The 57671-nt window shown below is 65.6% G+C and carries 49 protein-coding genes, 1 tRNA gene and 2 pseudogenes (2 of these 52 only partly in view); 28 read left to right on the forward strand and 24 right to left on the reverse strand.

The window, feature by feature from the left end; all coding sequences use genetic code 11:
- The 3 genes from EJC47_RS00525 to EJC47_RS00535 form a co-directional block, all read left to right on the forward strand.
- Window positions 1-800 carry the 3' end of an MFS transporter gene (locus EJC47_RS00525; protein ID WP_126845046.1) on the forward strand. It extends 835 nt beyond the left edge of the window, so 800 of the gene's 1635 nt are visible here — the last part of the coding sequence; its start codon lies beyond the left edge, outside the window; its stop codon occupies window positions 798-800.
- 132 nt (window positions 801-932) lie between these two features.
- Window positions 933-2540, forward strand: coding sequence for an FAD-dependent monooxygenase (locus EJC47_RS00530; protein ID WP_126845047.1), 1608 nt, complete (start codon window positions 933-935; stop codon window positions 2538-2540).
- Window positions 2537-3502, forward strand: a complete 966-nt coding sequence (locus EJC47_RS00535; protein WP_126845048.1) for an NAD(P)H-dependent flavin oxidoreductase — start codon at window positions 2537-2539, stop codon at window positions 3500-3502. The genes EJC47_RS00530 and EJC47_RS00535 overlap by 4 nt, the downstream gene beginning before the upstream one ends.
- 5 nt (window positions 3503-3507) lie before the next feature.
- On the opposite strand, the gene EJC47_RS00540 is transcribed toward EJC47_RS00535, so the two are convergent.
- The 3 genes from EJC47_RS00540 to EJC47_RS00550 form a co-directional block, all read right to left on the reverse strand.
- Window positions 3508-4230 (reverse strand): SDR family oxidoreductase, encoded by a 723-nt coding sequence (locus EJC47_RS00540; RefSeq protein ID WP_126845049.1) that lies wholly within the window; start codon window positions 4228-4230, stop codon window positions 3508-3510.
- A gap of 7 nt (window positions 4231-4237) precedes the next feature.
- Window positions 4238-5539 carry a cytochrome P450 gene (locus EJC47_RS00545; protein ID WP_221885148.1) on the reverse strand — a complete coding sequence of 434 codons (1302 nt, stop codon included), beginning with the start codon at window positions 5537-5539 and terminating at the stop codon, window positions 4238-4240.
- A gap of 187 nt (window positions 5540-5726) precedes the next feature.
- Window positions 5727-6677, reverse strand: coding sequence for a LysR family transcriptional regulator (locus EJC47_RS00550; RefSeq protein WP_126845050.1), 951 nt, complete (start codon window positions 6675-6677; stop codon window positions 5727-5729).
- 146 nt (window positions 6678-6823) lie between these two features.
- Here EJC47_RS00550 and hpaH point away from each other — a divergent pair, with 146 nt between their 5' ends.
- Window positions 6824-7729, forward strand: a complete 906-nt coding sequence (gene hpaH / locus EJC47_RS00555) for a 2-oxo-hept-4-ene-1,7-dioate hydratase (protein ID WP_126845051.1) — start codon at window positions 6824-6826, stop codon at window positions 7727-7729.
- Window positions 7726-8898 (forward strand): acyl-CoA dehydrogenase family protein, encoded by a 1173-nt coding sequence (locus EJC47_RS00560; RefSeq protein WP_126845052.1) that lies wholly within the window; start codon window positions 7726-7728, stop codon window positions 8896-8898. The genes hpaH and EJC47_RS00560 overlap by 4 nt, the downstream gene beginning before the upstream one ends.
- 5 nt (window positions 8899-8903) lie before the next feature.
- Here the strand turns inward: EJC47_RS00560 and EJC47_RS00565 are convergent, their stop codons facing one another.
- The 7 genes from EJC47_RS00565 to EJC47_RS00595 all read right to left on the reverse strand — a co-directional run bounded on the left by EJC47_RS00565 (window position 8904) and on the right by EJC47_RS00595 (window position 19565).
- Window positions 8904-10382, reverse strand: a complete 1479-nt coding sequence (locus tag EJC47_RS00565; protein WP_126845053.1) for an aldehyde dehydrogenase family protein — start codon at window positions 10380-10382, stop codon at window positions 8904-8906.
- Between the two features lie 9 nt (window positions 10383-10391).
- On the reverse strand, window positions 10392-11987 hold the full coding sequence (locus tag EJC47_RS00570; RefSeq protein WP_126845054.1) for a GMC family oxidoreductase: 1596 nt from the start codon (window positions 11985-11987) through the stop codon (window positions 10392-10394).
- Complete coding sequence (locus tag EJC47_RS00575) at window positions 11980-13098, reverse strand: CaiB/BaiF CoA transferase family protein (RefSeq protein ID WP_126845055.1); 1119 nt, start codon at window positions 13096-13098, stop codon at window positions 11980-11982. Before EJC47_RS00575 ends, EJC47_RS00570 begins: the two co-directional genes overlap by 8 nt.
- 866 nt (window positions 13099-13964) lie before the next feature.
- The gene (locus tag EJC47_RS00580; RefSeq protein ID WP_126845056.1) at window positions 13965-14588 is read right to left on the reverse strand and encodes a MobA/MobL family protein; all 624 of its coding nucleotides are present in this window, start codon (window positions 14586-14588) and stop codon (window positions 13965-13967) included.
- A 104-nt stretch (window positions 14589-14692) separates the two neighbouring features.
- Window positions 14693-15571 (reverse strand): 3'-5' exonuclease, encoded by an 879-nt coding sequence (locus EJC47_RS00585; RefSeq protein WP_126845057.1) that lies wholly within the window; start codon window positions 15569-15571, stop codon window positions 14693-14695.
- Between the two features lie 70 nt (window positions 15572-15641).
- Complete coding sequence (locus EJC47_RS00590) at window positions 15642-16403, reverse strand: hypothetical protein (protein ID WP_126845058.1); 762 nt, start codon at window positions 16401-16403, stop codon at window positions 15642-15644.
- 318 nt (window positions 16404-16721) lie between these two features.
- Entirely contained in the window at window positions 16722-19565 is a 2844-nt protein-coding gene (locus EJC47_RS00595; RefSeq protein ID WP_126845059.1) for a MobA/MobL family protein, read from the reverse strand.
- Window positions 19566-20114: 549 nt separating this feature from the next.
- On the opposite strand from EJC47_RS00595, the gene EJC47_RS00600 reads away from it, so the two are divergent.
- Window positions 20115-20333, forward strand: a complete 219-nt coding sequence (locus EJC47_RS00600; protein ID WP_126845060.1) for a hypothetical protein — start codon at window positions 20115-20117, stop codon at window positions 20331-20333.
- 228 nt (window positions 20334-20561) lie between these two features.
- Here the strand turns inward: EJC47_RS00600 and EJC47_RS00605 are convergent, their stop codons facing one another.
- Entirely contained in the window at window positions 20562-22367 is a 1806-nt protein-coding gene (locus EJC47_RS00605) for a diguanylate cyclase (RefSeq protein WP_126845061.1), read from the reverse strand.
- 98 nt (window positions 22368-22465) lie between these two features.
- On the reverse strand, window positions 22466-22591 hold the full coding sequence (locus EJC47_RS21280) for a DUF6766 family protein (protein ID WP_260591443.1): 126 nt from the start codon (window positions 22589-22591) through the stop codon (window positions 22466-22468).
- Between EJC47_RS21280 and EJC47_RS00610 the strand changes: the two are divergent.
- The 7 genes and pseudogenes from EJC47_RS00610 to EJC47_RS00640 all read left to right on the forward strand — a co-directional run.
- Window positions 22547-23367 (forward strand): annotated as a pseudogene (locus EJC47_RS00610) (transposase); the annotation flags it as partial. The gene EJC47_RS21280 and the pseudogene EJC47_RS00610 overlap by 45 nt on opposite strands.
- A gap of 308 nt (window positions 23368-23675) precedes the next feature.
- Complete coding sequence (locus EJC47_RS00615) at window positions 23676-24164, forward strand: hypothetical protein (protein ID WP_126845062.1); 489 nt, start codon at window positions 23676-23678, stop codon at window positions 24162-24164.
- Window position 24165: 1 nt separating this feature from the next.
- Window positions 24166-24651 carry a DUF7665 family protein gene (locus tag EJC47_RS00620; protein WP_221885149.1) on the forward strand — a complete coding sequence of 162 codons (486 nt, stop codon included), beginning with the start codon at window positions 24166-24168 and terminating at the stop codon, window positions 24649-24651.
- Window positions 24605-25135, forward strand: a complete 531-nt coding sequence (locus EJC47_RS00625; protein WP_126845063.1) for a Mov34/MPN/PAD-1 family protein — start codon at window positions 24605-24607, stop codon at window positions 25133-25135. The genes EJC47_RS00620 and EJC47_RS00625 overlap by 47 nt, the downstream gene beginning before the upstream one ends.
- Window positions 25132-26511: a thiamine biosynthesis protein ThiF gene (locus EJC47_RS00630; protein WP_126845064.1), complete on the forward strand. Its 1380-nt coding sequence runs from the start codon at window positions 25132-25134 to the stop codon at window positions 26509-26511. The genes EJC47_RS00625 and EJC47_RS00630 overlap by 4 nt, the downstream gene beginning before the upstream one ends.
- A 54-nt stretch (window positions 26512-26565) precedes the next feature.
- The gene (locus tag EJC47_RS00635; protein WP_126845065.1) at window positions 26566-26778 is read left to right on the forward strand and encodes a hypothetical protein; all 213 of its coding nucleotides are present in this window, start codon (window positions 26566-26568) and stop codon (window positions 26776-26778) included.
- A 23-nt stretch (window positions 26779-26801) separates the two neighbouring features.
- Window positions 26802-27110: a hypothetical protein gene (locus EJC47_RS00640; RefSeq protein WP_221885150.1), complete on the forward strand. Its 309-nt coding sequence runs from the start codon at window positions 26802-26804 to the stop codon at window positions 27108-27110.
- Between the two features lie 14 nt (window positions 27111-27124).
- Here EJC47_RS00640 and EJC47_RS00645 read toward each other — a convergent pair whose 3' ends face one another.
- From EJC47_RS00645 to EJC47_RS00665, 5 genes are all read right to left on the reverse strand, one after another.
- Entirely contained in the window at window positions 27125-30457 is a 3333-nt protein-coding gene (locus EJC47_RS00645; RefSeq protein WP_126845066.1) for an ATP-dependent helicase, read from the reverse strand.
- Window positions 30457-31071, reverse strand: coding sequence for a helix-turn-helix domain-containing protein (locus tag EJC47_RS00650; RefSeq protein ID WP_126845067.1), 615 nt, complete (start codon window positions 31069-31071; stop codon window positions 30457-30459). The genes EJC47_RS00645 and EJC47_RS00650 overlap by 1 nt, the downstream gene beginning before the upstream one ends.
- Window positions 31071-31736 carry a sigma-70 family RNA polymerase sigma factor gene (locus EJC47_RS00655; protein WP_126845068.1) on the reverse strand — a complete coding sequence of 222 codons (666 nt, stop codon included), beginning with the start codon at window positions 31734-31736 and terminating at the stop codon, window positions 31071-31073. The genes EJC47_RS00650 and EJC47_RS00655 overlap by 1 nt, the downstream gene beginning before the upstream one ends.
- 81 nt (window positions 31737-31817) lie before the next feature.
- Window positions 31818-35258: an ATP-binding protein gene (locus EJC47_RS00660; protein ID WP_126845069.1), complete on the reverse strand. Its 3441-nt coding sequence runs from the start codon at window positions 35256-35258 to the stop codon at window positions 31818-31820.
- A 2-nt stretch (window positions 35259-35260) separates the two neighbouring features.
- Window positions 35261-36511 (reverse strand): metallophosphoesterase family protein, encoded by a 1251-nt coding sequence (locus EJC47_RS00665; RefSeq protein WP_185867512.1) that lies wholly within the window; start codon window positions 36509-36511, stop codon window positions 35261-35263.
- Window positions 36512-37080: 569 nt separating this feature from the next.
- Here EJC47_RS00665 and EJC47_RS00670 point away from each other — a divergent pair.
- On the forward strand, window positions 37081-37692 hold the full coding sequence (locus EJC47_RS00670) for a BRCT domain-containing protein (protein ID WP_126845070.1): 612 nt from the start codon (window positions 37081-37083) through the stop codon (window positions 37690-37692).
- A 276-nt stretch (window positions 37693-37968) separates the two neighbouring features.
- Complete coding sequence (locus EJC47_RS00675) at window positions 37969-42735, forward strand: DUF3320 domain-containing protein (RefSeq protein ID WP_126845071.1); 4767 nt, start codon at window positions 37969-37971, stop codon at window positions 42733-42735.
- Between the two features lie 253 nt (window positions 42736-42988).
- Here the strand turns inward: EJC47_RS00675 and EJC47_RS21285 are convergent, their stop codons facing one another.
- The gene (locus tag EJC47_RS21285; protein WP_260591425.1) at window positions 42989-43168 is read right to left on the reverse strand and encodes a hypothetical protein; all 180 of its coding nucleotides are present in this window, start codon (window positions 43166-43168) and stop codon (window positions 42989-42991) included.
- A 12-nt stretch (window positions 43169-43180) separates the two neighbouring features.
- Window positions 43181-43537 (reverse strand): annotated as a pseudogene (locus tag EJC47_RS21530) (helix-turn-helix transcriptional regulator); the annotation flags it as partial.
- Between the two features lie 135 nt (window positions 43538-43672).
- Between EJC47_RS21530 and EJC47_RS00685 the strand changes: the two are divergent.
- Complete coding sequence (locus tag EJC47_RS00685; RefSeq protein WP_126845073.1) at window positions 43673-44152, forward strand: hypothetical protein; 480 nt, start codon at window positions 43673-43675, stop codon at window positions 44150-44152.
- A 139-nt stretch (window positions 44153-44291) separates the two neighbouring features.
- Here the strand turns inward: EJC47_RS00685 and EJC47_RS00690 are convergent, their stop codons facing one another.
- Entirely contained in the window at window positions 44292-44681 is a 390-nt protein-coding gene (locus tag EJC47_RS00690; RefSeq protein WP_185867513.1) for a hypothetical protein, read from the reverse strand.
- A gap of 313 nt (window positions 44682-44994) precedes the next feature.
- Between EJC47_RS00690 and EJC47_RS00695 the strand changes: the two genes are divergently transcribed.
- From EJC47_RS00695 to EJC47_RS00710, 4 genes are read left to right on the forward strand one after another with little or no spacing between them, the layout of a single operon-like run.
- A complete protein-coding gene (locus tag EJC47_RS00695; protein ID WP_126845075.1) occupies window positions 44995-45666 on the forward strand; it encodes a hypothetical protein in 672 nt (223 codons plus the stop codon).
- A complete protein-coding gene (locus EJC47_RS00700; RefSeq protein WP_126845076.1) occupies window positions 45666-46565 on the forward strand; it encodes an ATP-binding protein in 900 nt (299 codons plus the stop codon). The genes EJC47_RS00695 and EJC47_RS00700 overlap by 1 nt, the downstream gene beginning before the upstream one ends.
- A 16-nt stretch (window positions 46566-46581) precedes the next feature.
- Window positions 46582-46965, forward strand: coding sequence for a multiubiquitin domain-containing protein (locus tag EJC47_RS00705; RefSeq protein ID WP_126845077.1), 384 nt, complete (start codon window positions 46582-46584; stop codon window positions 46963-46965).
- Entirely contained in the window at window positions 46955-47716 is a 762-nt protein-coding gene (locus EJC47_RS00710; RefSeq protein WP_185867514.1) for a ThiF family adenylyltransferase, read from the forward strand. The genes EJC47_RS00705 and EJC47_RS00710 overlap by 11 nt, the downstream gene beginning before the upstream one ends.
- A gap of 19 nt (window positions 47717-47735) precedes the next feature.
- On the opposite strand, the gene EJC47_RS00715 is transcribed toward EJC47_RS00710, so the two are convergent.
- Entirely contained in the window at window positions 47736-48569 is an 834-nt protein-coding gene (locus tag EJC47_RS00715) for a hypothetical protein (protein ID WP_126845079.1), read from the reverse strand.
- Between the two features lie 255 nt (window positions 48570-48824).
- Here EJC47_RS00715 and EJC47_RS00720 point away from each other — a divergent pair, with 255 nt between their 5' ends.
- Genes EJC47_RS00720 through EJC47_RS00735 form a run of 4 tightly spaced genes read left to right on the forward strand, consistent with a single transcriptional unit; the run spans window position 48825 to window position 52827 of the window.
- Window positions 48825-49577, forward strand: a complete 753-nt coding sequence (locus EJC47_RS00720) for a hypothetical protein (RefSeq protein WP_148110543.1) — start codon at window positions 48825-48827, stop codon at window positions 49575-49577.
- Window positions 49578-49580: 3 nt separating this feature from the next.
- Window positions 49581-49874: a hypothetical protein gene (locus tag EJC47_RS00725; protein ID WP_126845081.1), complete on the forward strand. Its 294-nt coding sequence runs from the start codon at window positions 49581-49583 to the stop codon at window positions 49872-49874.
- A complete protein-coding gene (locus tag EJC47_RS00730; RefSeq protein WP_126845082.1) occupies window positions 49871-52285 on the forward strand; it encodes a hypothetical protein in 2415 nt (804 codons plus the stop codon). Before EJC47_RS00725 ends, EJC47_RS00730 begins: the two co-directional genes overlap by 4 nt.
- A complete protein-coding gene (locus EJC47_RS00735; protein WP_126845083.1) occupies window positions 52282-52827 on the forward strand; it encodes a hypothetical protein in 546 nt (181 codons plus the stop codon). Before EJC47_RS00730 ends, EJC47_RS00735 begins: the two co-directional genes overlap by 4 nt.
- Here the strand turns inward: EJC47_RS00735 and EJC47_RS00740 are convergent.
- Window positions 52814-53338, reverse strand: a complete 525-nt coding sequence (locus tag EJC47_RS00740) for a hypothetical protein (RefSeq protein WP_126845084.1) — start codon at window positions 53336-53338, stop codon at window positions 52814-52816. The two genes, EJC47_RS00735 and EJC47_RS00740, sit on opposite strands and share 14 nt — an antisense overlap.
- Window positions 53339-53571: 233 nt before the next feature.
- Between EJC47_RS00740 and EJC47_RS00745 the strand changes: the two genes are divergently transcribed.
- Together EJC47_RS00745 and EJC47_RS00750 are read left to right on the forward strand one after the other, a co-directional pair.
- Entirely contained in the window at window positions 53572-54459 is an 888-nt protein-coding gene (locus EJC47_RS00745; RefSeq protein ID WP_126845085.1) for a ParB/RepB/Spo0J family partition protein, read from the forward strand.
- A gap of 30 nt (window positions 54460-54489) precedes the next feature.
- Entirely contained in the window at window positions 54490-54789 is a 300-nt protein-coding gene (locus tag EJC47_RS00750) for a hypothetical protein (RefSeq protein WP_126845086.1), read from the forward strand.
- A 7-nt stretch (window positions 54790-54796) separates the two neighbouring features.
- Here the strand turns inward: EJC47_RS00750 and EJC47_RS00755 are convergent, their stop codons facing one another.
- The gene (locus EJC47_RS00755) at window positions 54797-55108 is read right to left on the reverse strand and encodes a hypothetical protein (protein ID WP_126845087.1); all 312 of its coding nucleotides are present in this window, start codon (window positions 55106-55108) and stop codon (window positions 54797-54799) included.
- Between the two features lie 314 nt (window positions 55109-55422).
- Between EJC47_RS00755 and EJC47_RS00760 the strand changes: the two genes are divergently transcribed.
- On the forward strand, window positions 55423-57054 hold the full coding sequence (locus EJC47_RS00760; protein ID WP_126845088.1) for a recombinase family protein: 1632 nt from the start codon (window positions 55423-55425) through the stop codon (window positions 57052-57054).
- On the opposite strand, the gene EJC47_RS00765 is transcribed toward EJC47_RS00760, so the two are convergent.
- Window positions 57025-57100 (reverse strand) — tRNA-Thr (locus tag EJC47_RS00765). The genes EJC47_RS00760 and EJC47_RS00765 overlap by 30 nt on opposite strands.
- 204 nt (window positions 57101-57304) lie before the next feature.
- On the opposite strand from EJC47_RS00765, the gene EJC47_RS00770 reads away from it, so the two are divergent.
- A protein-coding gene (locus tag EJC47_RS00770) for a PAS domain-containing protein (RefSeq protein WP_033964534.1) crosses the window boundary here: on the forward strand, window positions 57305-57671 show its start. 917 nt of this gene lie beyond the right edge of the window; 367 of the gene's 1284 nt are visible here — the first part of the coding sequence; it begins with the start codon at window positions 57305-57307; the stop codon falls past the right edge of the window.

Below are 57671 nucleotides of genomic sequence, written 5' to 3' on the forward strand. Positions count from 1 at the left end.
GACTGAGCGTCGGCAAGCTCGGTCGGCGCTGGTCGCCCGAGCAGATCTCGCGCATCTTCTCGCTCGGCTTCGCGATCGGGACCGTCGGCATCGCGCTCAGCCCGTGGCTCGCGCTGTCGCTCGCGGCCCTCGCGCTCACCGGCGCCGGCTGGCTGGTGACCTTTTCGACGTTGAATGTGACAGTGCAGCTGAACGCACCCAATTGGGTGCTCGCGCGCGCGCTGGCGCTCTATCAGATGTCCGCCTTTGGCGGAGTTGCCGCCGGCAGCTGGCTGGGCGGCTTTCTCGCCGATTGGCACGGCGTTCGCGACGCCCTGCTCGTCTCCGCCGCGCTTCAGCTCGCAGTCATCGCAGTGACGCGCTGGCTGCCGCTGCGTGGCTCGAACAAGCTGGACCTCATGCCGTTCAGCGGCCTGAAGCCGATCGCGGCGGAATTCGCGCCGGATCGGCAGGATAGCCCGGTAATGCTGCTCACCGAGTTTCGCATCGATGTCGCGGACCGCGCCCGGTTCCTCGAACTCATGCAGGAACGGCGGCGTATCCGCGGGCGCAACGGTGCGCGCCGCTGGCAATTGCTCCAGGATATGAGCGACCCCGAACTCTGGGTCGAGACCATCCACTTGCCCGCCTGGTCCGATTATCTGCGCCACCGCGAACGGCTCGCCGAGCACGAAGTGCGGCTCTTCGCGCAAATCGCCGCGCTCGACCGTGGCGGCAAAGCGCCGCGTGTTCGCCGGTTCGTGGCCGCTCCCCAGGGCCATTCCGCCGAAGTTACCGTGTCGCCGACCGACCTGGCGTAACGCTGTACCCCGACCGGGGACATTGCGCGCCGCGGCCGGGCGCGGCATCGCAAGGACGATGCCCGACAACCGACAAAGAGCGGCCCCGCGCCTCTCGCAAAGGCCCATGGCGTGCACGGAAAGCGTGCCCGTATGACATTCGACGCGCCGGTCCTGATCGTCGGCGGGGGCCCTGTCGGGTTGGCGACCGCGCTCGACCTCGGCCGCCGCGGGATCGCCAGCATCGTCGTCGAGCGCGATGCCGGAACCGGCACCGAGCTGCTCGCCAAGGCGGGAACGCTCAACGAGCGGACGATGGAGATCTGCCGCTTCTGGGGCATTGCCGAAGCGGTCGCCAAATGCGGCTTTCCCGATGACGTCAATCTCGACACGATCTACTGCACGGCGCTCGACGGGCTCTATATCGGCGGCGATCCGCGGCCGGCGACCAGCGACAGGGCGCCGCCCGCAGGCGCGGTGGAGATGCTGCGCAAATGCCCGCAATTCCTGTTCGATCCGATCCTGGCGCAGGCGGCGGAAGCAACCTGGAAGGTCACGTTGCTCTACGGCCACCGCTTCGAACGGCTCGAGCAGGACGACGCCGGGGTGACGATCGAAGCCAGCGAGCTCGCCACCGGCACCGTGCGAAAGCTGCACGGCCGCTATCTCATCGCCTGCGACGGCGCCGGCAGCCGCATTCGCCGGGCGCTGGGCATCGATTTCCCCGGACGGATGCTGAGCTATTCGGTCAGCGCGATGATCCGCGCGAACCTTGCGGATACCAGCTTCGGGATCCGCAACCGCTACATGTTCATCGACGAGAACGGCACCTGGGCCAACCTCACGTCGGTGGACGGGCGCCAGCTGTGGCGGTTCACTTTGGTCGGCAACGAGCAGAAGATCGACCCCGCCGTCCATGACATTGGCGAGGACATCGCACGCGCCTTCGGCGCGGAAATTCCGTTCGAAATACTGCGCGTCCTGCCGTGGCGGCGCAGCCAGTGTGCCGCCACGCGATACAGGGTCGGCAGCGTCTTCCTGGCCGGAGACGCGGCGCACACCACTTCTCCGACCGGCGGTCACGGCTTGAACACCGGCATCGGCGACGCGCTGGCGCTCGGCTGGATGCTCCACGCCGTGCTAACCGGCCAGGGCGGCCCCGCGCTGCTCGACGGCTATGAGGCGGAGCGGCGACCCATCGCAATTCGCAACAGTTCGATCTCGACCGAGAATTTCACCAGCTGGATCGCCGCCGCCGATTTCGCGGGCGTGCTCGCCCCCGGCGAGCAAGGCGACGCCGCACGGGAGCGCATCGGCACGGAAATGAGCGCGGCGCTGCAGCAGGAATGGACCTCCACCGGCGTCGGCCTCGGCTATCGCTACGAGGGGTCGCCGCTGATCGTTCCGGACGGCACTCCCGCGCCGCCGGACCCGTCCGAGACCTATCGCCAGACCGCCCGCCCCGGCCACCGTGCGCCGCACGCCTGGCTGCAGGGCGGCCGTTCGACGATTGACCTGTTCGGGCACGGCTATGTGCTGCTGCGCTTCGATCCCGCGGCAAATATCGACGCGTTGATCGGTGCCGCGCGCGCGCAGGGTTTGACCCTGGCAGTGGTCGATATCGCCGACCCCTCGATCGCCAGCCTCTATGAGCGCGCGCTAGTGCTGGTGCGGCCAGACGCACATGTCTGCTGGCGTGCGGATACCGCGCCCGGCGATGCCGCCGCCGGCCAGGTGATCCGGACAGTGACGGGATATTGAGCCTGCCTGCCGACATCCGCGCGCAACTCCGGCTGCCGCTGGTCTGCGCGCCGATGATCGGAATCTCGGGCCCGCGCCTGGTCGTTGCCGCGTGCAAGGCCGGGATCATGGCGGGCCTGCCGCGCCACAATGCCGCGAGCTTCGAACAATTCGAGCAATGGCTGCGTGAAATCCGCGACGCGCTCGATCGCCACCGGCACGCGGTGCCCGCAGCGATGATCGGCCCGCTAGCGGTCAACCTGTCCACCGGCGCCGACGCCGCCGAAACCGCCCGCGAGCTCGACCTGTATCGCCGCTACGGCGTCGGCATCGTCATCTCGGCGCGCGGCAATCCTTCCGAACTCGCGGCGCGCGTGCATGATTGGGGCGGGCGAATCTTTCACGACGTCACCAGCCTGCGCTTCGCCGAGAAGGCGATCGAAGCGCAGGTCGACGGGATCACTTGCATTGCCGCGGGAGGCGGCGGGCATTCGGGCCAGATCAGCGCTTTCGCGCTGGTGCCGCGCATCCGCGCGATGTTTGCCGGAACGATCCTGCTGGGGGGCGCAATCTCGACCGGGGCGGGCGTCCGGGCGGCCGAGATGCTGGGTGCCGACCTCGCCTATCTCGGCACCCGGTTCATCGCCACTGCCGAGGCGAACGCGCCCGATGCGTATAAAGAGATGCTGGTTTCGGGCGATGCCGAGGATGTGATCTTCTCGACCGCGATCAACGGCGTCGGCGCCAATTGGCTTCGCGCGTCGCTCGGCGCCATCGGGCTGGATCCGGATCGCCTGCCCCGCTCGCCGGGGCGGGGCGACTATAGCCACCTTCCCGAGGCTGCCCGGCCGTGGCGCGACATCTGGAGCGCCGGCCAAGGCATCGCCGCGATTGCGGCAGTCGAGAGCGTCGAGACCGTGGTCGCGACGATCGAGCGCGAATACCGCGCCGCCTGCGCGATGCCGGCGTTCACCCCGGCCTGACCTCGTCAGTGCCGCTGCTCCGCCGAATAGAGGCGCAGCAGCGGGATATTGGCATGGCCGGGGCGCTCGAGCATGTAGCGCACCGCATCGGCAAGGTCGGCGGGATCGAGCTTGCGGACCGCGACATTCGAGCTGCGCGGCTGGCCCGGCACGCGATCGAACAGACCGGTATCGGTGGTGCCCGGCGCGATCACGCCCACGCGCACGCCGGTTCCCGCCAGCTCGATCCGCAGCGCTTCGCTGAACCCCTCCACGGCGCGCTTGGTGCCGGCATATACGCCGCAGCCGGGCGTCGTCAGCGTCGCACTGATGCTCGACAGATTGACGATGTGGCCACTGCCCCGCGCAGTCATGGCGCGCGCGAACAGATAGCTGTTGCGCATCACCGCCGTGAAATTGACGGCGATCATCCGTTCCATCGCGTCGAGGTCTATCGCGTCTACCGCGCCATTGCGGAAGATGCCGGCATTGTTGACCAGCACATCGACGCGCCCGAACCGGTCCAGCGACGCGGCCAGCAGGTCGTGCCCGGTCCGCGCGTCGGCGATGTCGCCGGCGACGATAGCGGAGTCGGCGCCGAACTCCTCGCGCAGCGAGTCAAGTTCGGCGTCGGCCAGAGCGTTCAGCACCAGCCTGGCGCCAAGCGGTCGCAGCGCGTGCGCGATCGCCCGGCCGATGCCACTGGACGCCCCGGTGATCGCGACGACCTTGCTCTCGAGCGTGGTCATGCGCCGCTCAGCTCTCCAGCTTGTAGCGCACCGGAAGCCGCTTGAGCCCGCCGACGAGGATCGAATCGACGCGCTTGGGCTCGCCGGCCAGCTCGATGCTTTCGACGCGGTTGAAGAATTCCTCGAAGAAGATCGCCATTTCCATCTTGGCGAGATGCTGGCCGAGGCAGACATGCGCGCCGTAGCCGAACGCCATTTGCGGATTGGGTGCGCGATCGACCCGGAACCCGAAGGGATCTTCGAAGATGTCCTCGTCGCGATTCGCCGAAGGATAGCACAGCATCAGCCAGTCGCCGGCGCGGATGGTCTGGCCGCGTAGCGTATAATCGGAAAGCGCGGTGCGCATGAAATGGCTGACCGGCGAGGTCCAGCGGATCGCTTCGTTGACCAGCGAAGGGATCAGGCTGCGATCCGCCTTGACCTTGGCGAACTGGTCGGGCCGTTCGGCCAGCGCCCGCGCCGCGCCGGCAGTCGACGATGCCGTCGTGTCGTGCCCCGCCGTCGCGATCGTCATGTAATAGCTAACCGCATCGGCCTCGGCGATGGGTTGCCCGTCGATCGTCGAATTCGCAATCACCGAGGCAAGGTCGCCGGTCGGATTGGCGCGGCGGTTCGCGATCAGCGCCGCGAAGTAACCGTACATCTCGTTGACGACGTCATGGTTCGACGTGGCGCCGATCGAATTGCCGGTCTGAATGCCGGCGATTTCGGTGTCGCGCGGATTGAAGAAGCGCTGGGTCATTTCCAGCAGCATGTCCTCGTCCGAACGCGGCAGCTGCAACAGGCTGAGGATGACGCGGAGCGGGTAGCGGTGCGACACGGCGTTGAGAAAGTCGATCTCCTCATGCCCGACCATTCCGTCGATCGCTTCGCGGGCGATCTCACGAATGTCCTGTTCGAGCATCTTGATGCCCTTGGGCGAGAACTGCGCCGCGGTGATCAACCGGTAGCGCATGTGCACGGGCGCATCCATCGTCAGGAGCGAGCGATTGACGGCGCGCTTGCCTTCGGCCTCCACCTTGGCGACGTGCCCGGCGAAGTTGCGGTCGATCAGGGTCTTGCGCGCACCATTGTTCGCGAAGATGCCCGGCTGCCGGCCGATTTCCTGAATGTCGTCATATTTGGTCACCATCCAGAAGGGATCGTAGCCCTCGGCCTGCGCGACGCTCAGCGGCATGTTCTTGCGCAGCCAGGTGAGGTCCGCCTGGAGCTGATTCCATTCGCCATAGGCCTTTGGATCGACGATCCGGGCCGCGATGTCGCTGGGCATATGGGTCGCATCGATTTCGGCCGATATCCTGGTAGCCATCTCAAGCACCTTTCCTCAAAATGTCGGGCTTTCGTCACATTGGGAAACCGCTTGGTGTCGACCGGACCGATCGCACCCCGCGGACCAGCCTTCGCAGCCCTTGTCGTGCGAGGGTTTCTCGCACGCCCCGGCGGGGCCGTCCTTCAATTTTGCCGACCAGCAGAAATAGCTGAAACCTATGGGAGGATCATTCGTCCTCGACCGGCGTGGCGAGCCAGCGCCCCTCGGCGATCATGTCGCGCAACAGCCGCCGCGCCAGATCCTCGACTTCGATCGACGCGCGCGTGAGCGGCTGCGCCGGGTTGCGCACGAAGGCCACGCTGCGGGACAAATCGATGCCCTCGACATGCGCGGCAGAGAGTTCGCCGCTGGCCAGTTCGTTGCAGACCGCGGCATGCGGAAGCAGCGTATAGCCAAGACGCGATGCGACGAGGGTCTTGGTATGCGCCAGCGAATCGATCTCGATCGTGGTCGACAGCGAAAGGTCCTCCATGTGCAGCTGCCGCTCGATCAACTCGCGCAGGCCGTGCGATACCGACGGCAGGATGAAGTCATAGGTTTTCAGCCTGGGTTGCTCGATCGGCTGCGTGGCGATGCCGAAATCGTCGGTTTCGCCGAAGGCGCCGGCAGGCCCCACCAGCAGGAGCGTCTCGCGCGCGATCACCTTGGTGGACAGGTGGCGTATATTTTCGGCGGCATAGAGGATGCCCAGCTCGATCCGCCCTTCCTCCAGCCATCGCCGGATGGTTCCGGTCATCGCCTCGCGAACATGGATGCTGACGAGCGGCATCGACGTCCGCGCCGCGATGAGCAGCGGCACGCCCAGGATCATGCTGGCCGTCGCCGGCAGGCCCACCGCGACGTTGCCCTGCGGCACGCGTTCGGTTGCCTGGACTTCGTCGCGCGCCCGGTTCATCGCCTGGAGGATGGTCGCGGCGTGCTCCTGCAGCATGCGCCCGGCATCGGTCGCCACCACTCCGCGCGAGGTCCGGCGAAACAGCTTGGTGCCGAATTCGTCCTCGAGCCGAAGAAGCTGCTGACTGAGTGAGGGCTGCGCGATTCCGAGGCGGTCGGCCGCTTCGGTGATCGACGCGCAGCGCCCTATCATCACAAAATTGCGAAGTTGCACCTCATCCATCGATCACGCCGCACAGCTTGTCATTTGCGCCTTCTTACACGCAGCGACAGTTAGAAACTATGGCGCGTATCGCGACCCCGCGATGGCGGACGGGACGGCAGCCGTATAGCCAACAAGCAAGCAAAACAGGGGAGGAATCTCGGGCGATGTCGCCAGCTGCAACCACGCCGTTCCTGCCCGACCGGCAGACCGACCGTCCTGACGAAGCGGATACGCCGGACGGCAGACGCGTCCTCGACGCGGCGACGGTCGCCGACCTTGCCCGGCGGCTGGACCAGGCCGAACGCGATCGCCGGCAGATCCCGCAATTTTCCCTGGCGCATCCGGCGATGAGCGTGGCCGACGCCTATGCGATCCAGCGCGCCTGGGTCGAGATCAAGCGCGCGGCGGGGCGCGAGCTGATCGGCCACAAGATCGGCCTCACCAGCCGGGCGATGCAGCGGACGTCGAACATCACCGAGCCCGATTATGGCGCGCTGCTGGACGACATGGTGTTCGAGCCCGGCGGCGACATCGACATGTCCCGCTTCATCCTGCCGCGCGTCGAGCTCGAGCTCGCCTTCATCCTCAAGGCCCCGCTCGAAGGGCCGAACTGCACGATCTACGACGTTCTCAACGCCACCGATCACATCGTGCCGGCGATCGAGATCATCGACCAGCGCATCCAGCCCGTCGATCCCGCGAGCGGCAGGACGCGCAAGGTGTTCGACACGATCTCCGACAATGCCTCCAATGCCGGCATCGTCTTGGGCGGGCGGCCGGTGCGCCCGCACGACCTCGATCTGCGCTGGATATCGGCCTTGTGCTATCGCAACGGCGTCATCGAGGATTCGGGAGTCGCTGCGGCGGTGCTCAACCACCCGGCGAACGGGCCGGCATGGCTGGCGAACAAGCTTCATCCTTATGGCGAGAGACTGGAAGCGGGCGAGGTTATCCTCGGCGGCTCCTTCACCGCGCCGATCGCGGTTCGGCATGGCGAAACCTTCCACTTCGATTATGGTCCGCTCGGCGCGATCGCTTTTCGCGCAGTGAACGCGCCGCAAGCGGCATGACCGATTTCGCGGCCATCGGCGGGTGGGAACTACCCGCGGAGCTGGAAATGCTCCGCGACACCGTACGCCGTTTCATCGCCGACGAGGTCGCGCCGGCAGAGGCGGCGCTGGAGATCGGCCAGGCCAAGCTCGACTCCGCGCAGCAGACCGCGCTTCAGGAAAAGGCTCGCGCCGCGGGGCTCTGGGCGCTCGCCACGCCCGAGCGTTTCGGCGGCGCGGGGATGGGCGTGCTGGCGCAGGTGGTGGTTGCCGAGGAAGCCGCGAAATGCCGGCTCGGCGCATTCTTTCCCGCCGCTGGCGCCATTGCCGGCGATCCGCCCTCGGTGATCTTCCACGGCACGCCGGACCAGTTCGAGCGGTACGGCCGGCCGATCGTCGAGGGCCGCATGCCCAAGGCGTTCACCGCCATCAGCGAAGCCGCCGGCGGATCGGACCCGGCGCGTGCGATCGAGTGCCGCGCCGAGCGCGACGGCGACCATTATGTCCTCAACGGGTCCAAGACCTGGATCACCCATGCCGACCGTGCGAAATGGGGCGTCGTCTATGCCAGAACCGGCGAGCCGGGCCGCCGCGAGGGCATCAGTTGCTTCATCGTCGAGACCGACACGCCTGGCCTTACGCGCACTCCCATTCCGGTGCTGATCGCCAATAGCCCCAACGAGCTGCACTTCGACAATGCCCGGATACCCGCCGCCAATCGCATCGGCGAGGAAGGCGCCGGCTTCGCGCTTGCCGACGAATTCCTCACCCGCGGCCGCATCACTTATGGCGCCGGGCCGATCGGAATCGCCGAAGAGGCCCTGCGGCTCACGATCGAATGGGCCAAGGAACGCCGTGTGTTCGGCGGGCTTCTGGCGGACAAGCAGGGCGCGCAATGGATGCTTGCCGACTGCCGCATCGCGCTCGACGCCGCACGCCTGCTCACCTATCGCGCCGCATGGAAGGCCGATCGCGGCGAGCCCGCCCGCGCCGAAGCGGCGATGGCCAAATGGAGCGCGACCGAAGCCGCCTTCAACACGCTCGACACCTGCATCCAGCTGTTCGGCGGCATGGGCGTTTCGTGCGAATTGCCGCTCGAGCGCTGGTTCCGCGAACTGCGGATCAAGCGGCTCGGCGAAGGCGCGACCGAGATCCAGCGGATGATCGTCGCGCGGGCGCTGTTCGCCTGAACCGGTCAGGCGACGTGATAGGCGATCGTCTTGATGTAGGTGAATTCGTGGAGCCCGACTTCGCCGAACTCGCGACCATAGCCTGAACGCTTGATCCCGCCGAACGGGTGATGGGGGCTCATCTTGCCCGACCCGCCATTGAGGTTGACCTTGCCGGTCCGCAGCCGCATCGCCAGCGCATAGGCGCGGCCGACATCGGCCGAATAGATGCCGCCCGAAAGCCCGAAATCGCTGTCATTGGCGATCGCGACCGCCTCGTCATCGGTATCGAAGCCGATCACCACGCCGACCGGCCCGAACGCCTCTTCCTGCGCGATGCGCCATTTATTGTCGACCTCGTCGAACAAGGTCGGCTCATAGAAAAAGCCGCGATCGAAGCCAGGGGGAATGCGGCCGCCGGTTATCAGCTTCGCGCCGTCGGCGATCGCCGAATCGACCAGTGCCTGAACCCGATCGCGCGCGGCGGCGCGGATCAACGGCCCCATGCGCGTCTCCGGATCGGCCGGATCGCCGATCCTGACCGCGCGGAACATCTCCCCCAGCCGCGCGACGAAATCCGCCCGCACCGAATTATGGACGACGAAGCGCGTCATCGCCGCGCAGGCCTGACCGGCATGAAAGGTGAGACTGGCAAGCGCGTTTTGCGTCGCCGCGGCGAGATTGCCGTCGGCGCGCACGACCATCGCCGATTTCCCGCCCAGCTCCAGGATGCACCGCTTCAGCGTCGGCGCCGCCTGCGCCTGGATCGCCGCGCCGACACGGTCCGAGCCGGTGAAGGTGACCAGGTCGACGCGCGGATCGGTGGTCAGCGTTTCGCCCACCGACAGGTCGCCATTGATGACGTTGAAGACGCCGGGCGGCAGCCCCGCGGCGTCGGCGGCCTCGGCGAGGATGAAGGCAGACAGCGGCGTGAGCGGCGATGGCTTGAGGATGACCGAATTGCCCATCAGCAGCGCCGGCACCGCCTTGCCCATGTTGAGCGTGAACGGCACGTTGAACGGCGTGATCGCGAGACAGACGCCGACGGGCTCGCGCACCGCGACGCCGCCGCCCAGCATCGTCCGGCCGTCGGCCAGCGAAACCGGCTCCAGCGGCAAGGGCTGCGGCTCCTGCCGGCACGCCAGCTGGATATAATGCCGGGCATGCTCGATGCCGGTGGCGAACTGCATCGTGCGCGCAAAGGCCTGGATCGATCCGGTTTCCGCCGCGACCAATGCGCGCAGTCCTTCGCTGCGCGCTTCGATCCAGTCGCACATCGCCGTGATCCTGGCGGCGCGCTCCTCCATCGACATGCGCGGCCAGGGACCGGCATCGAACGCATGGCGCGTGGTTGCCAGTGCCGCCTCGACGTCGTCCGGTCCAGCAAGCGCGGCGTGCGCAATGATGGCTTCGGACGCGGGATTGATGACGGGCTCGCTCCTCCCGCCACTCGGCGCGATCCACTCGCCGCCGATATACAGGCGGCCTTCGTGCGCGATGTCCACTTCGTTCTCCTAGGCGCGCTGCAGGACGAAGTCGGCGCAGCGTTCGCCGATCATGATCGCCGGTGCATTGGTGTTCCCGCTCACCAGATTGGGCATGATCGAGGCGTCGGCAACGCGCAGCCGCGGCACGCCATGCACCCGCAATTTTGCATCGACCACCGCCGCCGGATCGCTTGCCGGCCCCATCTTGCAGGTGCCGCAGGGATGGTAGACCGTCTTCACGACGCTGGCGATATGCGTTTCGATCGCGGCATCGCTGAGTTCGTCATCGGGCCCATGGCCCGGCGCCAGCTCGCAATCGAGCAATTGCGCAAGCGACGGCGAATGGAGGATCCGCCGCGCCAGCCGCACGCCCCGCACCAGCGTCGCCATGTCGTCCGCGTGCCCCAGCACATTGCCGTTGATCCGGACCGGCGCGGCGGCGTCGCGTCCGCTGATCCGAACCGATCCGCGCGCCTGGGGGCGCAGCACGCACGGGCTGATCGAAATGCCATGGCCGGGCAAGGGCGGGCGATCGGCATCGCCGGTCAGTGCCGCCACCACCGTGAACTGGATATCGGGCCGGCCGCTGCCGTCGGTGGAAACGAACCCGCCGGATTCGACGATATTCGATGTCAGCAACCCCGATTTGAACATCAGCCATTGCAGGCCGTGGCGCACCGCCGTCAGCCCCTTGTCGGCACCCAGCAGGCTGATCGGGTGGCGCGTCTGGCCGTAGACGCCGGCCTGGTAATGGTCCTGGAAATTCTCCCCGACTCCCGCCAGCGCCCGCACCACGGGGATGCCGTGCTCGGCGAGCAGCGGTTCGGGGCCGATGCCCGACAATTGCAGCACCTTTGGCGAGCCGAAGGCGCCCGCGGCGACGATCACTTCCTCGCGCGCGGCGGCTTGCTGCACAGCGCCGTCGCTGCCGCGGTAACGCACGCCGGTCGCGGCGCCATTCTCCATGGTCACTGCCTCGACATGGGTTTCGCAGCGCAGCGTCAGCAGCGGGTTGTCCCGCACCCGCGACAGGAATGCGACGGCGGCGGATTGGCGCCGGCCCGCGGCGGACGTGGTCTGGTAGAAGCCGACCCCTTCCTGCGACGCGCCGTTGAAATCGTCATTATAGGGCAGGCCGGCTTCCTGCCCCGCCCGCACGAAGGCGTAGCTCAGCGGATGGTGATAGCCCGCGTCGGACACCTTTAGCGGCCCGTTCGCGCCGTGGAACGGCTCGGAATATTTCTGATTGGCCTCGCCGCGCTTGAACACGGGAAGCACGTCGTCCCAGCCCCAGCCTTCGCATCCGGAAGCCTGCCACTGGTCATAATCCTCGGCCTGCCCGCGGATATAGACCATGCCGTTGATCGAGGATCCGCCGCCGAGCAGCCGGCCCTGCTTCATATAGACGCGCCTGCCGCCGGCCGCCGCCTCGGGTTCTGTCCACAGATGCCAGGCGAGTTTCTTGGCGATCTTCTGGATGCCGCCCGGCATCGAGATGAAGAAATCGCGATCGCGCGGGCCGGATTCGAGCAGCAGCACACTCTTGCCCGCTTCGACCAGCCGCGTGGCCAGCACGCAACCGGCAGACCCCGCCCCGATCACTACATAATCGTAGCTACTCATCGCTTGCCGCTATGGGCGCGGCGACCGGATCGGCCATGTCCCTATGCGGGGGACCCCGCCATCGCGAGAGCGCCGCCGCCACCGTGATGTCGCCGGCCGGCTTCGCCGCACCGGGCACGCCACCGAAGCGCGGCGCGGCGGCGGGCAGGTTGTCCGGAAAGATCCCGCGCGCCAGATTGTGCGGGAACCGGCGTGCCTCGGCAAAGCTGAGCACCGGCGCGACGCAGGCGTCCGTCGGCGCGAATATCTCGGTCCATTCGTCGCGCGGACGCGAAGCGAAGCAGGCTGCGAATGCCGCTTCCATCTCGCCCCATTTGTCCCGCCCGCGCTGTGCGAATCGCGCGCGCTCGATGCCCAGGCCATCTACCAGCAGTTCGAAAAACTGCGGCTCGATCGCCGCGACCGAGACATATTTGCCGTCGGCGCAGACATAGCATCGATAATAAGGTGCGGCACCGTCGAGGGCGTTTTCGGCCCGGCGGTCCTTCCATTCCCCGGCATTCATCATGCCGTGGATGGCGCTGGACAGCGCTGCCACCCCATCCACCATCGCCGCATCGACCACCGTGCCCCGCCCGGTTTCGCGAGCGCTCAGCATTCCGGCGAGCAGCCCGATCATGGCGAAGGTGGTGCCGCCGCCATAGTCGCCAATCAGGTTCAGCGGCGGCGGCGGCGGGCGGTCCGCCCCGCCTATCGCATTCAGCACGCCCGTAATCGCAATATAATTGAGATCGTGCCCGGCGCGCGCGGCGAGGGGGCCGTCTTGCCCCCAGCCGGTCATGCGGACATAGACCAGCCGCGGATTCACGGCGAGACATTCGTCCGGCCCCAATCCCAGCCTCTCCATCACGCCGGGCCTGAAGCCTTCCATCATTCCGTCGGCTCCAGCGAGCAACCGCAATGCGGTGTCGCGTCCCTCGGGGGATTTCAGATCGATCCTGACGACCGCCCGATTGCGCAGCAGGTCGGCGCCGCCGGCACGATCGGAAACCCCCGCGCGGGCGATCCGCAGCACGTCGGCACCCATATCCGCGAGCAGCTTGGCCGCGAGCGGCACCGGCCCCATCGAATCGAACTCGATCAACTTCATTCCTGCCAGAGGGCCGGCCATCGTGCTTTTCCCGCTCACGAATCTAGATTGCCGGGATGTCGCGATTGCGGCGCTCTTGCATGTCCCCACAAAGGTACATCCGCGATTGCGTGGGCGTCCGCGGCAACTCTGTTGCAAGTGTGATCCGCCTGGCGCCGCATCGACGCCTGCACTACGAAACCGGGGCGCCCACCGTTCTTGTCGTTCCGGCCTTGACATCGATCGTCCACGGCGCGGGTTCGGGAAGGCGCATGCTGCCCTTGCCCAGTTCCAGCGGCATCCAGATATAGCGCGAATCCCAGAGCTGCTTGGGCTCCCAGCGATCCCCGACATAGATGATTGCGGTTCCCCGCGAACCGGCGACCTCCCCTTCGAAGGCGGCGATCGATACGAGACGATCGAAAGGAAGTGTCGGACAAGCGCGGCCATTGGCTGTAGTAATGCCTCCATTTGGCTGGGATGCCTTTGGTAGCGACGGTGGGGGTTGGCGCTATTCGGTCCTGAGCCAGATCACGCTGCTACCGGACCCGTGCCGATCTCGGCTTCGCGACGCATAGCACTGTTGGAGATCGCAAATATTCCCGCTTGATGACTACGTCTACTGATCCGACAGCGGATCGCTGGATTCGGTGCGACGCTCGTACGGCAAGGGTATATTCGGCGGCGGCTTTCGCAGACACTTTCTGAAAGATGCTCGTTGGCAATGGCCAGGTTCTGCCAAAGCGTCGGACGGAGAGAATTGGCGGATCCGGCCGCTTCCACAGAGCCTACTGGCCGATCGGATGGGGCGTCGGCCCTCACCGACCCGCGCGAACGAAGCTCGGCCAACAGGGACGGGTCGTGCCCCGTTCGGCAAATAGCACACCACGCTGGGGCGCCCGCGCTGCCTATGTAGCGTTGGCATAGCTCGTGGGATAAAGGCCGGTCCTTGCCCACCATTTCTCTGCGAGCGCCTTGCGCGCCTTCTCAGTGCGCACCCAGGTCTGACGGATGCGCCCGGCATCCGCATGCGCCGGATCGAACACACGACTGGTGATCAGCATGTGGACATGTGGCAGGATCTCGGGCTGGTCGTCGGTCCCGGTCCGATGGATTGCCCAATCGACCACCATTCCTTGCGAAGTGAGATGGTCCTCGCAGAATCCCTCGATCAGATTGCGCCAGCCGGCCACATCCTCACCCAGCGGCAGCGATCCGACGGCATGGATGCAGGCCGGCTCATCGGGGCGGATTGCGGCAGCATGACGATCCGCCTGGTCCCACAACCCCAATCCGTCGAGTGACGGCTGGTTAGCCCGCGACGGCGCGCAGCGGCCGTGGGCAACCAGGTCATCACGCACCGACCAGTCGGGCGTGGGGCCAAACGCGTCAATACCGTGGCGGCGGTTGATGTACAGCCAACTAGCGCGTGCCGTGTGGTGCGTGCGCAGCAACTCGGGGGTGTAGCGGCCCGTGTGCTGATGCACAGCGTAGCGAACGTTGAACGGACGGTCGTGATAGAGCGTGAACATAGACTTCCTTTCTTCGGGGGTGGTGGCCCGCACGCGGCCGTATCCGCATGGCGCTTTGCGCCGCGGATTTCGTGAAATTTCGATGATGGGGATGTCTTCGCGGGTCAGCCGCGGTGGCGTTGATGCCAGGTGATCGAGCGCAGCGTCGGGCTATGGCAGCCGGCCTCAGCGGCGAGCCATGCCTGCTCCTGCTCTGCTGCCTCGCCAGGAACCTCAATCCGCCAGCGGCGGATTGTCTGGTCCCATTTATACCCTCGCGCCTTGAGCCTGTCCTTGGCCTCGAAGGGTGCGCCGGCAGCGACCACGCGCATGGTCGGGCGCTGGGCAGTAAGGATCATTTCGCTGGAGGCGGTCCGCCCCGACGGCAGCGTGGCTGCAAGCAGCGCGACCAGCGCCGCGACATCGGCGTCGGCGCGATGGCGCTTGTTGAAAAATCCGGCGACCTGGCCCAGCAGCGCGCCGAGCTGCCGACCCTCATAGCCGTGGGCGCGCCAGTCGATGTCGCTGAGCGAGCAGCACCATGGCATGCCCGCAATCGCAGGATACCGTCGTTCGATCCATGCCGCGTCGAATCTCGCATTATGTGCGATGGTCAGGTCAGCCTCGGACAACAATTCCACAGCAGCTTGATCGTCGATGCGCTCGCCTGCGAGGATGGCGTCTGACAGTCCGGTCAGGCGGGCGATTCCCGCCGGCAGGGGATGGCCTGGGTCCTGCAGCCAGTCGTGCAGCGAACCGATCGCAACGATGTTCCCCCGCGCATCGAACTTCACTGGACACATTGCGAGTTCGATGATGCTGCCGGTCGTTGGATCGAGTGAGGTCGTCTCTGTATCGAGCACGATCGCTGTGCGCACCCTGCCCTCCGGCTCGGGCAGCGGCAGCAGATCCAGCGACGGTAAGGAGCGTTGTATCCGGTAGTCGGGATGTGCGTCGAGCAGCGCCGCGGCGCGCTCGGTGTCGGCGGATAGCCAGTCGTGCATGATGTCATGTCCCTAAACGACAAGACCCCGCCGAAGCGGGGCCTTGTGGAGGTGTGTGGGGGGCCGGATGTCAGACGTATGAGAGACCATCTTCGAACGTCGCCCATCGCGCGTCCTCATCGCCCGCATCGCGCCGCGTGCGATACTCGCGGTAGTAGCTGGCGAACGACGCGGCGCGGCCGAACGGGCGCGAGCGCAACATCGCTTTGAGCTCGGGGCGGTCCTGCTCCAGGTCCAGCAGCCGCTCGCGCAGCGGCAATAGCGTCTCGAAAAATGGGTCCGGCACGGCCTTCAGGAATGCCGCGCCATGTGCCCATAGCATCAGCCGCCGCACCGCCATTGACAGCGCCACGCCTTCGGCTGTCGCCGGGGCGTCACGGCGCCAGGAACGCGCAACCTCGTGGTCGGGGACAAAGGTGGCGTGGATACCGAGGCGCTGGCACAAGGCGACCTCGTCGATGCCGGTGCCGAACATCGCCGCCGGGTCGATCATCCCCTGCCCTTTCGCCAGCGCTGCCAGGTTCGGCTCGGTGAAGAAGCGGCGCGATGCTGCCTCGATAGCGAGGGTATCGCAGTCGCTTTCGCTCACGATGGTCGGCGCGCTGGCGACCAGCGCGCCGTCGAGCAGCACCGGCAGAGGCCATTCGAGATCGCGCGCGTCCGAAACGCATTTGATCGTTACCTCACGATGCCCGTCGTCGCGCTCGTGAAGCGTAACGACCGCCGCGGCGACCGGCTCGCGCGCCAGCACGCTGCTCGCCGGCATGTCATCGACCGGCACGCAGGCCAGGCCGACCGCCTGGATGACAGGCGGCACATGGGGTGAGTTCATTTTGGATCTCCTTGCAGGAGAACCAGGAAGCCAAGAGCCAAATATCAGCTCTTTTCCTTCACTTCCCAGTTCTCACTGCAAGCGCAAGCAGTCCCTGAACCTTAGCCGGTCGTGGTGGCCGCGACCGATCGGCTTTCCATCATCTGCCCTTGCCTGACGGAGCTGCGCCAGTTGGCGCGTGCCTTTTCCACGCTGGCCTAAAAAATATCGCGGACGTTGGTTGTGGTTTGACCGTGCGACCCAGGCCTCGGCCGTCACCCACGGCTCGATCGTCGCCTAGGGTATCCCTTCCCCCCGCGGAGGGGATATGGCGTCGTGTCAGCGGGTGAGGCCGAGATCGTGAATCCCCCAGTTTGGCGTGGGGACGGCGGCGACGTTCGTGCGCAGTGCTCTGGCGAATTCGGCAGGCCATGTTGGGCGTCCAGCGGCGCGGCTCTTGCCGATGGTTTCTGAGACCGCAGTCATAATGCGAGCCTCATTGCGCCATTGATCGAGGAGATTCTGAATCGTCTTGGGCGTCTTGGCTGATATGCGCGGCAAGCCCTTAGGCGGGATGATGATGTGGTCGGAATGTTCGCCGGCATATCGAAGCAACATCACGAGCGACTTGGACGGCCCACCATGACGCGTGAAGGGCGGAATGCGGAGACCGGCAAGATCATCGACCCGGGTGACTTCCCGATATGCGGGCTCGACATGCGCGCGAGGTTGTGCCGGTTCAACGGCGTGCGACCTCGGTCCCGGCATGCCCCCGGAAGCCTGTTGCGGCGTCAATTCGTGTTGCCGGTGCGCCTCGCGGATCCCTTGCTGGATGGGGAAGGCATCGCGCCAGAAACTTTCGTTGGAATAGCGATGCCAGCGTTCGATACGGCGCAACAGCGTGGGCTCAAGATCGGTTGGCCAGAAGCGATCGACCGTCTTGCTGAACGCCAAGGGCCGAGCGCCGGCTTCCCGGCGCAGTGCTGCTACGGCCGTCTGTTGCTCGTTTCGCATCTGGACCAGCTGACGCTGGACATGCGCTCGCTTCAACCATCCGTCATCGAGCTTGAACGCCCACATCACCTCCGGACCGAGCTCGAGCCACCCCGAGCCGAAGTCCGCCACATAGAGATCTGCTTTGCGCAGTTTGGCGATCAAATGTGTGTCCGCCTCCAGCTGCGAGGCATCGCCTTCGTTGAACGCGTGGCGAGGATTATCCTCAAGCCATTCGCGCGTAGGGACGGTGGCGATCGGCTCACGAGCCGGTTTCGCCATTGCCCGCCGCCGATAAGCACTGATGAACGGAGGCGGCACCCTATCCGCAGTGCCCCTATCGCGAGGCACCGCATGGCGCGTCGGTTCGGTGGGAGCTGGCTTTGGAGCCGCCCCCATGGGATCGACAGCCAGCCCCTGTTGCTGCGCTTCGCGCCAGCGAGCGAGGGCTGCGAGCAGATCGCGCCCCTGTTGGACAGCGGGATCGGACGCAGCATTGGCAGCGATGACCGATGTCGGCGTAAGTCGCCCCGCCTGCCTCGCCTCGCGAGCGGACGAGACCAGGCTTGGAGCAGGCGACTCTGTCGCGCCGGCCGCCGGACTAAGTGGTAGAGGAACAGGCAAGCCCTCGCGCGAAACGGACAATTGCGGCGCAGGTGCATGCTCGCTCGAGGCGGCGAACGGTACCCGCTCGTGCCGCTCTGACGAGGGGCGCATCTGCTCAGCAGCTGCGGTACGCTGGCTGGCTACCAGCGGTACAGGCCGCGCTATATCCTTGACCGAACTTTGGTGCAGAAGCACTCGTCGCGCGGGCAACCGTGATGCAACAAGCGGAGAACGAGCCTGTCCGACCGCGCTGGCGGCGATGCGCTCCGCCGGCCGCTCTGGCGCTGCCGTTCGAGACGCGGTGAGCCGCGCAGGGCCGCTGGGTTTTTGGCTGGCGCTCGCGCTAACCACGCGACGTATCGGAACATCGCCCGCTCGCTCGGCCTCGACTTGCGCAACAATACTATCGCGCACCGCGGTTAGCGCGGCGATCTTCTTGTCGGCATCGCGGATTGCCCGCCGCGCGGCGTTGCGCGCTTGTCTGATCCGGTTGCGGTCATCCGCCCAGACCTTGCCGCCGCGCTGCACGATGGCGCTTCGCGCCTCGCCGAGGTGCTCGCCCCCTTCGAGATCCAACCCGCGCGCGCCATAGCCGAGCCCGGTATAGCGCATATTGCGCTGGGCCTTCTCGGCGGCTTCCGACATCGAATGCGCCCATAGATGACGAAGCATCTGCACGCCGTCCCTGCCGTCGAGCTCGCCGCGGACATGATCGGCGAACGACCAGGTATAAGGGCCGACACGGGCCGTCGGCCGGAAATTGGTGAGGATATGGGCATGGACATTGCGGTCGTCCCCGCTTTCTGGCGCGCGGTGGACCACTGCGCTGTACGCCAAGCCCAATGGCTCGAGCACGGTCTCGCAGAAATGCCTTAGGGCCGCGACGTTCTCCCCATCGGACGCATCCGAGTCGAACGCGACGATGATGCGGATCTGGATCTTCCCGTTCTTGCGCGTGGTCGTATCTTCGATCGCCTGCCAGCCGGCACCGATCTCATCGATATCATCGCCGATGTTGGCAACCATGATCGGCTCGCCACGCGCATCGCGCAGCACCGCCTCGTCTCGCGCTTCATATTCCCAGCGATCGCGCGCGGCGCCGCGATAGAAGCCGGGTGTCTTGCGGCCGATATAGCTCTGTTGATAGTGGATGCCGCGCATGCCCAGGTCGTCGACCACCCATGATGAGGGCACCCTGGTCATTGCGATGACCCTTTGCGCCGGCATGCCGGGCGGTCGCTTCACGACATCGGATGTTTGCCGCTCCGGGCGATTGGCCTTGACCTTGCCGCGCAGCGTCGCCGCGATCCGGCGGCGCTCGCGATCTATCTCGGCCAGCTCGTGCAGGAAGCGCCTCGCGGCGGCACGATCCTCGAGATTGCGCTGCAGCTCGTTGGCCTTCTCCTGAGCCGCGAGCCGGCGCTTTTTGGTCGCATCCGACCGGGCCTGGCGCAGCACGACCTTGAGCTTGTCCCGGGTTGCAGGGATGCAACTGCCGTCCGGCAAGACGATAAACATCTCTACTGCGGGCGGGGGTGGGGCCGGGCCGGCGGAGCCGCCCGAATTCGCGGAACGCGAATTCATTTAATGCGCCCCCCGCCCTAAAACTGAAAACCTGTCACTGCCCGGCTGCTGTCCGAAGGCGATCTGTCGTGCAGCGTTCTGGCTGATGCGACCGAACCGGCTCTTTTTCACGGCTCGCCCAAAGCAACGGCGTTCAAAGCACGGCTGGAATCTCCAGTTGGCGCGAATGACCATTCGCTTTTGGTGAAGCTGGATTGCAGGCGAAATATCGACAGCGAGCATGTGGCTAGCATGCGGCTCATAGAGTGCGGCAACGATGTAACCCGCACCGAGATGTGCCGCCTATCTAGCCAGTCAGCGATCCAGCGCGAACGGCCGACATTGGGCCTTTCGCGGAGGGCCAGTTCCTGAATGGTCGCGGCACAAAGCCGCCGCTTGCAAGCGGGCACGTCGCGCGGGCACACGGATCTGCCTCACGCGCCGCGAATGATCATGCTAGGCCAGCGCGATGAAGACGATTGCGCAATCTCTGACCGAGCGCTGGGCAACCTTGTTCAAGGCACCGGAAGCTATACTTCCGGCGGTGCTAGTCGTAGGCGCCGGCTTCTGATGGCGACGGTGCTGGATATGGTGCGAGGGTTCGTCGAAAGACTTTCCCCCGAGCCGGTATGCGACGATTGTATAGCCGAGCGTCTGCGCCTGTCGGATACCAGCCTGGCTAATAAGAAGGTGCGCGAGCTTGCCGGAAGCGGCGGATTCGAGCGCGAACAAAACATTTGCTCACTGTGCGGCGCCCCCCGAATCGTGACCCGCCGGCGCACGCGCTAAGTGGCTAAACACTTGCCGACTGATGTGCATGGCAGTTCGATTTTGGCCCGTTTCCAGACTGGTGGCTTACATAGCCAAGGACGTAAGGCAGACAGCAGATAGCTAAGGGACCGGGCGGAATCTCTGCGGACCAAGCAGCCGCGCCATATCGGCGCTGAACACCTCCACCAATTCGCGGAGCATGGGCCGACATTGATGGAGAATGGTCACGGTGCCTTCGGTGAGGGCTCAGGCTGCGCTCTGCCGCCGGCGTTCGGAGGCGACAACGCTGCGATCGCGCCCCTGCTCCTTGGCACGCAGCAAGGACGCATCGGCAGTCTGGACCAGTCGTTCCGCCGGACAGTGCGTGGGTGTCGTCGCAATTCCAGCCGACACGCGAATTTCGCCCAGGGCTTTCCCCTCATGCACGAGATGCAGCCCGGCAACCCGCGCACGAATCTCCTCGGCGCGGGCATGGGCCTGTTCGATCGGCACGCCGGGAAGCAGGATCAGGAACTCTTCACCTCCATAGCGGAAGGCGAGTTCCTTCTCCCGCACCACACGCTGCAACACCGCACCGACTTCGCGCAGCACGGCGTCGCCCGCATCGTGGCCGAACGTGTCGTTGAAGCGCTTGAAGTGATCCACATCGAGCATCACGCAGCTGATCGGCTGGCCATCGCGCTCCGCTTCGGCGAGCACGGTCGCAAGCGTGGTGTCCAGTCGCCGCCTGTTGGCAAGGCCGGTGAGCGCGTCGCCCATCGCCATCGCGCGCAACTGGTCGCGCAGGCGCAGGTTGGCCAGGGCCAGGCCGATATTCTCGGCAAGCATAGTTAGGTAGGTCTCGGGCGTGGCTGCCCCGCCGGCATCGGCTCGCGGCTCGAAATAAAGCAGGCCGAAGATCTCGCCATGCGCCGAAAGCGGGAGGCATAGCGTGTCCGGAAGCTCTCCACCGTCAAGGTCGAGATGGTCGCAGGGTACATCCACCGACCCCCCGGCGGGGCGATGCGGCAAGCCGCGGCGCAAGGCCCAGCACGCGAGCGGCGGAAACTCCCCGCGCGAGTGCCGGGGGCCTGACCAGTCACAGCCCTCGACCAGCGCGTTCCGCGCCAGGTCGAGGAGGTAGAGCTTGCCGGCAAGGTCGGGTGCTATCTCCGGCACGAAGCGGTACACGATCTCCTCAAGGTCGTGGAGTGTGTCGCAGCCCTGCATCCGCTGGGTCATCCTTGACAGCAGGTCGCGCAAGTGACGGTCGGCGTCGCGTTCCTGCTCGAGCTGCTGACGCGCGAGCCCATTCTCGCGAAATATCCGAATGGCCTGCGCCATATCGCCGATCTCGTCGATCTGGCCGAGATAGGGCGGCAGGGCGGCATAGTCCTGCGCGGCGAGACGATTGACGACATCGCTAAGCTTCACGACCGGCTTGAGCACCCGCTGTCTGAACACGAAGAACAGAACGCACAGGAAGAGGAGACCGGTGATCGCGAGCGCGATTTCCGACACAGTCTTCCAGCCACGCGCGGCCTGCGCCGCGACGGCGACCTGCGCTTCGGTGCGCTGGTCGAGCTGATATTGGAAGCGTTCGACCATGGCGCGGGACCGGTCGAGCTCGCGCTCGTATTCGGCGCCGAACAGGATCTTCCGCGCTTTTGCCTCATCGCCAAGATCATGCGCCGCGATCGCGGCACGCTGCTCGTCATGCAGCGTATCGGCCCAGCGCATCGCGTCTTTCAACGCGTCGAGTTCGTCGGCGCCTGCGCCGGCGTCCCCAAGGTGACGGATGCGCGCCTCGATCGGCGCCAGCGCCGCGGCATCGCGCTCGTAGAGGACGCGATAGCTGGGATCGCCGGTGTCGAGATACTGCCGGGCGTGCTCGGTGAGCGCAACGACGTCGCTCTCGAGCCTCTCGGTCGCCTGATCGAGGCGATAGCGCTGCTCCACAGCCGCGCGCTCGCGATCCTGCGCGTTGGACGCGAGAATCATTGTCGTGCCAGAAGCAAGCGTAAGTGCGACCGTTGCTCCATACGCCCAGTTCGTGATTGTCGCGAGCCGCATCCGGCCCGTTTACCGCACGAGCAACACCCAATCGTTAATCACAACGTCCGGCGTCGCCGCAATTGCGGCGAGCGCCATGGCGTCCGGCACCGCGTCGATCAGGTGCCGGTCGCGCTGTGCGGCGCGGCGACCGCCTTGGATTCCGGCGATTCACGCTGCCGTAGATAGATCGACAGGACGACCAGGATGGCGGTCGAGAGGTGCCGGACCCAGCCACCAGCCACGCGGTCCGCGAGTATCTGGCGGTGCTCGACGATGCGGCGTTCGGCGGCGCGACGCCGGTCGCGCCCAAGCAGCAGCGGTGGCCGACCCGGCTGCGCGCTGGACCGCCGCGACGCGCGAGCGCGCCTTCTTCGCCTACTCGACCAACTATCTGATCGACCTCGAACATGCCGTGATCGTCGATGTCGAGGCGACCACTTCTATCCGCCAGGCCGAAGTGACGGCGCAGCGCCGGATGATCGAGCGCACGCAGAGGCGGTTCGGCCTGTGGCCCGAGCGGCTCGCGGCCGATACCGGCTATGGCGATGCCGCCAACCTGGCCTGGCTGGTTCAGGAAAAGGGCATCGCGCCGCACATCCCGGTGTTCGACAAGTCCGCCCGCACCGACGGGACGTTCGAGCGCTCGGCCTTCAGCTACGATACCCGGCGCGATGTCTATACCTGTCCGGGCGGTGAAGAGTTGCGGCGCTACTGGCATGCCGGGCGCGCCGCCAAGGAGCAGCAGCCGGTCGATGGCCTCTACAAATACCGTGCGCGCAAGACGGCATGTGACGCCTGCGAACTCCGATCGCAATGCTGCCCGAACGGACCACACCGCCGCGAACGGAAAAAGGTCGAGATGCTGTTCGCGCACCTAAAACATATCCTCAAGCTCGACCGCTTGCGCCTACGCGGACCGAACGGAGCAAAAGACGAGTTCCTACTGGCCGCCACCGCCCAGAACCTCCGCAAGATGGCCAAGATGATCCCGATGCCGATGCAGATGGTGCCCGCTTGAGCGCCCACGCTTGCGTACGTGCCGCTGGCCCCGCATCGTCAACCCGCACCACCGGCGACTTCTTCAACACAATCGGGCCGACAGCTGACATGCAACTTTCCGTCGGCTAAATTCAGAAGCAGACATTGATTCAGCTGGCTTTGAGCGTCGCCTTGGCGATCACGATCGCCAAGGCGACCTCGACCAGCTCACGCCAGCGCGTAGGCTTTTTTCGCCCAGACTAAAGATTCCTCCCCGAATTCACGGGGCCAATTTCGCTGGGGTTCTTGAGGGCGGCCGGTTCGCCGCCTGATCAGGAGCCAAGCCCTATGTCCCACACCGCCTTCATCGCCGTCCAGGGTCACGACCGCCTCGTCGAGGTCGACCTGCCCGACAACGCCTCGATCGAGATCGTCCACGCCTCCATCAAGGAGGCCGGCATCGAGATCGACGAGGAGTTCATCCTCTTCCACGACGAGGATGACGACCCGATCGAGTGGCACGGCCACAAGCGCCCGCACCAAATTAAGCACGGCGCGAAGCTGCACCTCGCCAAGTGCCGCAAGATCGACGTCACCATTCACTACCTCGAGCAGACTAAGCGCCACAGCTTCGCGCCCGGCACCCGCGTCCGCCGCGTGAAGGCGTGGGCGGTCGACCACTTTAAGCTGGCCGAGCGCGACGCCGCCGAGCACGTCCTGCAGGTCTGCGGCAGCACCGACCGCCCGCCGACCGACACGCCGCTGCACAAGCTCGTCAAGCATGGCCACTGCGAGCTGTGCTTCGACCTCGTCCCCGACGTCCGCGTCGAGGGCTGAGGTGAACGCGCCCGTCAGCCCCAGCCAGCTACTGCTCGAGCGCGACCTAGCCGCACCGGAGTTCCGGTGCGGCCAGTTCGAAGGGCGGTGGCGCGTCGTGTCGCAGGCGTGGCCCCACGTGGTCATCGCCGTGTCGGCCGCACCCCGTCCGAACTCGCCGGCTGAATTCGGCCTGCGGTTCGAATGCAGCGGCTATCCGCACCAGGCCGTAACCGCGCAGCCCTGGAACCTCGCCACCGACGCCTCGCTCGCCGCGCACCTGTGGCCGCGGGGCAAGACGATCCTGCCTTCGGTCTTCCGGCCCGAGTGGCAGGGCGGCACCTGCCTCTACCTCCCTTGCGACCGCATCTCGATGAACGGCCATGAGGTGTGGGTGAACCAGCATCCCAACCGCCTGTGGCAGCCGGCGCGCGGCATCATCTGCTATCTGGAGCAAGTCCATGAACTTCTCAATCAGGACGATTACACGGGCGCTGCTACGGCGTAGCCGCGGCATCCGCATCGAACCCGCGCGCTGGACCGCGCTGCTGGCCGAACTCGACCACCGCGGCGAGCGCCGCCACGAGGCGGGTGCCTTCCTCCTCGGCACGCGCGAGGGCGACCTCCGCGAAGTCCAGGACGTCGTCTTCTACGACGACTTGGACCCCGAGGCCTACAGCTCGGGCGTCTGCATCCTGCACGCGCCAGCGTTCGCCGCGCTTTGGTCGATGTGCCGCGCGCGGGGCCTCACCGTCGTCGGCGACGTGCACACCCACCCGGGCGGCGCCTTCCAGAGCGAGGCGGACCGCACTAACCCAATGGTCGCGCGCGAGGGCCACATCGCGATCATCGTGCCGGACTTCGCCACCGGCCGTCCCGCAACCACGCGGCTCGGCGTCTACGAATATCGCGGGAACCACGAATGGGCCGACCATTCCGGCGACCGCGCGCACCGCTTCCTCCACAACGATTTCTGGAGTACGTTCCTATGACCACCGATCCCGACCGCCTACACCGCACGGCGAAATACTTCATGGACAGCGGCCGTGCCGCGACCGCCGAGGATGCGGTCGACATGCTCTCCCGCTTCGGCCTCGCGATCAGCGTGGACCCGGCGACCGCCACGACGGTGAACGGCCAGATCGCGCTGCTCACCCTGGTCAACGCGGCGCGCCGCACGATGCTGGGCGGCATCGAGGTCGAGGGCGTCGGCGATCAGCCGGTGGTCACGAACCTGGCGACCGAGACCACTTTGCGCGAGGCGGTCGAGGCGCTCTGCGGCACCTGCGTCGAGAAGGTCCGCCCCGACTGGCCGCGCGCCATCATCGGCGACGTGGCGGCGCCGACGGGTCCGGCACCTGCGTGGCGCCTGCAGTGGGCCGGCTGGCGCGGCGGCGTGATCCCGTCGACGTGGCCCACCGCGGTGTCGGGCGACGCCATATCGCTGGCGCCGGCCATGGCCGCGGCCGCCTGCGTCGGCGAGGTCTTCGCCTACCACGCCGGCGACCACGACATGGCGGGGCGGCGCGCGTCTGGCCTCTCGATTTGGGGCCCGGGCAAACCGTGGATGGAGCCGGATCCGAGCGAGCCGGCCCTGCGGCACCTTCCCACGCATCTCTGGTTCATCGGCCTGGGCAACCTCGGCCAGGCGTTCGCCTGGGCGCTGGCGTCGCTGCCCTATCCCGAGGGTGCGGAAACCCTGCTCATGCTGCAGGACTTCGATGGGATGGCGGTGTCGAACGACAGCACCTCGCTGCTCGCTGTGCCCGAGCAGCCTACCGTCATGAAGACGCGGTGGGTTGGTGACTGGCTGGAGCACCGGGGCTTCGACGTGCGGCACGAAGAGCGGCGTTTCGGCGCCTGGACCCGGCGCTACCACCTCGAACCCGGCGCGGCGCTGTGCGGCGTGGACAACGCGGTCGCCCGCGCCGCGCTCGAGGAAGCCGGGTTCGACCTGGTGGTCGAGGCCGGGCTGGGCGCGGGAACGCAGGGGTTCCGGAATTTCTCGCTCCACTGCTTCCCCGGACCCAAGCGCGCGAGCGCGATCTGGAGCGGTGCGGCGGCGGCGGCAACGGTTCCCGACGTCTCGGGCATGCCCGCCTACGAGGCGATGAAGAAGGTGGGCGTCGACGGCTGCGGCCTCGCCCAGATCGCGTCGCGCACGATCGGCGTGCCCTTCGTCGGGCTGACCGCCTCGATCCTCGCGGTGGGCGAGCTGCTGCGGCGCCTGCATGGCGGCGACGCGATGGAGCTGGTGTCGGGTTCGCTGATGGCGCTGGACGACACCGAGGCGTTCACCGGTGCGCCCGAACCCTACTCCCATGGCCACCTCGACATCGATCCCGCTGAAATCGCGAAGGCGGCCTGAGCGGTTCCGGCGGCAGGGACTTCCTGCCGCCGGCGCATCGGCTATTGTCCAAGCATGACCGTGATCGACGACGTCCGCGCCCTGATCGACCGCCTCGCCCCGGCGCCGATCTGCGACGACTGCGTCGCCGATCGGCTCGGCCTTTCCGTGCGGCAGCACGCCAACCACAAGACGCGCGAACTGGCCGGCTCCAACGGCTTCGAGCGCCGCAAGGACATCTGCTCGATGTGCTACGGCGAGAAGCTGGTGATCCGGCGACTCAAGTGACGACGAGGCGGCCACACCATCCCGTGACGCCAGACGGCCGCTACTTCGTCGTGCGGGGCCGGCTGTGGCGCATGTCCGATCCGGCGTTGCAGGCCGACCGGCGCGAGCAGCTGGTCAAGGAGCTGATGGCGGCCCGACGGAAGGTCGGCGCGATGTGGCGGGCCGGCGACGAGGGCGGCGAGTCGGCCGTCCACGAGGCCGTCGACCGTGCAAAGCGCGCGCTGGGCGAGCGCGGCCCGGTCTGGTGGCACGACGGAGCACCCGACCTGAACCGGCACATGGCGCGGACCACCCCCTCCGCCGACTGGTATGCTGGCCCGGGCTGTCAATAACGCGGCACGGGGCGTCAGACGCCGCAAATGAAATAGCACGGACAGTTCGGGCAGTAGCGCTGATCGATCGGCTTGGCGGGGAAGCTCCCGGCTTCAATGCCGTTGATGGCGTCGGCGAACGCCTTGACGGCCTTGTCCACCTTGCCGGCGGGGAAGTCGCGCGTCACGCCGTCGCTCGGGTAGTAGGCCTCGACGGAGATCGCCCGGCCGGGAAACCTGCGCTGCGCCGCCAGCAGCATCGCGCCGTAGATCGGCTTGTCACCCTCGCCCTTCGTCTGCCGCCCCGTCCTGATCCGTTGGATGCGGACCACGCCATCGGCATCGACCAGACGGTCTGGCTCGATCGTCAGGGTGCGACCGGCGACCGGCAATTCGAGCGGCCCTTCCAGATAGGCTCCCTGCTCGGCCGCAACGTATGCGGCGCCGTTGGCGACCATGCGGTTCGCGGCCTGGCGGTAGTAGTTCTCGAAGCCGTGACCGACCGGGCCGCGCTCCGCCCATACCGCGTCCAGCTGCGCCAAGGCCTGCGCCGCGCTCGTCGCGACGCCCTCGCCACGCCGCTGCTCGATCCACGCCAGGGTCCTCCGGACGCACCGGTGGAAGTCGAGGAAGGCGGCCCCGTCGGTGCCCGCGCGCAGGCCCATAATCTGCTCGTAGCGATATCTCGCCGGGCAGCGGATGTAGGTGTCGAGCTCGGTGGCCGAATAGCTCGTCCGCCTCTCGACCGCGACCGGCGGCCTCGCGGGGGGCTGCGGCACGCTTGATGGCACCGAACGGGTCCGCGTAGGTATCGCCGATACCGAGTCCAGGAACTTGGACGCCGAAGAGTTCTGGGTGGTGTATTTCTGGGCGCGGGTCAGGGACAGGTGATCGCGAGCGCGCGACAGCCCGACGAAGAACAAGCATTCCTCCTCGGCATCATGGTCCTCCTTGCCCATGTTGAGCTGCGGATACTTGCCAAGCGTCGGCATCCTCGACCCCTTGCGGCTCGCAGGCATGTACTTTGTCGCCAGGGCGGGGAGATGCACAGCCGGGAACTCCAGGCCCTTGCTGCCGTGGATCGTCAGCACCCGGACGGCGTCGATGTCCGTCGCCTCGGCCGATATCGCGCGGTAGGCGCTGTCCTGGTTGAGCAGCTCGATCCGCCGTATGCGCGCCAACAGGCGTCGCCGGCTCCTGTCGCCCGCCGCATCGTGCTCGCCGCACACCTTCAGCAGCTGGTAGATGGCGATCAGCTTCTGGCGGTCCGCGGGATCAGAGCTCCGGACGAGCGGGTCGAGGAAGCCGCCGGTCTCGAACAGCCATCCCGTCAGCATCGTCCAGGGCGTCGTAGCGGCGCCGACGAACGCAAGCTCGCCGCCAAGCCGGGCGAGGCCGGCACGTCCGCCGTCCGACAGGCCCTCGATCTCGGCGACACGCGACAGCGCGGTGATCACCGGCAGCTCGTGCTCGCGGGCCCAGCCAACCACCTTCAAGGTGTCCTGCTCCGTCGCGCCATACGCCGGCAACTGGCCCACCCGGACCAGACCGAGCCCGCCGAACTCGGCGTCAAGCGCGACCAACGACAGCAGGTCCCGGATCTCGGCGCGCTCGAAAAGGTCGCCCAGATACAGCAGCGGCACGTTCAGCCGCTCTAGCAGGGATGTCAGGCGGCCCAGTGTAAGGTGACTGCGCGCGAGTATGGCTTGGTCGCGATAAGGGACGCCGGCTGCCTTCAGCCCTTCGATCCGGTCGCGTATCGCGCAGGCCTCGTCCTCTAACGTCCCGCAGACCTCCAGCGTGACCTCGCCGACTGCGCCGCGGTTGGCCTGCCACTGCGATTGCCGGCCTCCGGTCATACCGCCGGTGAAGGCGGCGAAGGCCCTGACGACTGGCGTTCCAGACCGGTAGTTGATCCCAAGCGTGTGGCGCTTTCCGCCGAACTCGGACGGAAACCGTTCGACGTTGGATGGCTCCGCACCTCGAAACCGGTAGATCGACTGGCGGTGGTCGGCCACGACCCAGATGTCGCGGCATTCGCTGGCGAACGCGCGCAGCAGCATCGAGCTCGCGTAGTTCACGTCCTGATACTCGTCGACGAGCAGGTGCCGGTAGGTCCCAATGACATCAGCCCGCACCTCATCGTCCGCCAACAGCGCGACGGCATGGCGGATGAGGTCGCCGAAGTCGACGGCGTCCGCCTCGGCGAGCAGCCTCTCGTAGATGACATAGACCTTGCCGACCTCGACCGCCTTCTCGGCTGCCTCCCGGCCCGCATCGTCGACCGCCGCCGCCAGATCCGCTTCGGCCGCGGTCAGGTATTCGGCCGGACCGATAAGTTCGTCCTTCGCCCGCGAGATCGCGCTAACCACGAAGGCGAGTTCGAGGGCTGGCTCGAACAGGTTCTGGTAGTGCCGGAGTGGAAGCTGCTCGAGGTTGGCCTCCAGCAGCGCCAGGCTCGCCGTCGGGTCGAGAATCTTGACCTGATCGGTCCGGCCGATGCGCCCAGCGAAGCGGGTGACCAGCTCCAGGCCGAAGGCGTGGAACGTCCCGACCCACATCTCGATGGCCGCATCGGCGTCGACCGCCGACAGGCGTTCGCGCATCTCCTCTGCGGCCTTGTTGGAGAAGGTGAGCGCGAGGATCGACGACGCCGCGTCCCCTTTGAGGATACGCGTGACGCGTTCAACCAAGGTGCGCGTCTTGCCAGTGCCCGGACCGGCGTGGACCAGCAGCGGCCCGTCGTCCCAATCGACGGCGGCCTGCTGATCATCGTCCAAGCCATAGACGACCTTCTCGCGCTCCTCGACGTCGTGACGGACGAGAGGCGGCAGCAGAAGGGCTCTGATCGCCTGCTGGAGCACGAGGTTGCGCGGCAACCCAAGTTCGGTCGCGATCCCGGAAGGCCTGGCACCGGCCAGGAGCCTGTCCCTCAGCCAGTCCGAAGGACAAAGGAACTCGCCCGCGAAGACGTCCGCCTGCACCTCCTTGCGCTCGCGCGAGGAGTATCCGTCGACGCGCGCGCCGCCGCTCTCCACCGGCTCGCCGGAAAGCCGCATCGACACGTTGGTCACGTCGCTCTCGAGATCGGTGTGGAGCCGGAAGTGTCCGAACTCGTGGGCGATGACGACCACCTCGTCCTCCTCGACCTGGCCGCGCGCGACATGGACAATGCCGGGACCGCGCTCAAAGAACCCGAGCACCTCCTCGCCCGCACGCGTGCCTGGATCGAACTTGATGATCTGCAGGTCGTGCAGCTCGACCATGGCGTCGATCAGGTTGCGCGCGGTCGGAGCGGCGTTCGTCTTCGCCAACGCAGCGGCGCGGCAGTCCCGCGCGGCGAGCCGGATGTCGCTCCAGGCGTCCATCAGAGATCAGCCAGCCAATAGTCGATCTCCTCCTGGCTCATGCCGGACGACCTCACGATCTCCTCGAAGGTGCGCTGGTTCGCTATTGGCTGGCCGACGGCCTTCGCGCGTCCACCGAGCGAAGGGGTCATCGCGGCGCGCGCGTGCGCCACGTTGAACGCTTCAAGGGGCACGCCGAGCTCGCGCGATATCGCGGTGGAGAAGCGGGGCCTCACATCGGACATCCGCCCTGCGAACAGGTCCGCCACCACGACGCGCTCTATAGGCAACCTTCGCGCGAGCTGCGGCTGGGACAGTCCGGACCGCTTGAGCATCTCGTTGAGCGACGGCACCGGAACGGCGGCCGCCTCCGCGGCCACGTCATCGGCCTCCGCCGCGAACATGGCAGCCTGCACCCGGCTTCCCGCCCGGGCGATCATGTCGTCATCCAACGAGGCGGGCGCCTCGGTGGTGTCGGCCAGCATCGCCAGACGGACGGCCGCATGCTCGCGGATGTCATGCGCGAACTTCGGGTGAAGAACCGCCCAGCGCTCCACGTCGGCGCGGGTTGGAATGTCGCATTCCTCGTGGAATGCGATCAGCACTTCGTCCCTTTCCTGCTGATTGTCTTCCATCACGAATTTCCGATCTTCTTGGCTAATTGCTTCTGTACGGTCGCGACCCTGGAGGCGGCGGTGTCCGGGCTGATCCCGAGGATGCTCGCGATCGAGGGGCCGTTCTTGCTGCTGCAGGGGACCCCCTGCATGTGGAGCACGAAGGCGGCGCGCTTGTCCTTGTCCCGGATGCTGTCCAGGATGCGCTGCACGTAGACCTCCTGCTCCGCATGGGAGAACAACTCGGTTTGCGGATCCGCCAGGCCGCCGGGGTCGTCGACCATGTCCGGATTGCGCTTCATGGCGATGATGGCCTTGCGCGCGTGATCGATCGAACGCTTGCGGAGCGTGGATTTAAACCACTTCCGCAGGCCCTCGCCGTCGGCGGCGGTCGGCGACAGCAGCGCATCCACCATGGCGGCGTGCACGTCCTCGACGACGTCGCGGCCCTGGTTGGGGAAAGCGGTCGAAGAGATTTCGCCGCGGATGATCTCCAGCATGCGACGGGAGATGAAGCGGATCATCTCCCGCACGAAGTGCTGATCGACGCCCGCGCGGCGGTAGTTCGCCCGGATCGCCCCAACGATCACCCCTTCCGGGAAGCCGGACAACCGGCCGTGTTCGACGATCCGGCGCCAGCGCTGATGGTCGCCCAGCAGCGGAGGCTCATCGTCCGCGTCACTCATCAGTATCTCCTCCATATCTGGACCTCGGAGACACAAGCGAAGGCTGACGCGGAAAATCGGGAAAAAAGTTTACCTGGCCGATCACGACAGCGTGCATTCGGAATGGAGCTCGGCCCCGACCACCGACTTCGCGATCTGGACGAGATGGGGGTGGTGGGTGAAGAACAACACCTGCGTGGTGCGCGCGACCTCGGCCAGCACGCGGAAGCCCGCCTCCGCGCGGCGATCATCGAAGTTCACGAACAGGTCATCGGCGAGGAACGGCAGGGCGACCCCGGCCGTGACCGATTGCTCGAGCGCGGCCAAGCGCAGCGCGAGGAACAGCTGGTCGGTGGTGCCCTCGCTCATCCCGTCGACGTCGACCATCGTCCGCATGTCGTCGCGCATGCCCCGGAGCCGTGGGCTGGGGCCGTCGGTGTCCACCTTGAGCGTCGCGTAGCGCCCGGTGGTGAGCGTCGAGAACAGCTCGCCCGCGCGCAGCAGCAACGGGTCCTGGTGGCGCTCGCGATACCTCTCGATCGCCCACTTCAGCGTCACCGCCTGCGTCCGCCTCATGATGTAGTCCTCGGCGAGGACCTCCAACTCCGAACGGGCCTGCTCGGCATCGGCCGCCGCGTCGACTGCGACGGTGCCGCCCGTGTCGAGCGCCGCGAAGGTGGCGCGGGCGTCGCCGTGCGCGGTCGCCGCCGCGTCCACCACCGCGTTGAGGTCATCGAGACGCGATCCCAGCGTCGCCAGCTGCGACGCGACCTGATCCGGGTCGGTCGCCTGAACCGCGGCGACCAGCGCGTCGAGCCCGAGACCGTCGCCAGCCTCGATGATGGCGCCCTCGGTCGCGGCGACCCCTTCGACCAACGCGCGCCTGGCCCTCGATCGCTCGATCGCCCCGCCAAGCGCCGTCCTGTCCGCCGCGCCAGTCTCCGCCAGGAACGGCGCGAGGGCGTCGTCGTTCGCCTTCAGCTTGGCCTGCGCCTCCTGCAGCTCGCCCTGGCGACGACGGTCCTCCTCGTCCAGTGAACCGTGCAGGGTCGCCGCGGTCCGAGCCGCCGCGAGCCGGTCCCGCATCGAGCGGAGACGTTCGGGCACCTCGCCCGTAGCGATGCCGAGTGTGTCGGCGAGCCGTCCCACCGCCGCCGCGTGGTCCCGACTGTCGCGCGCGATCCCCTCGATGCGGCGACGCAGGACCGCTTCGGACGAAGATGCCTCGCGAAGCTCGTCGAGGAGATCGAGCACAGCTCCGCAAGCGGTCACGTCGATGTCCAGGCGCGCCTCGGCCAACGCCGCGGCCCAAGCTGCGGCGTTCGTCGACGCCGCGCTTTCCGCCGCGCGGGTCCTTCGATCGAGCGCGGTGGTCTCGACGCCAACCTGATCAAGCTCCGCCTGCGCCAGGAGGCGCTTGCGGGATATGTCCTCCGACGCGGCGCGGCGCGCCTCCGCCCTGGCGAGCACGGGCCCGAGCGGACCGGCGGCATCCGCGGTCCCGAGCGCGGCGGCGAGCGCCGATCGCGCCGCGTCGCGCTTGGCCTCAGAGTGCTCGGCCTCCGAGACCAGGCCGCGCAGCTCGGCCTGCCCCGCCTCGGCCGCGTCGCGGTCCGCCTGCCAGGAATTGAACCTTCCAGGCTCCAGTTCAGGTAGGCCGACACCGCCGAGCCGGCGGCTCCAAGTGGCGAGGACCTGTTCATGACGGTCGCGCGCCGACTGGGCGCGGGTAGCGGCCTGCTCTCCCGCCAAGTCGTGCGACGCCCGCGTCCGCTCCAGCAGCGACAGCCTGCCCGACGCGTCGGCAGTCGCGTAGCGCGCGTCTGCCCGTCCGTCCGCCGCCGCGACTCCGGTCTCGAAACCCGCGACCGCCTCTGCCGGAGACGCGAGGGAGGTGCCATCCACGAGGTGGTCGCGAAGCGGCCGCCACAGACGGTCGCGCTCGGCCCGCAGTTCCACGATGTCCTCGGCCGACACGGCGGTCCCGGTCTCCAGCTGCGAGATCTCGAGCGCCGCGGCCGACGACTGGTCCGATGCGCGCTGGGCGGCCTCCTCCTCGCGACGGACCTCCGCGAGCAGGTTCGCCAGGGCGTCGCGCGCTTCCTGGATCTCGGTGGCGTCCACCCTGGGCAGGCGGGCGAGCGCATCCGCATCGCCCGTCCACGGCGCGAGCCGGGCAAGCGCATCTGCGGCCCTCCGCCTGGCGACGTCCAACCTGCCACGCGCGGCGTCGCAACGGGCGTCTGTGTCGGCGCCCTGCGCGCGCGCCTCGTCGACGGCAGTGGCCAATACGTTGTCGGCGTCGCCGACCACGTTGGCGGCAAGCGCCGCCCCCGCCCGACCCCGCCGCTCGTCGATGCGCTGCCGCTCTTCCCGGAGCTGGCGCGCCGCCAGGCGCTGCTCGCCGTCGACACGGGAGAGTGCACGCAGCCGAGCCGCGAGTTCGCGGGGCGGCGCGGCGTCGGCGTTCGGCCCAGCCTCCGCGCGGAGCCGGCGGACAGCCGCCGTCGCGTCGGCCTGCTCGACCTCGAGACCGACGAGGTCGCGCTTCGCCTTGATCTCCGCGCCCGCCTCGGCGACGAGGCGATCGATCTCGTTCGCCTCTCCGAGCACCTGCGCATCGGTCGACACGGCGGACCGCCGTTCGGCGATGTCCGCGAGTAGGCTCTCGGCCGCCGCCATAGCGCGCACCGCCTCATCCGCCTCCCGCACCAGCTCCTCGGCAGCGGTCTCGCGCTGACGCCCGAGGTCGACCGCCCCCTCGTATTCGGCGAGCGCCGTCGCCTGTTCCTCGCGGCGCCGGACGAGCGGCGCGACGCGCCTGACGCGTTCGGCGAACCTGGACTCGGTCTGGACCGCGTCGCGGTCGCGGCGCGCCGCTTCCAGCACCTCGCGCGTCCGCTCCGTCGCGATCCTGGCGTCCGACCAAGCCTTTGGCTTCAGAGCGTCGTCGCGCACGATCCTCGCAGCCTCGGCGAGCTGGCGCTGGGCCTGCGTGAAGGTGCGGCTGCCGCGGGTGGTCGGGCCCCAGATCGCGTCGGCCTCCGCCTCCAGACGGCGCAGCTCGTCGGAAACACCGGTAAGGCCAGACCCCGCGGCGAACAGCGTGCGGCCGACGTCGTTCTTCGCCTCGACCATCGCCTGTCCGCCCAGACGGAGCGCCGCCTGATCCAGACTGAAGGAGAGGCCGAACGTGTCGCGGGTCTGGCCGCGCAGCATCGCGGCGAGCGGCCCCTCGTCCATCGCGGCGTCGTCCGCACCGAGCAGCGTGCCGCCCGTTCCCTTCTTCCGGCGGCAGGCGAGCGTCGTGCCGCCATCCTCGAGCACCGCGCCGACGCGGAGCAGCGAATAGTCGAACAGGAAGTTGTATGGTGACCGCTGGGGGAAGCCAAAGAGGAGGTCCGAGACCGCGGCCAGCGACGTCGTCTTGCCGGCCTCGTTCTCGCCGTAGATGACGTGGAGGTCGGGACTGCCGGCACGAAAGTCCAGCTCGCAGTCCTCGAAGCGGCCGTAGCGCTCAAGCGAGAGGCGGGAGAAGCGCATGCTCAGACCTCCCTCGTGAGGCGCGACCGCAGCGCGGTCGATGCGATGCCGAGGACGCCCGCCCAGTCGTCCCGCGCAGCCGCCAGCCGCAGCTCGCCGTCATCGGGCTCGCCCAACGACGTGCTCGCCGCCAGCATGAAGCGCTCGAGGTCGCGGCCGATCGCGGCCATGAGGTCAGGATCGGTCGCCGCCCCGTCGATCATGGCGCCCAAGTCTTCGCCGACCGCGACCGTCGTCCGCGCCGGTTCGGTCACCTCGACCCGGACCTTCTCGACGAACAGGTCGGAGGATATCGACGACGCAATCGCGCGCACGTCGTCGCGGAGCGTCGCGGCGCGATCGCGGAACGCGCCGGCATCCGCCGTCTCGCCGACGAGCGTCACGCGGGCGATCAGCGGCCGACCCGAGCCGTTCGCGCCGTGGAGACCGACGAGCGCGGACCGCAGCAGGTCCTCCGCGTCGTCCATGCCCGCCCCGGCGCAGTCCACATCGAGACGCACCCAGCGGATAACGTCGAGCTCGACCCGCTCCACCGAAGCGATCTGGCCGTCGGCCACCTCGACCAGGACCGCGCCCTTCGCACCGGTCTCCCTGATGGTCCTGCCCTGCACGTTGCCGGGGAAGACGACGTAGGGTTCGTCGCTGACGACCTCGAACTCGTGCACGTGGCCGAGCGCCCAGTAGTCGTAGCCGCGCGACCGCAGGTCCTCGACGCTGCACGGCGCATAGTCCGCGTGGCCCTGCCGGCCGGCCAAGGCCGTGTGGAGCATGCCTATGTTGAAGACATGCGGCTCGGCCGCCGGATAGGCGAGGACGAGGTTCTCGGTGACGGCCGGCGTCGAGAAGCTCTGGCCATGGACCGCGACGGAGAGGTCGGCGAGGCGGTGCGTCTCGGGCCGCCTCGAACCGAACAGATGGACGTTGGGGGGCCAGGGGACGGTGCGCGAGACCACAGAGGCAGCGTCATGGTTGCCCGCCAGCAGAAACGCCGGGATGCCCGCCTGATCGAGGCGGCCCATCGCCTTCGCGAAGTAGAGCCCGGTGCCCATGTCGCGCCAGTCGCCATCGAACAGATCGCCCGCGATCACCACGAAGTCCACGCTCTCGTCGATCGCGCACTGCACGAGGTTGTCGAAGGCCGCGCGCGTCGCCGAGCGGATCTCGTTGACGGGCAAACCTTCGTATCTCGACAGGCCGTGCAGCGGGCTGTCGAGGTGGATGTCGGCGGCGTGCAGGAACCTGAAACTCGTCAACTCATCCCCCCTGCGCCGGACCGGTGCCCCGTGTTCGGGTGCGCCGCCAAGCTAACGGAATGTGGGGGCAATTCACCGCCACTTACAAGGCCTGAGACGGGTTTGCACCGGATCGGACTCATCCACTGGCCGTCGCACGATGGATTAGAAAGCCCTCTTCGCCTTTGTGGCATCTAGCCGACCGCTACGAATTGCGTGCAGTGAAGGTCTGCGTTCACCAACCCTCTGCGCGCCCTCTACTTGACTGAGAACTTCTCGAATCTGTCAGCTCACTGAACGGTGACTGAGCGTCCGCTTTCGGGATCACGCCCGCCCCCTTTAAATGACCGGTAGTGGGGCGCATTTCCGACCGACGGCTCACGTCGAAACCAGTCCGGTAGTTTTTGAGCCGAAGCAGACTGTCAGATTTCAGATCGGCGCCAAGCCAAGCTGACATTGTTGGTCGACCGACCGATCAAACGCAATTGGACCGGTCGCGACTGGAAACTATTAGCGGCAAGAGTTACTCTCACTACTAGCATGGGCTGATAGATAGCATGGGCTGATAGACGGGCGATTGGGGAAGATTGATGGGGGAAAGCACACACATCCTGAATCGAATGAATGGCGAACGGTTGGCTTCGCGCCAGATCGATGAGCTCATTGGGCTTGCGCATGGACTGGCCGCCGACGGATCCATCAACCAGTCTGAGGTTGAGTTTCTACAGAAGTGGCTCGCCGCCAATGCCGACATCAGTGATCAACCGGTGATCCGAACGCTCTACGACCATGTGAACGGCATCATGAGAGATGGAATTGCGAACGCCGATGAGTGCGCCGATTTGCTGTCCACTTTGACTGCACTCTCTGCCGGGGATTTCGAATTGGGCGAGGTACTGAAGCCCTCGACGCTTCCGCTTTGCATACCCGAACCGACGTTGACGTTTGCGGGCCAGACCTACTGCTTCACCGGCACCTTCAGCTACGGACGCCGGCAAGATTGCGAGGCGGCCGTTCAGGAGCGCGGAGGTGAGGCCGCAAGCCTCACGAAAAAGACCCATGTGCTAGTCATTGGCGCTTACGCGACGGACTCGTGGAAGCATTCCACCTTTGGCAGCAAAATCCTGAAGGCTGTAGACCTGCGAGATAGCGGTATCCCGATCTCGATTGTCGCCGAGAAGCACTGGGCGCGCTTTCTCTGAACTCGCTGGTAACTGTCGACCAAGCGGCAGATAACCCATGCGTTGCTCGACCATGCCCCGACCGCTGCCTCCTGTCCGGCGGCGATCTATTCACCTCCTCAATGCGGTGTTCGAGCCTTCCATTCCCACTTTCTCCCCGGAAACCTTCGTTCGCAGCCAGCGACTGCTGCCCTGCACGCGGCCTGGGCAAGCTGCTTGGACGCTTTTCCAACGACCGGTTATTCCGACTCGCTTCAACGGCATACGTGCGCCAGAACGTGGACGGGGGACGTTCCAATGAGTGACGGTGAAACAACGACATCGGTGCGCGATCGGCTGCTGAGGGACCGCCGCTCGCTGCTAGACCTAAGCACTCGCAACCGGCTACTCAATGTGCCGATGCGGACGCGCAACGTGCGCACTGTGGAACTCGTCGACGAGCGCTCTTCCGAGGTCTACCGTCTCCTTCAGGAGGGTAAGGGACTTAGCTTCCTTCCGGGGCGCAACTTGACGGACGAGGAGCGCGCAGAACTCGCCGAGGATGACGTCGAGACGGGCGGAATACCGCAACCCGAGGACGACACCTCCGACGACCGCGGGGTCGCCAAGCGCCACTCCGATCTGAAACTGCAAACCCGCCTAACCAGCGAGGGACTGCAGAAGCGGCTGTTCGACATATGGTATGACGCGCGTACGCTGGAGGAGGAGCAGGGTGTCAACATTCTGTTCCTGGGTCTCGGCTTGCTCCGCTGGTACGACGCGGACACCTCCGAGGTGGCGCGGCACGCGCCACTTGTTCTTCTTCCCGTGCAGCTAGACCGCACCAGCGCCGCGGAACGGTTTAAGTTGAAGGGTCGGGGCGAGCCCGCGTCGCCCAACCTGTCTTTGCAGGCCAAGATGAAGGCCGAGTTCGGCCTCGTCATCGAGGATTTCGCCGACGAAGACGAACTGGACGTCGCAGGCTACTGCGCCAAGGTCGCGGCCACCGTCTCGGCAACGTCGCGCTGGGAGGTGCTCCCCGACGCCATGATCCTCGGCTTCTTCAGCTTCGCCAAGTTCCTAATGTACCGCGATCTCGACCCGGATAACTGGCCGGCCGAGACGCCTATCGACCAACACGCGATGATCGCCGCGTTGCTGCGCGACGGGTTCCCGGAGGTCGAGCCGATCGTCCCCGACGAGCGCTCGCCGATCGATCCGGTGATCCCGCCCGCTTCGCTTAACCATGTCGTCGATGCGGACAGCAGCCAGGCGCTCGTTGTCGAGGAGGCTGCTCGTGGCCGGACGATCGTCGTCAAGGGGCCACCCGGCACCGGCAAGAGCCAGACGATCACCAACATCATCGCCGCCGCCGCCGCGCAGGGGAAGCGCGTGCTGTTCGTTGCCGAGAAGATGGCGGCCCTCGAGGTCGTTCATCGCAGGCTGCAGACGGTCGGTCTAGGTCCGCTGACGCTCGAACTCCACTCTAGTAAAGCCAACAAGCGGGCCGTCCTCGATGAGCTTAAGCGCACCAAGGAGCTGGCGCTGGCCCCGCGCCGCACTGATCCCGCGGTGGTCGACGCGCTGGGCGCAACGCGGGATCTTCTCAACGCGCACGCCGAAGGCCTGCACGTCGTGCAGCAGCCATATGGTCTGACCGCTTTCCAGATTCTCGGGCAGCTTATGCGGACGCGCGGCGGCGCTGTCGATTACGATCTCGACACAGCCGCCGGATGGACGCCCGCGGAGCGCGCCGAACGTCTCGATCTGGCGGCTGAGCTCTCCGATCGCTTGGCTGCGATCGGCGACCCATCGGCGCATCCGTGGCGTGGGGTCCGCTGTCGTCCGCTCGATCCGGCGGAGCAGCGCGCCCTCGAGACGCGCGTCGCGACGCTGGCGACCCACCTGCGCGGGGCGGTCGACGCGGCGACCCTCGCGCAAGGGCTTGGCGTTCCTTCTGCGGTGACGATCGCCGACCTCGATCCATCCGCGCTGGCGCTGGCCACGGCCGCCGCGCTTCCGGAGGCGGACCGCGCCGCCCTCGCGGCGCAGGGCTGGCGCGACGCGTCCGACAAGGTGCTGTCGCTGCCGGATGCCGGGCGTCGCCACGTGGCCGCCTCCGCGTTGGCGGACGCGGCCTTCCTTCCCGTGGCCAAGGACGCGGTCCTGTCCGGAATCCGGATCGCGATCGCGACGAAAGGCCGCAAGCTGTTCCGCTTCCTAGACGGCGGATACCGGGCGCAGATCGCGCTGCTCAGGTCGTATTTGAAGGACAAGCCGCCGTCCGATCCCGATGAGCGGATTGCGCTCATCGACCTGATGATCGATGCCCAGGACGCGAGGGCCGCCTTCGAGCGTTCGTCGGAGGCGGCGCCCGCCTACGGATCGTTCTGGCGCGGCGAAACGTCGAACTGGTCTTCAATGGCGGCGCTCGCGGACTGGCGTCGCGGCCAGACGGTGTCGCAGCTGCCACACAACTTCCTCGCACGTATGGCCGAGCTTGGCGGTCTCGCCGAGGTGCGCGAGGCGAGCTCCGTCCTGTCGCGCGAGCTGCCCGCGCTGCGTCAGGCGCTTGCCAATATTATTGAGGTTCTCGACCTTGACCTCGAGAGGGCCTTCGGTGTGACGAAAACCGACAACGTCCCGCTGACTGAGCTCGGCGAGCGACTGGAGGCGTGGGCTGGCGCCATCGAGTCGATCACGCGGTGGACAGCCTTCGCCGGCCGCATCGGCCATGCCGAGTCGTCTGGACTGGCTTCGCTCGCCGTGGGCGTCCTGGACGGTCGGATCGGCGCGCCTGACATCGTCCCATCCTTCGAGCGCGCCTATTACGAGGCCGTCCGCCGCGACCTCTTCGCGCGCATGCCAGAGCTGAAGTCCTTCGACGGCGAGCTGCAGGATCGGACAGTCGCCCGCTTCCGGGATCTCGACCTCGCCCGGATCGAACTTGCGCGCGAAGACATCGCGCACCGCCACTGGCAGGCCATGCCGCGCGGCGGCAGCGGGATCGGGCCCCTCGGCGTCGTCAACGGGGAGCTCGCCAAGCGGCGCAACCTGCTGCCCATCCGTCAGCTCGTCGAGAAGGGTGGCCCGGCGATCCAGGCCCTGAAGCCGATTTTCATGATGAGCCCGATGTCGGTGGCCCAGTTCCTCAAGCCGGGCGCAATCTCGTTCGACGTGCTTGTCATGGACGAGGCGTCGCAGATCGAGCCGGTCGATGCGCTAGGGGCGATCGCGCGCGCGGCGCAGATCGTCATCGTCGGCGACGAGCGCCAGCTGCCGCCGACCCGGTTCTTCGCGAAGCTGACGGGCGACGACACCGAGGAGGACGAGGAGTCGGAGGAGTATCTGCTGCGCGCCAGTTCGGTGGAGAGTGTGCTCGACCTGTGCCTCGCGAAGGGCATGCCCGACCGGATGCTCAACTGGCACTACCGCTCGAAGCACCAGTCGCTGATCGCTGTGTCGAACCGCGAATTCTACGACAACCGCCTGTTCATCGTGCCGAGCCCCTACGACGCGGTCGCCGGGATGGGGCTGAAGTTCCACCACCTGCCCGACGCCCATTACGACCGCGGCAACACGCGGACGAATCCGATCGAGGCGAAGGCAGTCGCCGATGCCGTCGTCGCCCACGCCCGCGAGCATCCCGAGCAGTCGATCGGTGTCGCGACCTTCTCGACCGCGCAACGCCAGGCGGTCCAAAAGGAACTCGAGCTGCTGCGTCGCGCCGACCCGTCGCTCGAGGAGTTCTTCGGCCGTGGTGGTCCCGAACCGTTCTTCGTCAAGAACCTCGAGAACATTCAGGGCGACGAGCGAGATGTAATTCTGATCTCCGTTGGATACGGGCGGACGTCGACAGGCTACCTCGCGATGAGCTTCGGGCCACTCAACGGCGAGGGCGGGGAGCGCCGGCTGAACGTCCTCATCTCCCGTGCGAAGCTGAGGTGCGAGGTTTATTCGAACATCACCGGCGACGATATCGACCTTGAGCGTGCGAGGTCGCGCGGCGTCGCTGCGCTGAAGATGTTTCTGACCTTCGCCCAGACCGGCCGGCTCGGCTTCGCCGAAGAGACTGGGCGCGGTCCGGACTCGATTTTCGAGGAGCAGGTCGCCGACCGGCTGCGTGGCCTGGGCTACGACGTCCGTACCCAGATCGGCACCGCCGGCTTCTTCGTCGACCTCGCCGTCGCCGATCCCGAGAAGCCCGGCCGCTTCGTCATCGGCATCGAGTGCGACGGCGCGCAATACCACTCCTCGCGTTCGGCACGAGATCGCGACCGGCTTCGCCAGCAAGTGCTGGAAAGCCACGGCTGGATCATCCACCGGATTTGGGGGGCCGACTGGTATCTCCGCCCCGACGAGGAGCTGGCGAAGACGCGTGCCGCGATCGACGCCGCGATCCTGGAGTGGCGCGAGCGCGACGAAGGCGCTGCGGTTGCGGCGAAGCCCGTTCCGATCAGGTTTACCGCGCACGCTCAAGACCAGGATCTCGACGTCGTCGTCGCCCATATCGGCGACATGCCGACCGCGCCTGAGCCGATCTCCACTCCCTATCGAGAGGCGGCGGGAGTTGCTGTGCCGATGGGTGTCGAACCCCATCTCGCATCCGCTCGCGACATGATGCGTGTCGTGACGGAGATCGTATCCATTGAAGGCCCCGTTCACGTCGATGAGGTCATCGCGCGGATCCGCATCCTCTGGGGACTGGGTCGCGCCGGTTCGCGCATCCGTGCCGCGGTCGCGTCGGCCGTGAGGCTGGCAGCCGGGTCGGGCGACATCGTAGCGGCCGGCGATTTCTGGTCGCGACGGGATGGCGCGCTTGAGGTCAGGGACCGCGCCCAGGTCGGCTCGGCCAGCCTCCGCCGCCCCGAGGCCCTGCCGCCAGCCGAGATCGACGCGGCGCTGAAGGCGATCGTCGAGCGCAACTACGGCGCGACGAGGGACCAGCTGGTGATGGCCGCGTCGCGCGCGTTCGGATTCGCTTCGACGAGTGTCCAGCTGAGGGGCGTGCTTAGCGCCGGGATCGACAGGATGCTGGCCAGCGGGGCGCTCGTCGAGAGATCGGGGTTGCTGACGACGACATGATGCGCTCACGGTCCAGATTGATCTCGTTATCGCGCGTCGGCGTCTGAGGCCCCGTAGCCGGCAATGGCTGCTTATAGGTTCAACATCGCGCATCGCGGACGCCCGCAATTGGGGCGCACTGCAGCCGGAAAATGCGGGCTCCAATCGCAGCAGTGCCCAACTTGATCTTTTGGGCACGCATTTTGAGAATACGACACCTGGAAGTGATGCATTCACCAGGTTCTTTCAGTCGATCTCGGGAAAGGTGCAAATTTCAGCGTGGTGCAGCGACAGGCACTTGTAACATGCGGATTATCTGGCGCGCTGCCTGTTCGCTTGCCATGCAGAAGGCGTTCAACGCCGCGGCATCGATGAACCCCAGAAGGATCGCCAAGGCGTCACTTCGGATACCCTCGTCCGGCGCATCGAAGTCACCGACAATCGCATGGATCATAGCACCACGTTCGAAGCGCGAGAAGGTCGCAGGACTGACCCCTGCGGAGACGGCCGCGGCCGTGGCCGTGACATTGGCCGCCCTCCTCGCTGCCCGAACCCTCGGGCCGTAACATGGTGCGGAGGCTCGCGGAGATTCCGGCCAAGCGGGCACCAACTTGAGAAGGTCGAAGAGTTCCTCAATCGCGTGAATGAGATGAGACGTCGGGACGTGCTGCCCCGATTCAAGCCTGATGATGGTGCGACGGTCTACACCGAGTTTTGACGCGAGCTTGGTCTGCGACCAGCGCCGTGACTTGCGAATAAGTCGAATCCGCGGGCCTATCGATGCTGGAACGGCTGATCGCGGCAGGTGATGGTCCGAAGGCATCAACACGTCCTCGCAATGCCATGCTCAGTTTATTGTGACAAGTTTTCAATGCTGAAAAACCCGGCTCCCATAACTCCGCCGTGCAAGCATCGGTCGCGATGCGAAGGGAAGTGGATAAGGATCCGGAGGGAAAAAATGACAAAGATCGATGTGAGCGTTGGGCGGAAGTTCGCGATCGTGACTGGCATTCTGATGACGCGCGTCTTCTCGACTAAACTGGAAGCCAATCCGCGGCGCCTCATGTTTGCCTGCGGGCCCGCCACGTCTGACGCAACGTTCGCCTTGCCGAACTCGGACCTGAAGTTCGATGTCCTGGGTCTGGGTTTCAGGCCCGGCAAAGAGTGGGAGGGGCCGTCGGAGATTTTTGTACAGGAAATGCGGGGGGATGAACTCCGCATTTGGACCAACTGTCGGCTGTATGCGTCTACAGTCATCGGTCCCATTTACGTTCTCACCGACGATCCGGATGTGTGCTTCAGTTACGACGGAAACTCGCTGGTACCCTTGTCGGGCTTCCCCGAAGATCATATCGAGGGAGTGCTGCGCGCAAAGACGCTTCTGCCTCTGGCGACGCGCCGCGTGCCCGACGGGATCGAGCAGCACCGGATGATGTGAAAGAGAGTTTGTCATCCGCGGCGATCACGAGCGCTGGGCGTGCGTCTGCACTGCAGGAAGTCCGATTCCGGGCGCTTTGCTGATCCGCTGCCAAGCCCCCCATTTCCTGCCCATTGCTCGCGAGTGATCAGCCCGCCGGTCACTCAGCAAACCGCAACTGATCAAGCTCGCTACTTAGCTCAGCCTCGGTTGCAGATAGCAGTTCCGCCCAGCGGCGGACTATAGCCGGCATGAAGGTCCGGCTATCCAGCACCAGCCCGGCTCCATCCACGGCATCGGTAATTGCCGTCGCCTGGGCCTCATCACAGATCCGAATGCTGCCAAGCGGCTCATCCCCGCGCTCGTCATGCTGACGGCGTTTGCCAAGCATCGCCAGTGCGTTGGCGCGGAACACCGCGAACGTCTTGGGCGGGATCGGGCGCCGCGCGACATAGCTCTCGGGCAACGCCTCACGTGCGCCCGCCAGAACAAACGGCGCAAGGCTTGCCCACCTCTCGGTCACGTATCGAGCTGCAAGCGCCGGCGCCATGAACGCATCCATCAGACGGACGGCGGTGGCCAGCGCCGCCAGCTCAGCAATTCCATATCGGAGTCTGCCCGCTCCGTCCTCCCCGCGCTCCGGTACGCCCAATCGTTGAAGATGCCGAACTCTTGCATCGAACGCGGACCGTGCTTCGGGAGTGATGCTGCAAGCCTCCATCAAAACGGTGATGGCATCCGCAAACGACAGACTGGGCGAGAGAGGCTGCTGATTCGACACAGGCCTGGATGAACCACACGTAGGAATAAGCGCAAGGAAGGGTATTGCCAAATAACCTATAAGACTTTATAGTTTATCTGCCATGCAAGACCATGCCTCCTTCATCCCTGCTACCGACACCCAAGCGGCATCGGTCCTATACAAAGCCATCGGGCGCTTCTCGATCGAGGTTGATGTCGCATACCCGCATATGATCTGCCTTATGGTAGCCGACGCTAATTCCGGCGGCGCGAGCAGCATATGGGCCCGCCATTTCGGCGATCTTGCCGATCGCGACGCGGTGCTTGAGCGATTCCAAGCCGGCGCTCTCGACCTCCTGTTTTTGGCCCATGTCACCATGATATTCGGGCCCGCCGCGATCACCGGCGCAACCGACCGCGCGGTTAAGGCGGCAAGAAAGAACCGCGATGCGCGCGCGGAGACCGAGGAGAAGCGCCAGCGCGACCATAAAGTCATCAATCTCTATGCTCTCGATACCAAGCGCGGGCACAAGCTGGAACTCCAGCGCAAGAGCGACGGACACGCGGAATGGTCGGTACGCTACGACCGCGCGAGCGAGCGCGACCGGCTGTGCGACTGGCTGCGCTGGCAGAAGGAGCGGTTCGGTGTGTTTCTTGACCACGCCGCCGAGCATGGGGCCGAGGCGCTGACCCGCCTGCTCATCGACGAGATGTTCGAGACAGAAAGCCGCATCAAGAAAGAGGGGCGTGGCGCCGGCGGCATGCGACCACTGCGCATGTGGCGGGGCGACTGATGAACGATATCACGCCTTTCAAGCCGGCACGCCCAGCGATGATCGTCGGTCGCGCATTCGACGGTGGCCCGGCTCCGCTGGGCCTAAGCGAGCCCTTCGCGCTCAATGGCGGCAACCGGTTGGGCCCAGACGGGATCGCTTTGGAGCTGATGCATCACCATCAGCCGGCGTTCGTGCGCTGGGTCACGAGCAGCTGCCAAGCGCTGATCGCAGCCGAGCGCCCGTGGTTTCGTGGAGTCCCAATTCTGGTGACCGGACCCCGAGGCGCCGGGCGCACGCATGCCGCGCGGCGGCTGGCTCACGTCGTCGGGGTGCCACACGTCTTTTTGAACCTGACCGACCCCGTCATCGCCGCCAACATCGCATCGTCCGGCCAAGTCAGCGAAGCGCTCTGGACCTTGCCGACCACCGTCGCGATGGCCGCGAAACGCTGTGCCAACCCGATCGTCAGCGTAATCGGCATTGATAAGGTCGGGGACGACGTCGCCGCCGGGCTGATCGCGATGATCGATCCCGCGACCGGCCGCGCGTGGAGCGAGGACCGCCTTCAGACCCACATGGATTTCGGCGAAGTGACCTGGATCATCCAGTGCGATGGTTTAACCGGCGTGCCGCCAAACTTGCGCGCCTTGGCCGCGCATGTCGCGTTCAGCGAATTTCCCGCGAACATCGAGACGACTGCCGCACTCTCCATTCTGCTCGAGGTGCTCGACGATCTCGGGTTCGACGAGGCTGACCCGCTGTTCGACTGGCCCAACATAGCGCGCGGTCTTGGCGGATTCCGTTACCCTTCCGCCAAGCAACTCTATGCCGGGATGGCGGACGCCGTCACCGAGCTCGCGCGCAGCGGCGCCCCCAAGTTCGATCACAACGACGATGATGATGACGTTCCCTTCTGACCTTGAGGAGACTATCGTGACGATACTTGCCAACATGCCTGCCAGCGAGCGCCAGTCGACCGCCACGCCTTCGCACGACCCTATTCCGCCCGCCGGCGCGCGTCCGCATTTTTACTTGGTCGGCGAAACCGAGCGATCCAATCGTGCACCCGTCACGTCTTCCGGTCGTGTATCGATCAGGATCAACGGGCGGTGGCACGCCATGCGCGGACGGACCGCGACGTTCGCGCAACTGCTGCGCCTCGCTTTCCCCGACAGGCAGCTTGCCACACCCTCAGCTGCTACCGTTTCGTTTCATGGCGGCACAGCGCTCCGGCCGAGTGGGCTACTGACCCCAGGTGACGTGATCGAGATCGCCGACGGGCTCGTCGTCAACGCGAATGCGACCTATGCCAGCTGAGTCTTCCGGCGCGATCACGCCCAGCCCCTTTGTCTACGAAGATACTGCTTCGTCCCGTGCCGGCATCGACGAGGTGTCGGCGCGCCTCGCCGGCGGCACTATCGCGATCATCGGGCTGGGCGGCACCGGTTCAGAGACGCTCGACCTGATCAGCAAGACGCCCTGCGAGCGCATCGTCCTGATCGATGGAGATGTGGTCGAGCAGCACACGGCCTGGCGCGCGCCGGGCGCGATGTCGCTCGACGAAATCACCGCCGGCCTCCCCAAGGTCGAACATTATTCCAGCGTCTATGGCCGCATGCACAAGGGCATCATCGCACACGCAGACTATATCGGGCCGGGCAACTTCCACCTGCTCGACGATGTCGATTTCGTGTTCATCTGTCTCGACAGCATTGATGCGCGCGCTTCTCTAATCCCCGAGCTCGAAGCGCGCGGACTGCCGTTTATAGATGCGGGATTAGGCCTCCGTCTGGCTGAAGGCCAAGTCATGGGTCAGGTCCGCGTCACCACCAGCACGCCGACGATGCGCGGCCACGTTCATGAGCATTCGCGCATTCCGGTAGCGGGCGGCGACGATGACGATCTCTACCGGTCCAATATCCAGGTGGCAGATCTCAACCGTCTCGCGGCGACGCTCGCAGTGATCCAGTACAAGCAATTGAGAGGGTTCTACGCAGACAGCGAAGCCGAATATCATTCGGTCTACGCCATCGATGGCAACACCATCATCAACGCGGATCGGCTCTAGCCGGACGAACGCCGTGCGATCAATTACATTTCCCCAGCAGGTGCTGGCCCCGCGCCGCCAAGCCGTAGAGATCGGCCACTTCGCGCGCTGTCGGGCGCCACGGAAATGCCGGATCCGCATCCCGCGAGACGGCGGTCCATGCCTTATCGGGGATAGGCGCCAGCGGCCCCCAGGCCGTCTCGACCTCAATGGCGATTCCATCCTGCTCGCGACGCACGTCGGCGACCGTGAATGCGTAACCTGCAGCAAACGGGTGATCCACGAGCTCGGCAAGGTGCCTGCGTTCGTTGCGGGTTGGGTCCTTCAGAGCGATCAGCAGTGTATCAGGCACATCCTGATGGGCTATCCGGATGATGGCGCGATCCCCCAGAACAGCGGTCGCGGGCACGCGGTGGGAGAACTCGATCCGCTCCGCCACCGCCTGGCCCGCCCGCACACGAATCTTCGCCGCCATTTGCCCCAGACCACGCCGGGCACGTCGGGCGAGATCGCCAACGACCGGCGCCGCATCGCTTCGGTCGGTGAGCGACAAGACCTTCACCAACGCCGGCGTCGTACGGGACCATGCCAGCCATTTGCCCAGCATGTCCGGGCCGGAGACCAGCCACAATGGAACGCCGGTCTCGCCCGCCGCGGCGACCATTGCGGTCGCCCGCTCATAGGATATCCGGGCTTCGATAGCGGATGCGAGCTTCTCGAACGCATGCGTCCCGCCATTATCGAATGTGATCGTCGTGCCGGCGATCGTTATCGTGAAACGGTCGCTCTCCCCCACGAACCTGAAGCTCTCGGCGTCAATCATTGCGAGCATCGCCTTGGCAACGGTGCGCGGCGTATCTTCTTTTGCGCTCATTGCATTCTGCCGCGGTGTTCCATGCCACCGTACATTAGCGCGGCGGCGCGCGGCTTGCACATTCTCGACGCATATTATCCGCAAATCTCGCGGTTACATCGTCGATCGAGTTTTGGAGCGCGACGATCGTCATCGGAGGCACCGATGAAGAACAAACAAATCCCCGAAAATCGTGACGCGCTTGTCGCGGCGATCGATCGCGAGATAGCGGAGCATAAGCTATCCATAGCCGCAGCGAATCTACAGATTGCGGCGTTGGATGCCGAGCAGGCTGCACTCGGTCACCATCCCAACCACATCGCCTACCGGCACGGCGGGATTGCCGCACTGCGCGGGATGGGCGTTGCCCATATCCCCGCGCATGCCGGCTTCTATCGGCTGGGCTACGGCAAAGCGATTGCGCGGCTCGCGGATTGGCGCGAACGGCTTGACGATGACTGCCTGTTGGCCGCGCTCACCGGTGTCTGTGAGAGCGATCCGCTTCTGGAAATCACCGGACTGGCGTGGCTAGCCGACCAGAATCTTCTGAAGCGCGGCGAGACGGATCCCTTCTGGGTAAAGCGCCCGACGCTGGGCCTGGGGCAGCCCGCCAAACTCCACGGCCTTGCGGCGGCAGATGCGGATGCTCATCGCGGTCTTTACACGCTTGATCCTTCGGAGTTGGCTCGCCGATGCGATGCGGTCGCCAAGGCCGCCGAAGACACGTTCGGCGATGTGCTTCCGTGCGTCATCGCGGCGGGCGGAATCGAACTCGCCGAGATCGGTGCGGCGGCAAGCGAGCAGGATGCCGCGGCCCGCTACTGGGCGAAGTGCACGAACTTCGAGGCGCATCAGCGCGCAAACAGCGACCGGCGCTGGCGCTGGAAGCCTCCGCGCTCGAGACAGGGCCATCTTGCTGTCACTACCGCAAAGGTCCGAGGCGTTGCCATCCCCGCCGAGCGCACGCGCGGCCACGCGGCTAACTGGCTCGCCGACAATGGCGCCAATCCGCGCTTCCGCAAGGATTGAGCAATGTCGCGTATCACCATTACTGAAAATGGCGTCGAGAAGGTTGTCACCGACATCGCGCCGCATCGTGCCGAGCGGGAAAGCGTGCTCGCCGAGTTGTCCGCCATCTATGCCGATTTCGAGAAGGGCACGCTGAGCGCCCTGGACACGCGGGAAGCCGAGATCGTCGATCTCGTTAATCGCCATAACGAACTCACTAACCTCGTCGAGCGCTTCGATAAGGCGAGTGTTCGACGCGCCAACATTCTCGCAGGCTGGGAGATCGTGAAGCAGAACCGGGCGGAGGGCAGCGAGTGAGCACCGGCCCTGCCGTCAACACGGACACACGGATGATTGCGGCCGGGCTGGCTGCGAACGTGGCCATCGTTCGCCCGTACATCATCACGGCGACGGGACGCGCGGCGCCGAGCCGCAACGCAATCGTTACCGCCGATGCTTGCGCGTCGTTCGCGTTGCTGCCGCATGTCGATTATATCGACGACCCCGATCGTCGGCCCGGTTGCGGGTTCATCGGTGGACGTATTTCCAGCGTCGCGCCGCTGCTCGCGACCGGTGCGATCCCGCCACACGTCGCAATCAAGCTTCGCACGCTGCCGGAGAGTGGGGAATCGATCTTGCACGAGCTGCGCAGCCGCGCCGGCCTGTCGTCTGCGCCGGGGGCACTATTCGCCCGCGCCGCCTGGACCGACACGTTCGTCGCCACTTATTTCGACCGACTGCGCCAGAACGGCGACGAAGCCCAGCTCAATGTCGCGCATGCGCAAGGATCTCTAGCACTTCGCAAGGCATGGCAAGCTGTCGAATGGGGCATCGGTCTTCTTCCCAATACCGCACTCATCACGGCCTCGGGCGTTGTCGCTGTCGGCCGGGCGCTGATTGATGTAATCGCGCTCGTCGATCGCTTGGCGGCGCCCAGATGTAGCGGCCTCACCCGACCGGCACATCGCGAGACGGCGCTGGCCGCGCTGCTGACTGCCCTCGCCCACTTCGTGCGTCATGTACAAGCAGCAGAAGCCACCAATGATCCCTTGGTCGCGACACGCAAACTGAGCCTCGCACTCGACTGGGCCCGCAAAATTCTCGACGCCACTGGTGTGTTCGCAGTGGCCACCGATGCCGAGCGCAAACGTTGGCAGCGGCTGACCAACATGCTGGATATAGGCAAACTCTATGATCACGCGGGCGGCGCTGCGACGAAGCTCGATAGGTTCTCCCGAGCGCTCGAACAGTTGCAATGTGCCGATCTTGGTCACCGGCTAGAGTGTACCGGCTGGCGTCCGCACGTCCGGCGATCACTGCTGCGGCTGTCCCTATCCGACCGTCAGGCACGTTTGGCACTGCTAAACCGCATTCGCTGCGACTTGATCTTCGCTCTCGCCGCGACCCGCCAGTTGGACCGGCTTTATCGCCTGTTCCCGTGGCTTGCGGCGATCCACGGTGCATTTCCCGGCTGCGCCGGCGGGGCTCTGGGCGCGCTCGCGTCGCTCTATGAGGCCGCGCGCGGGATGGAGATTGGCCAGGATATGACACGGCGCCTGGCGGACATGGGTCACCGGCCGGGTACCGTTGCACGCCTCGGTGTTCGCGAAGCACGGGCCGTATATGTTAATCCGCGCCATACCGTCCTGGCCCTCGGGCGCAACTATGCAGCCGGCGCCGCGCTCGTCGCCCAAGTGACCAGCCATGTAATGGTTAGGGCGGCACTCCACGGAAAGAAGCTTGGCGGGAATCTTTCGCTTGAGGCGGTCCGCCGAGGTCGGCTCGACTACAACGACCCCGCCGCATTGAAGATCAAGCGCACGCGGGATGCCGTGGTCACAATCCAGCAAGCGCAGCCCGCATTTCGCGTAAATTCACCGGACAACGACCTCGTTCGTCACATGGGCCTGACACTCGTTCGACACGTCGCAGCACTGGTCTACGCAATTTGGCCGACTAGGTCCCAGCGCGAAGATTTCGCGATCCATCGAATGCTCATCCACACGGGCAAGAGGCTGCCGAAAGGCAGCGACCTTCGCCCGAAAGATATTGGGCCTTGGGCAAATTCGAGCAAGTACCGCATTCATCATGAAATCATGCGTTCGATGCTGCGCGCCATCGACTGTGCCAGCGACACCGATGACATGTGCCGGGATGCCATCCTGGACTTCGAGGCGCCCCCTGCCCACGGTCGGGAAAGTTCCCGCGCCGGGCAGCTTCGGGAGAAGCCAAGCCGCAAGACAGGTGCGTGGGAAGAACATGACGAGGGGCAATCAGCGGCGCGCGACGCTGGCCGCGAGCCGACCGTGTCCGATGAGCGCGGTGCGATCCTTCGTGATCTGGTCAACGATGCGGGACGCTGGCGACCGCTCGATCCGAGGAAGCCTCAGCCTGCGCCCGAGGACGATCTACTGGAGGATATCCTGCTCGGGCGCGCCAACCTGGCCCAGCTCGCACCGGTGTCCGACCTGTTTATCCCGATCCTCTGGTTCGCGCCGCTGATCGATCGCGACCGGCTGGCTTGGATCGCGCGAGGAATGCCCGGGCAAGCTGTCGGCGACGATGACGCTCCTCATGCCGCGAGGCTCAAAAGCTGGCTCAGCGCAGTACGTCGATGGTCGTCGGCGCCATTCGCGAATTCCATCGTGCGCGGTCGCGACGATGCGATCGCCTGCCACCTGTTCACCGGCGTGTCGTCGGTTACCGCCGATTGGGGACATGTCCGATGAACGAAGCAGCCTGCAATGTAGTCCGGTGCGATCCACTGATCTCGCTGACAGCCCTGCGCTTTTTTAAGCTAGCGGGCGTCAATCGCGACCAGTTCCTGGCTGGTTTTCGGCAGCGAATCGACGGCGCGCAGATAGACCTGCAAGTACGAACGGCTAAGGCGCCAAAGGTCGCTCGGCTAATCGCCGCTTGCGGTTATGACTATGTCGGCGGATTGCGCCAAGATCTAGCATCCAATGTCTTACAGCTCAGCTTCGCCACCAGCGACTTCAGATTCACCGAATGCGTGTGGCCGAGCCCCGAAATTGAAGGCACCAATCACGCCATTCTGACCCTCTATCGACAGCAAATTCCAGAGACGGTGCTCCTCGCCCTCATCGGCCGGCCGCTGACCGACCTAGTTGGCGGGCGCAAACAATTCTTCCTCTCCAGACACACGCGCATTCGCGCCGCGAGTACCTTTGTGGAGGATGGCGATCCGGCCCTCGAATTGTTCCTCGGCGACAAATGGATGCCGTTCAGCCGCTTTCTCAAGCTGCTTTAGCGCCGGTTACGTCGTCGACGCGATTTGCAGCCGCACAACTCACATATAAACTGAGGAGAAAGCCATGTTCACAACGTGTGACGAAATGTGGAACAGCGTCGATATCTATGGACCACAAGCGGAGATCGATCGCTTCAAGCGCCTGTGCATCGTCCGGGGGCCAATCAATGATTGGGAGGACAATAAGCTCGCGATCGACCTTACGCACATACCTGGCTACGGTCGCACTGCCTGGAACTTTCGCGAATTGGGTCGCCACGCGTTCTTCGTCTATTCTTTCGCGTTCGATACCGTGGCATCTTTCCCTTCTGCGGAATTTGAGGAACTCGCCGAGCTCTTTCCGAAGTTGGCGTTCGACTGCGAGTGCATTGCCGACGATGATCGTTCGATGGGATACGGCTGGTTCAACGTGCCACCGGGCGGCAAGGACTTCCGCGATGATTACAAGGTTCCCAAGGGTTATTGGACGAAAGGCATCTCGAAGCGCCCGCCAGCTGCCGAGAAGCGACATGCAGCCGTCATCGCGGCGCTGAAGCAGGACCTGCAGGAAGCGACCACCCGCAGCTTGTTGGCCGCTCCGTCAGCCAACGGGGCCGGCTGCACTGACCGAGACGTAGCGTTCGAACCGACAGCAGCAAGATTTTTGCTGCTCTTGCCCGAAAGGCGAAAAGTTGGACTGCGGTTACAGTGTCGATCGCATTCCGACCGCGCATCCTCGATCCGTCAGCAATCGAGGAACTCGCCATGCAAACCACCGAACTGCCGCTCGACGCGGCCACTGCGCCCAAGCGCGGCGCCAAGACCAACTTTGTCGTCGAGCTCCTACCGTACGACCAGACAGCCGTTTCGCCAAAAAATCCACGGTTCGGCTATATCATCACCGAGGAGAGCGTCGCGTCGCTCGTCGCCGAGCTTAAAGCAGTCGGTCAGGCGCATGACGCGATCGGCGAGCGCGGGGCAAGCGGCATGGTCGAGATCCTCGCCGGCTCGCGGCGGCGCGAGGCCATGCGCATCCTCGGCTCGCCGCTGCGCATACGCATCTATGATCGGGATGCGCTGACGCCTGAAATGGCGCTCAAGATCGCCAACCGCGAGGATCGCGGCGCGCTCGAGGTTAGCCTGTGGGACAAGTCCGCTTCCTGGGCGCGAATGCTCGACGGCAAGCTCGTCGCCAGCGAAAGCCGGCTGGCGGATGCTGTCGGTGAAGACAAGTCAGCGATCAACCGTGGGCTCGCGTTGCAAAATGCCCCGAGCGCAATCCTCGACCTCGTTACCGACAAACGCACGATCTCGATGAGCCAATGGGCGTTGGTTGCACCACTGCTTGAAGCCGAGGAGACGCGCGCCCGCGTCCTGGAATGCGCGGCGCTCCACGCCGGGCAGACGCTCGGGTTCACCGCCCTGGCGAAGAAGCTAAAGGCCGCGGTTGCGGGCAAGACCGAGATCAGGCCGACCGAGGTCAAGAACCGCCATGGCAAGGTGATCGCCACCGTCACGCCCGATCACCGCGGCGCCTTCACGATCCGCGTGAAATCCATGACCGAGCAGCATCCCAGCTACCGCATCGATCACGCCAAGCTGATCCACACCGCCGTCATCGACTTCATCAAGGATTGGTTCGGAGAGGCCTGAACCCGAACCCGACGTGCTGAGGAGAAACTCATGCTGCTCTTTGAAACCGTGCATTTGCCGATCGGAGATGTGAAACGCTATCACGCTCCTGTCACCAGCCCCACCTTGCTTGCGCTACCGGATACCGCCAGACCCGAGGATGCACTGGCCTGCGCCAGCTGTCCTGCGGCAAGCTGGAATTACATCGAGGACCACCTCACGTGCCACTGTGCGGCAAGGCGCTATGTATCCTGGCTGCCCAAGCAGAAGGTCATCCTGCTGTGCGATGACAGGGAAGCTGCGCTGGAGGAGCAAGGCATCATCCACCCCAACGCGGCGCAGCCCGACTAAGCCAATGTCAGCAGGCGAGCGCCTTGATGATCGCGTTGCCGCGCATGCTTGATGGCGGGAAGAGGCTATGATGCGCGGTCATCGCGATCGAAAGGCGCAGGTGGCGCGCCATCAGGCGACGCTCGGCCCGCCCTACGGTCATTGTCTCGTTGGTGACGGAAGCTACACGGCTAGCAAGCAACATCTCTGAAACGCGAGCGATGCGCCAGCAATACCAGGCGGCCATACCGGTCGCGATCGCATCGACTAGCAGGATCGAAAGACGCTGAGCGGTCTTGAGCGCCGCAACGGCCAGCATGACCAGGATGATTGCCATCATTTGAATTCTCCCTTTTTCCCAACCTATTTTGGGTCACCCCTCAGCTGCTTTTCTTCTCCTATCGGTTACATGGTCGTTGTGATTTCCCGCCGACACATGCTGGTGGGTGAAACGAATCGCTTCCCATCCCGGCAGGACCATACCCCCGCGTGGTGAGAGGGGCCCCTCAGCGGGGGCGAGCAGTTCTCATGTTGGCGAACGATTTGTCGTAGATCGGCTTCCGGACTCTTTCGCGCTCGAACGATCCGAGTCAGAGTGGCTGCTGACGCTACTGGGCGCGGAGGAACTGCGCTATATTTTCGAAGGCCCGATCAATGGCGAAAACAAGGATTGAACGCGCGCTCGGCTACGTTCGCGTGTCCACGCAGCGCCAGGCGGAAGGCGGCATCAGCCTCGCCAATCAGGAACAGCGTCTAACCGCGCATTATGCTCATCGCGGAGTCGATCTCGTCGATATCTACAGGGATGGCGGCCTTAGCGGCACGACCGAAAATCGCCCCGGCCTCCAAGCCCTGTTCGAGCACGCGCTGGGTGCCGGCAGCGGGATCACCGAGATCGGGGTCTACAGCTTCTCGCGCCTGTTCCGTGATCATTATTTGCTGGAGCACTACCGCCGCAAGCTGAAGCGGGCCGGTATCCGTCTCGTTGCGATCACGCAGGAAGTCGGCCACGATGCCGAAGGCGACCTCGTCCGCTCGGTGCTCTCCAATTTCGACGAATATCAGTCGCGCCAGACCGCCAAGTTCACGCTCGACACGATGATGCGCAATGCGGAGGCCGGGTTCTGGAACGGTGCGGTGCCGCCGTTTGGCTACACTAGCGAGATCGCGGAGATGCGAGGACCCAAGGCCAAGAAGCGATTGGTGATCGAACCTTCTGAAGCGCTTCAGGTTCAGCAGATTTTCCGCATGAAGCGCGTCGGCGTAGGCCGGGGTCCGATGGGCTACAAGAAGATCGTCTGTCACCTCAACGCCACAGGCGCGACCTTGCGGGGCCGCAAGTGGCAAGTCTCGAACATCAAGGACATCCTCAATCGATCCACTTATCGCGGCAAGCACCTTTACGGCGTCAACGATGTGCGAAACGGGATCAAACGACCGGAAGAGGAATGGCAGACGATAGACGTTCCGGTCATAATTCCCGAAGCCGAGTGGCTCGAAGTGCAGGCCGGCATCGCCCGTAACGCGCCGCACGTTACTCCGGCACGAATCGTCTCAAGCCCGACGATGCTCGCGGGCATCGCCAAATGTGGTCACCCCGAATGCGGTCATGCGCTCACCATCGCTACCGGCAAGGGTGGTCGTTACCGATACTATCGATGCTCTCGCCGTCTGCGCCGCGGCGAGACCGCGTGCCAAGGGACCAGCATTCGCGACGAGAAACTCGAAACGATTGTCATAGATGCCCTGGCCGACCGGCTGCTCCGCCCAGAACGGTTGCAACAGCTTCTCGCGAATCTGCTCGACGACAGTTCGGCTGCCGTCCGTGAACGGCAGGCACACCTCAAGGCGCTTCGCACGGAACGTACTCGGGTAGATGGTGCGATCCAGAACATGTTCGACTTTATTGAACAGGGTATCGTCAGCCCTCGCGATACAGACTTCACCGCCCGACTAGCCGGCCAACGTGCACGCCGTGCCGACCTTGAACAGGAGATTCTGCTCATCGAGCGACAACTGTCCGCCGCCGACCGGCAGGTGACGTCCGATGCGATCGATAGGCTCGGCGAGGTCATCCTTGGCAAGCTGCGATCGAATGACCCCACAGCTCGACAAGGCTACGCTCGCCGGTTCATCGCCAAGGTGGTGGTAGCGCCCGACTTGATCACCATTACGGGACCTATCAAGCCACTGGCTATCGCTGCCAATGGTGATCCCGATGACCGGACACCAATGGTGCCCTCCATTGATCGGGAGTGGTGCCGCTTACAGGACTCGAACCTGTGACCCCCGCATTACGAATGCGATGCTCTACCAACTGAGCTAAAGCGGCGTGGCGCTGATCCGTACGAACCAACGCGAGGGCGGGCGCTTATCAGGTCGTTTGCGGGCTGACAAGCGTTGCGATGCGAGGTGCATCGCGCGCTCTCCGAAAACGGATGCCCTTTACCCGACGTTTACCACGCACGGCGCACAAGGCGTGCCGGTGACGCTCGCCCATGTCGGGTCGGGTCGCGCCAGGTGAGGCGTTTGCGCAATGGATAGTGTTCGCGGTTTCGAGGAAGATCGGCTCGGCACGGATGAGATCGACAGCGGTCGCGCCGACCAAGACGCCGATACCGGCGGCGTCGATACGCAGATAGACGTCGGCACCGACGAACGGCGAATGCACGTTCGCGCTTATAATTATTGGGTGTCGCTGCTTGGCGGGCGCGCTTATCCGTCGATCGAGGATCTCGATCCGGCCAACATCACCGATTTCGGCCCGCATAGCGTGCTGCTCGATTTCTCCGCCGGGATCGAAAATCCTGCCATCGCCTTTCTCGGCAAGGCGCTGCGCGAGGAATGCGCGCTCGACTCCTCCATCACCCACATCGCACAAGTGCCGAGTCGCTCGCTCTTGT

Origin of the sequence: Sphingomonas sp. TF3 (assembly GCF_003985085.1) — a bacterium.
Lineage (GTDB): Bacteria > Pseudomonadota > Alphaproteobacteria > Sphingomonadales > Sphingomonadaceae > Sphingomonas.

What these genes read in the sequence shown, in the direction of transcription:
- EJC47_RS00670 (WP_126845070.1), top strand. Translation starts at nt 37,081, where the DNA reads ATGGGGGAAAGCACACACATCCTGAATCGAATGAATGGCGAACGGTTG.
- EJC47_RS00580 (WP_126845056.1), bottom strand. Translation starts at nt 14,588, where the DNA reads ATGTTCACGCTCTATCACGACCGTCCGTTCAACGTTCGCTACGCTGTG.
- EJC47_RS00550 (WP_126845050.1), bottom strand. Translation starts at nt 6,677, where the DNA reads ATGGATGAGGTGCAACTTCGCAATTTTGTGATGATAGGGCGCTGCGCG.
- EJC47_RS00625 (WP_126845063.1), top strand. Translation starts at nt 24,605, where the DNA reads ATGAACTTCTCAATCAGGACGATTACACGGGCGCTGCTACGGCGTAGC.
- EJC47_RS00740 (WP_126845084.1), bottom strand. Translation starts at nt 53,338, where the DNA reads ATGTCGCTTCTCGGCAGCTGGCGGGCGCTTCGAGATGCCTTTCGTCCA.
- EJC47_RS00655 (WP_126845068.1), bottom strand. Translation starts at nt 31,736, where the DNA reads ATGAGTGACGCGGACGATGAGCCTCCGCTGCTGGGCGACCATCAGCGC.
- EJC47_RS00690 (WP_185867513.1), bottom strand. Translation starts at nt 44,681, where the DNA reads ATGGCGCCGGCGCTTGCAGCTCGATACGTGACCGAGAGGTGGGCAAGC.
- EJC47_RS00540 (WP_126845049.1), bottom strand. Translation starts at nt 4,230, where the DNA reads ATGACCACGCTCGAGAGCAAGGTCGTCGCGATCACCGGGGCGTCCAGT.
- EJC47_RS00700 (WP_126845076.1), top strand. Translation starts at nt 45,666, where the DNA reads ATGAACGATATCACGCCTTTCAAGCCGGCACGCCCAGCGATGATCGTC.
- EJC47_RS00725 (WP_126845081.1), top strand. Translation starts at nt 49,581, where the DNA reads ATGTCGCGTATCACCATTACTGAAAATGGCGTCGAGAAGGTTGTCACC.
- EJC47_RS21285 (WP_260591425.1), bottom strand. Translation starts at nt 43,168, where the DNA reads ATGATCCATGCGATTGTCGGTGACTTCGATGCGCCGGACGAGGGTATC.
- EJC47_RS00615 (WP_126845062.1), top strand. Translation starts at nt 23,676, where the DNA reads ATGTCCCACACCGCCTTCATCGCCGTCCAGGGTCACGACCGCCTCGTC.
- EJC47_RS00715 (WP_126845079.1), bottom strand. Translation starts at nt 48,569, where the DNA reads ATGAGCGCAAAAGAAGATACGCCGCGCACCGTTGCCAAGGCGATGCTC.
- EJC47_RS00575 (WP_126845055.1), bottom strand. Translation starts at nt 13,098, where the DNA reads ATGGCCGGCCCTCTGGCAGGAATGAAGTTGATCGAGTTCGATTCGATG.
- EJC47_RS00750 (WP_126845086.1), top strand. Translation starts at nt 54,490, where the DNA reads ATGCTGCTCTTTGAAACCGTGCATTTGCCGATCGGAGATGTGAAACGC.
- EJC47_RS00630 (WP_126845064.1), top strand. Translation starts at nt 25,132, where the DNA reads ATGACCACCGATCCCGACCGCCTACACCGCACGGCGAAATACTTCATG.
- EJC47_RS00685 (WP_126845073.1), top strand. Translation starts at nt 43,673, where the DNA reads ATGACAAAGATCGATGTGAGCGTTGGGCGGAAGTTCGCGATCGTGACT.
- EJC47_RS00595 (WP_126845059.1), bottom strand. Translation starts at nt 19,565, where the DNA reads ATGAATTCGCGTTCCGCGAATTCGGGCGGCTCCGCCGGCCCGGCCCCA.
- EJC47_RS00585 (WP_126845057.1), bottom strand. Translation starts at nt 15,571, where the DNA reads ATGCACGACTGGCTATCCGCCGACACCGAGCGCGCCGCGGCGCTGCTC.
- EJC47_RS00695 (WP_126845075.1), top strand. Translation starts at nt 44,995, where the DNA reads ATGCAAGACCATGCCTCCTTCATCCCTGCTACCGACACCCAAGCGGCA.
- EJC47_RS00710 (WP_185867514.1), top strand. Translation starts at nt 46,955, where the DNA reads ATGCCAGCTGAGTCTTCCGGCGCGATCACGCCCAGCCCCTTTGTCTAC.
- EJC47_RS00650 (WP_126845067.1), bottom strand. Translation starts at nt 31,071, where the DNA reads ATGGAAGACAATCAGCAGGAAAGGGACGAAGTGCTGATCGCATTCCAC.
- hpaH (WP_126845051.1), top strand. Translation starts at nt 6,824, where the DNA reads ATGTCGCCAGCTGCAACCACGCCGTTCCTGCCCGACCGGCAGACCGAC.
- EJC47_RS00570 (WP_126845054.1), bottom strand. Translation starts at nt 11,987, where the DNA reads ATGAGTAGCTACGATTATGTAGTGATCGGGGCGGGGTCTGCCGGTTGC.
- EJC47_RS00760 (WP_126845088.1), top strand. Translation starts at nt 55,423, where the DNA reads ATGGCGAAAACAAGGATTGAACGCGCGCTCGGCTACGTTCGCGTGTCC.
- EJC47_RS00605 (WP_126845061.1), bottom strand. Translation starts at nt 22,367, where the DNA reads ATGCGGCTCGCGACAATCACGAACTGGGCGTATGGAGCAACGGTCGCA.
- EJC47_RS00590 (WP_126845058.1), bottom strand. Translation starts at nt 16,403, where the DNA reads ATGAACTCACCCCATGTGCCGCCTGTCATCCAGGCGGTCGGCCTGGCC.
- EJC47_RS00530 (WP_126845047.1), top strand. Translation starts at nt 933, where the DNA reads ATGACATTCGACGCGCCGGTCCTGATCGTCGGCGGGGGCCCTGTCGGG.
- EJC47_RS00560 (WP_126845052.1), top strand. Translation starts at nt 7,726, where the DNA reads ATGACCGATTTCGCGGCCATCGGCGGGTGGGAACTACCCGCGGAGCTG.
- EJC47_RS00675 (WP_126845071.1), top strand. Translation starts at nt 37,969, where the DNA reads ATGAGTGACGGTGAAACAACGACATCGGTGCGCGATCGGCTGCTGAGG.
- EJC47_RS00545 (WP_221885148.1), bottom strand. Translation starts at nt 5,539, where the DNA reads ATGGCTACCAGGATATCGGCCGAAATCGATGCGACCCATATGCCCAGC.
- EJC47_RS00600 (WP_126845060.1), top strand. Translation starts at nt 20,115, where the DNA reads ATGGCGACGGTGCTGGATATGGTGCGAGGGTTCGTCGAAAGACTTTCC.
- EJC47_RS00755 (WP_126845087.1), bottom strand. Translation starts at nt 55,108, where the DNA reads ATGATGGCAATCATCCTGGTCATGCTGGCCGTTGCGGCGCTCAAGACC.
- EJC47_RS00645 (WP_126845066.1), bottom strand. Translation starts at nt 30,457, where the DNA reads ATGGACGCCTGGAGCGACATCCGGCTCGCCGCGCGGGACTGCCGCGCC.
- EJC47_RS00735 (WP_126845083.1), top strand. Translation starts at nt 52,282, where the DNA reads ATGAACGAAGCAGCCTGCAATGTAGTCCGGTGCGATCCACTGATCTCG.
- EJC47_RS00635 (WP_126845065.1), top strand. Translation starts at nt 26,566, where the DNA reads ATGACCGTGATCGACGACGTCCGCGCCCTGATCGACCGCCTCGCCCCG.
- EJC47_RS00660 (WP_126845069.1), bottom strand. Translation starts at nt 35,258, where the DNA reads ATGCGCTTCTCCCGCCTCTCGCTTGAGCGCTACGGCCGCTTCGAGGAC.
- EJC47_RS00745 (WP_126845085.1), top strand. Translation starts at nt 53,572, where the DNA reads ATGCAAACCACCGAACTGCCGCTCGACGCGGCCACTGCGCCCAAGCGC.